Origin of the sequence: Streptomyces sp. NPDC057253, assembly GCF_042669125.1 — a bacterium.
Classification (GTDB): domain Bacteria; phylum Actinomycetota; class Actinomycetes; order Streptomycetales; family Streptomycetaceae; genus Streptomyces.
This window is the reverse complement of record NZ_JBHUXV010000069.1, coordinates 1-53,036: the sequence shown is the minus strand read 5'-3', so window position 1 is coordinate 53,036 and position 53,036 is coordinate 1. Positions and strand designations below refer to the sequence as shown.

Here is a 53,036-nt window from a genome sequence, read left to right as displayed (position 1 = left end):
TTCATGCGCCGCCCGCCCGCCGCGTCGCGTGCGCGCCCTGCGGCCGTGAGGCTTCTCTCCCGTGGGGCAAACGCCAGCAAAATGCCACATTTACGTCATTCGGCGTGTGGATCCGGTGCCCGTCCCGTGTAACGTCCGGTGGCCGAGAGGCCATGGAAGGGACCAATCCGGTGAACAAGAAGCTCGCGGCCGCACTGTCCGGCGGTGCGGTACTGGTACTGGCGCTGTCGGGATGCGGCGGCGGCGGCAAGGACAACAAGGAACTCGACGCCTGGGCCAAGAAGGTCTGCGACCTGGTGCCCGCCCAGAACAAGAAGATCACGGCCGCCTACGACGCCATCACCAAGGCGGCCGAGGACACCGAGAGCACCCCGGCGGAGCTCCAGAAGGCCGACTCCCAGGCCTTCCAGGACCTGTCGGACGGCTACAAGGCGCGCGCCACGGTCATCCAGAACGCCGGCGCGCCTCCCGGTGCCGAGGACGGGGCCAAGAAGCTCCAGGACGCCGTCAAGCAGCTCACGGTCCTCTCCGCGGCCTACGCCGACATGAAGACGCAGGTGGACGGGCTTAACACCAAGGACCAGGGGAAGTTCGCGACCGGTCTCAAGGACGTCTCCGCGAAGATGCAGTCGGTGGAGACGCAGCGCCAGACCGCGCTGAACGCGCTGAAGGAGCTGGAGTCCGGCGACACCAAGCAGGCGCTGGCCGACCAGGCGGGCTGCAAGCAGGTCTCGGGGTCACCGGTGGCCTCGGCGCCGGCGACGGACAGTTGAGAGCGGGCGCCGGGTGCCGGGCGCCGGGCGGCGTGGGCCGCGGTGAGGGTGTGCCGGCGGGCTGGTGACGGCGTGCCGGCGGCTGGTGCGAGGGGCGGAGACGGCGTGTCGGCGGCTGGTGCCAGGGGCGGAGACGGCGTGCCGTAGGTCCGGGCGGGCCACAATGGGGGCGTGAGTATCTCCGGTCTGCCCGCGCTGCCCGCCGTTCCCGCTGCCGCCTCCGGCGGTACCGACGTCACCGCCCGGCTGCGGGACGCCCTGCTCGGGGCGTCCTTCACCGCTGACGGGCTGCTCGAACTGCTCGGTGCGCCCGCGTACGCGGCGCTCGCGCGCAGCGAGACCGTGCCCGCGCTCCGGGCGACCCGCGGGGACACCCCGCTGGAGGTGCTCGTACGCCTGTTCCTCCTCCAGCAGCCGGTGCCCCACGCGCGCGTGGCGGACGTTCTGCCCGTCGACGCGTGCCTGGAGAGCGGCTGGCTGGTGCGGGCCGGCGGCGACGAGGTGGCCGCGACGGTGGACGTACGGCCGTACGGCGGGCCCGACGGCGAGGACTGGTTCATCGTGTCGGACCTGGGCTGTGCCGTCGGCGGCGCCGGTGGCATCGGGAGCCGTGAGGAGGGTGTCGTCCTCGGGGTCGGCGGCGCTTCCACGACCCTCGCCGGGATCACCGTCCGTACGCCCGTCTCGTCCGCCCTCGACGTCGGCACCGGATCCGGCATCCAGGCCCTGCACGCCGCGCAGCACGCCACGCGCGTGACGGCGACCGATCTCAACCCGCGCGCGCTGCACATCACCGCGCTCACGCTGGCGCTCTCCGGCGCCCCGGCCGCCGATCTGCGGGAGGGCTCTCTGTTCGAGCCGCTCCGGCAGGGGGAGACGTACGACCTCATCGTCTCGAACCCGCCCTTCGTGATCTCGCCGGGCGCCCGGCTGACGTACCGCGACGGCGGGATGGGCGGGGACGATCTGTGCCGCTCGGTCGTTCAGGGGGCGGGGGAGCTGCTGAACGAGGGCGGGTTCGCGCAGTTCCTCGCCAACTGGCAGCACGTCGCGGGGGAGGACTGGCAGGACAGGCTCAGGTCGTGGGTGCCGCGCGGGTGCGACGCGTGGATCGTGCAGCGCGAGGTGCAGGACGTCACGCAGTACGCCGAGCTGTGGCTCAGGGACGCCGGTGACCACCGCGGCGACCCGGCCGAGTACCAGGCGCTGTACGACGCCTGGCTCGACGAGTTCGAGGCGCGCAAGGTGAAGGCCGTCGGCTTCGGCTGGATCACCCTGCGCAGGACCGGCTCGGCCGTGCCCTCGATCACCGTCGAGGAATGGCCGCACCCGGTCGAGCAGCCGCTCGGCGACACCGTCCGCGCGCACTTCGCCCGCCTCGACTATCTGCGCGCCCACGACGACGCGGCCCTGCTGGAGGCTCACTTCAAGCTCGTGCCCGAGATCGTCCAGGAGCAGGTCGGACTGCCCGGAGCGGAGGACCCCGAGCACGTGGTGCTGCGCCAGCACCGGGGGATGCGCCGAGCCACCAAGGTGGACACGGTCGGCGCGGGCTTCGCCGGGGTGTGTGACGGCTCGCTGAGCGCCGGCCGCATCCTCGACGCGATCGCCCAGCTCATGGGCGAGGACCCGATCCTGCTGCGCGACCGCACGCCCGCGCAGATCCGGGTGCTGGTGGAGCAGGGGTTCCTGGAGCCGGCGTGAGGCCGGCGGGGGGCCGCGTGGGGCTGGCGGGGGCTCGTGTGAATCCGGCAGGGGCTCGCGTGAGCCCGGCGGCCGCGTGAGTCCGGCGGCCGCGTGAGTCCGGCGAGGGCTCGCGTGAACCCGGTGGGCGTCCGCATGAACCTGGCGGGGCTCGCGTGACGTCGGTGGGAGTCCCCGTGAACCCGCGGGAGTCCCCGTGAACTCGGCGGGGTGTGCGTGAACCCGCGGGAGTCCCCGTGAACTCGGCGGGGTGTGCCCGCTGAGGCGTCCCCGTACCCCTGGGGCTCCTGTGCCCGGTCTGGTGGGATTGGCCCCGAAAAGGCCTCCTGTCAGTGGGGCGTGCGAGGCTACCTTCGAGGGACAGAACTGACGCGTTCTCGGGGGAGGCGCGCTGTCTCTGGCTTCGGGTCTCGGGGGGAGGCGTGATGGCGGGGGAGACGCCGGATCACGGCGAGCACAGGATCATCAACGGCCGCTACCGGCTCTCGCGCACACTCGGCGCGGGCGGCATGGGCCGCGTCTGGCTGGCGTACGACGAAGAGCTGGCCTGCGAAGTCGCGATGAAGGAGATCGCGCTTCCGGACCTGCCGATGGACGAGGGCGAGACGGCCCAGCGCATCGCCCGCGCCCGCAGCGAGGCGCGACACGCGGCGCGGCTGCGCGGCCACCCGCATGTGGCCACGGTGCATGACGTGGTGGTGCACGAGGGGCTGCCCTGGATCGTCATGGAGTACGTGCCGGACGCGGTGGACCTCCAGGCGGTCGTACGGCGTTCCGGGCCGCTGTCGCCCGAGCAGGCGGCCCGGGTCGGTCTCGCCGTCCTCGACGCGCTCACCGCGGGGCACCGGGTCGGCATTCTGCACCGGGACGTGAAACCGGCCAACATCCTTCTGGCGCCGGACTCTTCGGGTGACCCCTACGCGCGCGTGCTGCTCACCGACTACGGCATCGCCCTCCAGCCCGAGTCCCGCGAACCCCGGCTCACCGCGACCGCCGGCATCCTCGGCACGCCGGGATATCTCGCCCCGGAGCGCGCGCGGGGCGAGCCGCCGACGCCGGCCGCGGACCTGTTCTCCCTGGGCGCCACGCTGTACGCCGCCGTCGAGGGACGCGGCCCCTTCGACCGCCACGGTGAGTACGCCACGCTGACGGCCCTGCTGGGCGAGGACCCCACCCCGCCCGTCCGGGCCGGCGAACTCACCCCGGTGCTGCTGGGGTTGCTGGTCAAGGACCCCGTGCGCAGGTTCTCGCCGGAGGCGGTGCGGCGGGGGCTGGAGCGGGTGGTGGCCGTGCGGGGAGCGGCGGGAGAGGCGGAGGCGTGGGGTGCCCGGAGCGCGGCGGGCCGTGGATTCGGTTCCCCGGCGGGAGGGTTCGGGCCGGCTGTCGGCGGGTGGGGTCCGGCGCCGACTCCTCCGACGCCGGGCGGGCCGGGCGAGTTGGGCGGGCCTGGTGTGCTTCCGACGCCGAGCGCGCCGGGGGTCGGTGTCGGGAGCCCGGTGGCGTCGGGAAGCGGGGGTTCATCCGATGCGAGCCCTGCGTGGGGCGGCGGTTCGGCGGAGGGCGACTCCGGCGCCGGCGGACCGGGCACGCCGGGAGCGACACCGGGCTCGGGGCCACCGTCGCCGTACAACGCGTGGCCACCGCCGGCTGGGCAGGTGCCTGGGACCGACAACCCGTATGCGCGGGGGGCTGGTTCGCCGTATCGGAGCGAGGAAGGGGCGGCCGGGCCGTATGCGCAGGGTGGGGCTTCGGCGGGTCCGTACACGCAGGGTGGGGCTTCGGCCGGACCCTATGCGCGAGGTGCGGCTGCTGGTCCCTACGCCGGTGAGCCCTACGGCGGCGGGGCGCCGGGAGCGTACGACGGCGGTGGGTCCTCGCAGGGGTACGCGGGCGGGCCACCTGGCGGATACGGCGGGCCGGGCGCTCCGGGTGGACCGGATACGCCTGGCGGGCCCGGCATCCCCGGCCCTGGTGGGTCCGGTGCTCCAGGCCTTGTTGCGCCCGGCACCCCCGCCGAGTCCCCTACCCCCAGTGGCTCCCACACCCCCGGGTGGCCCCCCGACCCGGGCATGCCCACCATCACCGGCCCGCCCGCCGCCCTCGGCGGTCCTGGGGGACCCGGCGGCTTCAGCGGCCCCTTCGGTCCGGGCGGCTCCTTCAGCCCCGGCGGTCCGGGAGGCCCCGGTGGCCCGGGTGGCCCCCGAGCTCCCGGCGGCTCCAGCAGCCCCTTCGGTCCCGGCGGCTCCTTCAGCCCCGGTGGCCCGGGCGGTCCCGTAGGTCCCGGCGGCCCCCCTGGCCCCGGAGGCCAGGCGCAGCCTCCCGCCCCCACCCCCGTCGCCAAGAAGCGGCTCGCGCTGCTCGCGCTCGTCGTCGGTGTGCTGCTGGTCGTCGGGGGCGGGGTCTGGGGGGTCGTAGCGCTGATCGGGGGTGACGGGGACACGGACGCCGTGGCCAAGTCGTCCCCGAGTGCCAGGGGGAGTGCGTCACAGGGGGCGTCGCCCGCCGGGCCCGTGCTGCCGTACGGCGATGTCGTCGGGCTGGACGAGCCCCTGGAGGCCGGTGACTGCGTGCAGGCGGTGTGGTCGGGGACGCCGTTCAAGTCGGCGCCGAATCTGGGGGTCGTGGACTGCGCGGACGACTGGCCGGACGGCCAGGTCGTGGCGGTCGACACGGCCACCGGTTTCGCCGACGCCAAGGCCCGCGGCGCCGAACGCTGCGCGAACCTCAGCCGGCCCGTCGTGGACGCGCTGCCCGACGCGGCCGGGTACGCGGTCCTGCCGACCGAGGAGGGCTTCGGCAAGGCGGGCCGGGGCACGGCGTGTCTCGTGCTCGGCCGCCATGCCGCGATCGGCGGTGAGGTCGGCCGCTTCCGGGACCTGGGCACGGACCTGTGGGTCGGTCAGATGAGCCTCGGCGACTGCTGGGTCTACCAGCAGCTCGACGACGGCTACAAAGCACCGCTCACCGACTGTTCCAAGCCTCACACCGACCAGGTGATCGGCACCGTCCAGGCCCCGGCCGGAATGACCTACAAGAAGGGAACCGACAACGCGACCAAGTTGTGCGGCAACAAATTCGAGTCGACCTGGGCGCCCGGTCAGGAGCGACTCGTATACGGCTGGGTGGCCGACGAGGACGACTGGAAGAAGGGATTCAACAAGATCGTGTGCACGGTGAGCCTGACCGACAACAAGAAGTCGAGCGGGAAGATACCCCCGCCCGGCGCGGTCTGAATCCGGTCTGAATCCGGTCGGTTTTCGGCACCCGACGGACCGGATCCGGGTCGCCGCCGGGCCCGGACACCTGCGCACCCGGTCACACGCGTGTGGGATCCGGGTGAGAACCGGGCGTGAACCTGACGGAATCCGCGAGCGACCGGGGCAGTGGCCGGGCGCTCGGCAGGCATCGGCCGGGGGAGTCCTCGACCGTGTCGGCACGGCGTTCACCCGGGGTTCGCCTGGCCGCCGTCCGCGCGTGCCAGTCTCCATGGAAGGCGCACGCGCGGACAGGAGAAGAGGGGCACGGGGAGCCATGGAGAGCGGATCGGCGATCTTCGCGGGATTGGTGTTCGCCCTGTTCGGAGGCGGGCTGCTGGTGTGGACCGCGGCCCGGGTGCGCCATCGCCGGCCCGTCGCCCTCGGTGTGAGTCCCGTCGCATCGGCGACCGTCGCGACCCTCGCCGCGCTCCTCGCGCTGGCCCTCGGCGTATGGTGCCTCACCCGCCTCTAGGAGGCTTCGGCGAGCGGCTCGACCGGTAATTGGGAGATCACCCTCCGGATGAGCCCGAAAAGGCCGGTGAGGACTCCGGGCGGCAGGAATGGCGGTAGTCGGGTTACCGTTCGAGTGGCCGTTGTGGGCTTTTCCCGTTTGACACGGGGGCGGGATGTACCGTCACACTCCGCAGCGTCAGCATGACCCGACCCCGGGAACCAAGGCCTGGGGATACCCCAGCGTCGACCGGAGAGAAGAGCGAAGTTGTCCCCGACCAGCGAGACCGCACAGGGCGGCCGCCGACTCGTCATCGTCGAGTCGCCTGCCAAGGCGAAGACGATCAAGGGCTATCTCGGGCCCGGATACGTCGTCGAGGCGAGCGTCGGGCACATCCGCGACCTCCCCAACGGCGCCGCCGAGGTGCCGGAGAAGTACACCGGCGAGGTACGCCGGCTCGGCGTGGACGTCGAGCACGACTTCGAGCCCATCTATGTCGTCAACGCCGACAAGCGGGCCCAGGTCAAGAAGCTCAAGGACCTGCTGAAGGACTCCGACGAGCTCTTCCTCGCCACCGATGAGGACCGCGAGGGCGAGGCCATCGCCTGGCACCTCCAGGAGGTCCTCAAGCCCAAGGTCCCGGTCAAGCGGATGGTCTTCCACGAGATCACCAAGGCCGCGATCCAGGCCGCCGTCGCCAACCCGCGCGAGCTGAACCAGAAGCTGGTCGACGCCCAGGAGACCCGCCGCATCCTCGACCGCCTCTACGGCTACGAGGTCTCGCCGGTCCTGTGGAAGAAGGTCATGCCGCGCCTGTCGGCCGGCCGCGTCCAGTCGGTCGCGACCCGGCTCGTCGTCGAGCGGGAGCGCGAGCGCATCGCGTTCCGCTCCGCCGAGTACTGGGACCTGACCGGCACCTTCGCCACCGGTCGCGCCGGGGACCCGAGCGACCCCTCGTCGCTGGTCGCGCGCCTGCAGACCGTCGACGGCAGGCGGGTCGCGCAGGGCCGTGACTTCGACTCCCTGGGACAGCTCAAGACTGCGAACGCCCTCCACCTCGACGAGGCGAACGCCCGCGCGCTCGCCGCCGCCCTGGAGCAGACGCGGTTCGCCGTCCGCTCGGTCGAGTCCAAGCCGTACCGCCGCTCGCCGTACGCCCCGTTCCGTACGACGACCCTCCAGCAGGAGGCCTCGCGCAAGCTCGGCTTCGGCGCGAAGGCGACCATGCAGGTGGCGCAGAAGCTGTACGAGAACGGCTTCATCACCTATATGCGTACGGACTCCACGACCCTCAGCGACACGGCCATCAGCGCCGCCCGCGCCCAGGTCACCCAGCTCTACGGCGCCGACTACCTGCCGTCGAGCCCGCGCACGTACGCCGGAAAGGTCAAGAACGCGCAGGAGGCGCACGAGGCGATCCGCCCCTCGGGTGATCGTTTCCGCACGCCCGCCGAGACCGGCCTGACCGGCGACCAGTTCAAGCTCTACGAGCTGATCTGGAAGCGCACGGTCGCCTCGCAGATGAAGGACGCCACCGGCAACAGCGTCACGGTCAAGATCGGCGGCACCGCCGCCGACGGCCGGGACGTCGAGTTCAGCGCCTCCGGCAAGACGATCACCTTCCACGGCTTCCTGAAGGCCTACGTCGAGGGTGCCGACGACCCGAACGCCGAGCTGGACGACCGCGAGCGCCGACTGCCCCAGGTCAGCGAGGGCGACGCGCTCTCCGCCGAGGAGATCACGGTCGACGGGCACGCCACCAAGCCCCCGGCCCGCTACACCGAGGCCAGCCTGGTCAAGGAGCTCGAAGAGCGGGAGATCGGCCGTCCGTCGACGTACGCCTCGATCATCGGCACGATCCTCGACCGCGGCTATGTCTTCAAGAAGGGCACGGCGCTCGTCCCGTCCTTCCTGTCCTTCGCCGTGGTCAACCTCCTGGAGAAGCACTTCGGGCGGCTCGTCGACTACGACTTCACCGCCCGCATGGAGGACGACCTCGACCGCATCGCGGCCGGCCAAGCGCAGTCCGTGCCGTGGCTGAAGCGCTTCTACTTCGGCGAAGGCACTGCCGCGGGCGGCGCGGCCGACGCCGGCAATGGCGACGGGGACCACCTCGGCGGCCTCAAGGAGCTCGTCACCGACCTGGGCGCGATCGACGCGCGCGAGGTGTCGTCGTTCCCGGTGGGCAACGACATCGTGCTCAGGGTCGGCCGCTACGGGCCGTACATCGAGCGCGGCGAGAAGGACTCCGAGAACCACCAGCGGGCCGACGTGCCCGAGGACCTGGCTCCCGACGAGTTGTCCGTCGAGCTCGCGGAGGAGCTGCTCGCCAAGCCGAGCGGCGACTTCGAGCTCGGCGCCGACCCGGTGACGGGTCACCAGATCATCGCCCGCGACGGCCGCTACGGCCCGTACGTCACCGAGGTGCTCCCCGAGGGCACCCCGAAGACCGGCAAGAACGCCGTGAAGCCGCGGACCGCCTCGCTGTTCAAGTCGATGTCCCTGGACACGGTGACTCTTGAGGACGCGCTCAAGCTGATGTCGCTGCCGCGGGTGGTCGGCGCGGACGCGGAGGGCCAGGAGATCACAGCGCAGAACGGCCGCTACGGGCCGTATCTGAAGAAGGGCACCGACTCGCGCTCGCTCCAGACCGAGGAGCAGCTCTTCACGATCACCCTCGAAGAGGCGCTCGCGATCTACGCGCAGCCCAAGCAGCGTGGCCGCGCGGCCGCCAAGCCGCCGCTGAAGGAACTGGGCACCGACCCGGTCAGCGAGAAGCCGGTCGTGGTCAAGGACGGCCGCTTCGGGCCGTACGTGACCGACGGGGAGACCAACGCGACCCTGCGCTCCGGCGACAGCGTCGAGACGATCACTCCGGAGCGCGGCTTCGAACTGCTCGCCGAGAAGCGGGCCAAGGGCCCCGCCAAGAAGACGGCGAAGAAGGCGCCCGCGAAGAAGGCCCCGGCCAAGAAGGCGACGGCCGCCAAGAAGACCGCGGCGAAGAAGACGACCACGGCGGTGAAGAAGACGGCCGCCAAGAAGACGACCGCCGCCGCGAAGAAGGCGACGGCGTCGAAGGCGGCGTCCGAGGACTGAGTTTCGGCCAGGTCGCTCCACTCAGGCTTCGCAATGCGAACGTCCCGGCATCACTTTGGTGTCGGGACGTGCGCATGTCAGGGCGGGCCCACCGGGCTGTCGGTGGCTCCCGATAGGCTGAACGCATGACCCGTGCGGAGCAGCCAACGGCCCCTGATCCGGCCCCCGACGACGCCCTGGTCGCGGACTCCCGCGAGCGCGCCGTCCGCGCCTTGCTGCGCAGGCCCCAGCTCAAACGCCTGTGGAGCGCCCAACTAGTGGGCGGTATCGGTGACACCCTCGCGCTCCTGGTGCTGGTCCTGCTGGCCCTTCAGGCGGCGATCGCCCAGGGCTCGTTCGGCGGCGGCTACCGGGGCGTGGCGTTCGCAGTGGCGACCGTCTTCGCCACACGCATCCTGGCCACCCTGCTCTTCGGCGCCGTCCTGCTCGGCCCGTTGACCTCGCTCACCTCGCAGGAGGGGCCGCTCGACCGCCGCTGGACCATGGTCGGCGCGGACGGCCTCAGGGTCGCGCTGCTGATCGTCGCGCCCCTGTGGATCGACTGGACGCCGGAGAACGCGCTCGCGATGCTCCTGGTGACCGCTTTCGTGTCGGGTGTCGCCGAGCGCTTCTGGACCGTGTGCCGCGAGAGTGCGGCTCCCGCCCTGCTGCCGGCTCCGCCGCCGGAGGGGGCGACGGTACGGCCGCTGCCGGACCACCTGGACGCGCTGCGCCGGCTGTCGCTGCGCACGACCTTCGTGGTGATCCCGCTCGCCGCCGCCGCGCTCGTCGCCGCGGGCCTGCTCAACAACCTGCTGGGCTCCGGCATCGACTGGTTCGGCCAGCACCAGGCGGCCCTCGCCTCGTACGTGGCGGCCGGTCTGTTCGCCGCCTCGCTGTCGGTGCTGACCTTCCTGGAGCTGCCCGACACCCGCACCCCACGCGCGCGTTCGCCGCTGGAGGGGCTGCGCCGGCCCAAGACCGGCACCGGTGTCGACAAGGGCCGTACCGGAGCGATCCCGCTGCTGGTGCCGGCCTGCGCGGCCGTCGCCGGGGCGATTGCGGCCGCCGTGGCCGTCGCGGTGCTGCATGCCACGGAGCTGGGCGGCGGGCCGGTGACGTACGGCCTGATGGTGGCGGCGCTGACCGGCGGAGTCGTCGTCGGTGTCCGTACGGCGCCCAAGGTGCTGGTCTCGCTGTCGCGGCGCCGGCTGCTCGCGCTGGCCATCGCCTTCACCGGCATCGCCCTGCTGGCCGCCGGGCTCGTCCCGGACCTCACCACCGTGCTGCTGATCGAGGTGCTGGCCGGAATCGGCGCCGGTGTGGCCGCCAACACCGGGCACACCCTGCTCGACCAGGAGACCGAGGAGTACCGGCGGGCGCGCATCACCGAGCACCTGCACGCGGTCGTACGCGTGTGCGTGGCGCTCGGCGCGCTGGTCGCGCCCGTGGTGGCCGCGGTGATCGGACCGCACCGGCTGGAGAACGGCAAGTTCGTGTTCGCGCACGGCGGCGCCGCGTTCACGCTGATGCTGGTGGGCGCGCTGCTGCTGCCGGTGGCGGCGCTGGTGCTCGCCAAGGTCGACGACCGCTCCGGGGTACCCCTCAGGCACGATCTGCGGGACGCGCTGCTCGGCGGGGACGACCCGGTGACGGTGCCCGCAGCCGCGGGTTTCTTCATCGCGCTGGAAGGCGGTGACGGGGCCGGGAAGTCCACCCAGGCCGAGGCGCTCGCCGAGTGGATCAGGGCCAAGGGCCACGAGGTCGTGGTCACGCGCGAGCCGGGGGCGACCCCGGTGGGCAAGCGGCTGCGGTCGATCCTGCTGGACGTCTCCAGTGCCGGACTGTCGCACCGCGCGGAGGCGCTGCTGTACGCCGCGGACCGTGCCGAGCACGTGGACACCGTGGTCCGGCCCGCGCTGGAGCGCGGCGCGGTCGTGATCTCCGACCGGTACATCGACTCCTCGGTGGCCTACCAGGGCGCCGGGCGCGACCTGTCCCCGACGGAGATCGCCCGCATCAACCGCTGGGCGACCAACGGCCTGGTACCGCATCTGACCGTCCTGCTCGACGTCTCGCCCGAGATCGCCCGCGAGCGGTTCACCGAGGCGCCGGACCGGCTGGAGTCGGAGCCGGCGGAGTTCCACGCACGCGTGCGGTCCGGATTCCTCACGCTCGCCGCGGCCGACCCGGGGCGGTACCTGGTCGTGGACGCGGGCCAGGAGCCCGAGGCCGTCACCACTGTCGTACGGCATCGCCTCGACCAGATGCTGCCGCTGTCCGAGCAGGAGATCCGGGAGCAGGAGGAGGCCCGCCGCAAGGCCGAGGAAGAGGCGCGGCGCAAGGCCGAGGAAGAGGCCGCGCGCAAGGCCGAGGAGGAGCGACTGGAGCGGGAGCGCCAGGAGCAGCTCGCCCGGCTGAAGGCCGAGGAGGAGGAGCGCAAGCGGCGCGAGCTGGAGGAGGCTCAGCGCCGCGAGGCCGAGCGGCAGGCCGAGGAGGCCCGGCTGCGGGCCGAGGAAGCGCGCAAGCGGGCCGAGGAGGAGCGGGTCCGGCTGCTCGCCGAGGAGAAGGCCCGCGCCGAGGAGGAGGCCCGGCGCAAGGCCCGCGAGGCAGCCGCCCGCAAGCAGGCCGAGGAGGAGGCGCGGCTGCGTGCCGAGGCCGAGGAGCGGCGGCTGGAGAAGCAGCGCAAGGCCGAGGAGGCGCTGCTGCGGGCCGAGGAGGCGCGGCGGCTCGCCGAGACGGCCACCGCGGCGGCGGAGGCGGGACCGAAGCAGACCGCGACCCCTGCGGCGGGGCTGGACGCGGCGACCGTGCCGACGCCTGTGGTGACGCCGACGAACGCGTCGGGTGGGCCGGTGGACGAGACGGCGGTGCTGCCGCGGGTCTCGATGGAGAAGGACGACGAGGGGTCTTCCGAGGACTCCGGTCAGGTCTCCGAGTCCGAGGTGACGGCACAGCTTCCGCAGCCGCCGGTTCCTCCGGGGGCGGCGGACGAGACGGCGGTGCTGCCTCCGGTTCCGCCGGGTGCGGCTGATGAGACCGCGGTGCTGCCTCCGGTTCCGCCGGGTGCGGCTGATGAGACCGCGGTGCTGCCTCCCGTTCCGCCGGGTGCGGCTGACGAGACGGCCGTGCTGCCTCCGGTGTCGGGGGACGGGCCTTCGGATCGGGTGCCGCCTGGGTACTTCCGGGACGAGCAGCGCACCCGGGAGCTGCCGCAGGTCGACGAGCAGGGCACGCCTCGGCGCAGGCCGCGGTCGGACTGGGCCGAGGAGACGCCGCTGGACGATCTGCCGTCGCTGGCGGACGAGTTGCTCGGACCGCATGACGACGAGCACGGGGATGATCGGGGACGGCGGCGTCGGGGGCGGTAGCGGTCTGTTGTCGGGTGCGGGTCGGTGGGGGCCGGTCGCGCAGTTCCCCGCGCCCCCAGACAGGTGGGTACAGCCCGACGTGCCTTCGTGGCACCCACCCAGGGGCGCGGGGAACTGCGCGACCAGCCCCCACGCACCCGCACCCGACACCCGACCGTCGGCCGTTGTCAGTGCTCGCCCGCACAATGGATCCGACGCACGAAGGATGACGAAAGGGCGGCGCAACCCATGACCGTATGGGACGACCTGGTCGGCCAGGAGAGGGTGAGTGAGCAGCTCGGCGCTGCCGCTCGGGACGCCGACGCCCTGGTCACCGCCGCCGCCACCGACGCCCCGCCGCCCGAGGCGTCGAAGATGACCCATGCCTGGCTGTTCACCGGACCGCCCGGTGCGGGCCGGAACCAGGCGGCGAGGGCCTTCGCGGCCGCGCTGCAGTGCGTCAGCCCGGACCGGGCGCTCGGCGGAGTGCCGGGCTGCGGCTTCTGCGACGGATGTCATACGGCACTCATCGGCACCCACGCCGACGTCACCTCCGTGGCCGCCGTCGGCACCCAGATCCTCGCCGACGACATGAGGGACACCGTGCGCAAGTCCTTCACCTCGCCGGCGAACGGCCGCTGGCAGATCATCCTCGTCGAGGACGCCGAGCGGCTGAACGAGAAGTCGGCCAACGCGGTGCTGAAGGCCGTGGAGGAACCGGCCCCGCGCACGGTGTGGCTGCTGTGCGCCCCCTCCATCGAGGACGTCCTGCCGACGATCCGCTCCCGCTGCCGGCACCTGAACCTGTCCACGCCCTCCGTCGACGCCGTCGCCGACATGCTCGTGCGCAGGGAGGGCATCGAGCCGGCCGCGGCGATGGCCGCAGCCCGTGCCACCCAGGGTCATGTCGACCGGGCCCGTCGCCTGGCCACCGACCCGGCCGCCCGCGAGCGCCGCGCCGCCGTGCTGAAGCTGCCCCTGCGCATCGACGACATCGGCGGCTGCCTCAGGGCGGCCCAGGAGCTGGTCGACGCGGCGGCCGACGACGCCAAGCAGCTGGCCGAGGAGATGGACGGCAAGGAGACGGAGGAGCTGAAGGCGGCGATGGGTGCCGTGCAGGGCGGCCGGATGCCGCGCGGTACGGCGGGCGTGATGAAGGACCTGGAGGACAAGCAGAAGCGCCGCAGAACCCGCACGCAGCGAGACAGCCTCGACCTCGCGCTGACCGACCTCACCGCCTTCTACCGCGACGTCCTAGCCCTCCAGCTCGGCTCGAGGGTGGCGATCGCCAACGCGGACGCCGAGGACACCCTGGAGCGGCTCGCCCGCGGCAGCTCACCGGAGAGCACCCTGCGGCGCATCGAGGCGATCGGCGCCTGTCGCGAGGCGCTCGACCGCAATGTAGCCCCGTTGCTCGCGGTGGAGGCGATGGCGATGGCACTCAGAGCGGGTTGAGGACGGCGCGGTCCTCGGGAGCGGGTTGAGAACGCAGGGCGGGTTGAGAACGCAGGGCGGGTTGAGAACCCGGGGAGGGTTGACCACGTCACTCGTACGAGGCTTTGTGCACACGGATTGCGATCAGGAAACTGCGCAGAGTTACTCTCGCCTGATGCACACCAGGCGCAGCTCCCGCACCCTCCGCACCGGCGGCATCCTTCTGGCCGCGGCACTTCTCGCCTCCGCCTGCTCCGCCAGCGCCTCGACGGGTACGGCCACCTCGGCCGCCGACGTGACGCCGGCCGCGCTGCCGACGGCGACACTGGCCGCGCTGGCGTCGTACTACGGACAGAAGGTGCGCTGGCGCAGCTGCGGGGTCCCCGGCTTCGAGTGCGCCACGCTGAAGGCACCGCTCGACTACGACAAGCCGGCCGGGGGAGACATCCGTCTCGCCGTCACCCGCAAGAAGGCCACCGGGCCGGGCAAGCGCCTCGGGTCGCTGTTCGTGAACCCGGGCGGACCGGGCGGCTCGGCGAGCGGCTACCTCCAGGCGTACGCCGGGATCGGCTACCCGGCGACGGTCCGGGCCCGGTACGACATGGTCGCGGTCGACCCGCGCGGGGTCGCCCGCAGTGAGGCCGTGGAATGTCTCGACGGGCGGGACATGGACACGTACACCCAGACGGACACCACCCCCGACGACGCGCACGAGACCACCGAACTGGTCGACGCCTACAAGGAGTTCGCGGAGGCGTGCGGCGCGCACTCGCCGGGGCTGCTGCGGCATGTGTCGACGGTGGAGACGGCCCGGGACATGGACGTCGTGCGGGCGGTGCTGGGCGACCGGAAGCTGAACTACGTGGGGGCGTCGTACGGGACGTTCCTCGGGGCGACGTACGCGGGACTGTTCCCCGACCGCGCCGGGCGGCTGGTGCTGGACGGGGCGATGGACCCCTCGCTGCCCGCGCGCCGGATGAACCTCGACCAGACGGCGGGGTTCGAGACGGCGTTCCAGTCGTTCGCGAAGGACTGTGTGCAGCAGCCGGACTGTCCGCTCGGCACGAGGGGCACGACGACCGCCGAGGTCGGCCGGAACCTCAAGGCCTTCTTCAGGAAGCTGGACGCGCACCCGATCCCCACCGGCGACGCGGACGGCCGCAGGCTCGGGGAGGCCCTCGCCACCACCGGGGTGATCGCGGCGATGTACGACGAGAGCTCCTGGGCGCAGCTGCGGGAGGCGCTGACATCGGCGATGAGGGAGAGGGACGGCGCCGGTCTCCTGGTGCTGTCCGACAGTTACTACGAGCGGGACGCCGGCGGCCGCTACAGCAACCTGATGTCTGCCAACGCGGCCGTGAACTGCCTCGACCTGCCCCCCTCCTACGACACCCCGGAGGAGGTCGAGAGGGCGCTGCCGTCCTTCGAGAAGGCATCGCCGGTCTTCGGCGAGGGGCTCGCCTGGGCCTCCCTCAGCTGTGCGTACTGGCCGGTCAGGGCCACGGGTGAGCCGCACCGCATCGAGGCGCGGGGCGCGGCCCCGATCGTCGTGGTCGGCACCACGCGCGACCCGGCCACCCCCTACCGCTGGGCCCGCTCCCTGGCCGCCCAGCTCACCTCGGCCCGCCTGCTCACCTACGAGGGCGACGGCCACACCGCGTACGGTCGCGGCAGCGCCTGCATCGACTCCGCGATCGACGCGTACCTGCTCCGCGGGACCGCTCCGGCGAACGGGAAACGCTGCTCGTAGCCCCGCCGACGGGCCCTCCGGGGGTGCCTCCAGGGCTGGTGCGGAGCACCCCTGGAAACTGTGTAGACTTACCGACGTTGCTGATCGCACCATAGTGCGGACAGCGCGCCGCCTTAGCTCAGATGGCCAGAGCAACGCACTCGTAATGCGTAGGTCTCGGGTTCGAATCCCGAAGGCGGCTCTGTGAAAACCCCAGATCGGATCGCATCCGACCTGGGGTTTCTTCGTTTCGAGACTCAAAAGTGGTGTAGACCTTTTCGGGACTGGGGGCGGTTGCCGGGGCCTGCCGGCGGTGTCGACTCAAGGTGCTGTCTCGTGCGGAAGGTCAGGCCGGGAGTGGGATGGTCAGGCCTTCCACCGGGCCGGAGAGGGTCGACTTGATCGTGCGGGTGAAGCCGCCACCGGGTCGCCGCCTTCGCTCCCGGCGTTCCCTCGGGTCGTCGTACGAGCTGTACGTCCCTGAAGTGACCGTGGAAGGACGCCGCGCCGGCGCCCGGTACGCCACCTGGCCCGGCTGGTCGGGAAGGGACCGGGACCAGCCGTTCAACAGCGAGGCCCGCCCGCGCCGGGTACCTCGCACCGCCGCCCGCCGAGGCGGAGGAACCGACTCCCGCCCAGGACCCGGCGCACTGTCTGCGCGACGACGTGACGGTGCCGGTCGCCGAGGCGCACGACCGTTTCCCCACCCCCGACGCGCTGCACCAGGTCGGGCGACAGGTGATGCAGCGCTCGGGCGTCCTGAAGGCGCTGGAGGAGGGGCGCAAGCTGGGCCACGCCTATCCGGTGGACGTGCGCGAGACGCTGCGCGAGGGCGAGGGCTACAGCTTCGCGCTCGCTGGACCACCAGCCGGGACGGGAGTCTGGCGCCGCCGCGGGAGGTCTTCGTCTTCGGCGAGTTCGCCCCTGACGGCCGTGTCCGGTCGGTTCGGTTCGCGCTCGATCGCGGCTATGACGCCGCGTAGGGTCCGACGAGTCGGCGGGTGCGCGCCGGACGGGGACGAAGCAGGTGTTGTCGGCGGGTACGCCTTCGTGCTCGTGGCCGGCGTCGTCCTGGTACCGCCAGGTGAAGCGCAGGCCGTGGGCGGAGGTGATGTCAGGGCTGTCCATGAGCTGGAAGTGCAGGTGGGGCTCGGAGGAGTTGCCCGAGTTGCCGCACTCCGCGAGTGGCTGACCGGCCGTCACATGGTCCCCTGCTGCCACCTTCAGCGAGTGGCGCCGCAGGTGCGCGAAGACGGCGTACGCCCCGTTGCCCAAGTCGAGGATCAGATGGTTGCCGAGCAGGTGGCGCGGAAGGCCGAGGGAGCGCACGAAGCTCTCCGGCAGCACGTAGAGCAGGCCGGCCAGGGAGGTACGCGTCAAGTGGTCACGCTGACGGTCCGTGGCGGCTACCACCCGGCCGTTCGCCGGGGCGAGCAGGGGTTCCCCGAAGGAGGGGTAGGACTCGGGGCGCCGCGTCAGCGGCCACAGCCACACGGGTTCCGGCGCCGGCCGGCGGGCCAGGTCGATGGCGTAGGTCTGGGCGAGGTGGTGCGTGTGGCTGGGCACCTTGGTCGCGGGCCCGTTGCGGGCCATCCAGCGGCCGTCGACGGGGATGTCCAGTGCCAACGGCGGGGCCTCCTCGCTCGGCGGGCGCTGGGCACGCGTCATCGCCCGCCGCATCAGCAGACCTGTCACCAGCAGGGCGAGCCCGATGAGCCATAACGGCCCGATGCCCTTGCCGTTGACGAGGACGCACGCGGCGCCGGCGGCCACCACGAGGCTGTGGCGTTTCCACAGGGACTGCGGCATGTGGGGGGCCTTTCGGTGGGGAGTTGCGGGTGGGCGCAGCATTCCGGAATGGTGGTCTGCTGGCTCACCGGGGTGGGAAATGTGGCTGTCTATGAGTTATTGATTGGCCACAACTCGGTTCCTGTGTAGGGGTATTGGGCGCTGGGTGGGGCAGTGGGCCCGGAGCGGTGAGGCGCCTCGGGCTGGTGTGGTGGGCGGCGTGTGGTCAGTCGTCTGTCGTTGGTCTGCTCGGCTCAACGGGCCCTGTCCGGCGCCGGTTTACGGGTTACCTCCAATAACCGGCTGCCCGCTTTGGCGGTCCGCTGCCCTGTGGCCGCCGTACCGGCCCGGTTAACGTCCCGTCATGAGGCGACGCAAGCGCATCGGCACGAGTCGCGGCGCGTCCTTACGACGCGTGCGGGACAGGGCGATTCAGCGGCGGGAGGTGGTCAGGGCCGGGGCCTGGCGCAGACGGTTCGGTCGGCGCGCGGAGCAGGCCCGGCCCTGGCTTCAGTTCCTGGCGGACCTTGCCACGCTTCTCGCACGGTTGGTGCGTTAGGGGGTCGGCCCTTTGAGCCCTCGTGACTCCGGTGTCCTTGAGGGACATCCTCCGTCCGGACCGTCAAGCTGGGGAGGGTCGGATCAGGGCGGCTGGACTGGGGCGTGGAGGTGCCGTATGGCGGGTGCGGGTGCGGGTGCGGGGTCCGGTTCCGGAACCGGAGCGGGGTCGGCGGGCGGCTACTCCGGTACGCCCCTCGCCAAGAAGCTCGGCATCAAGGCGGGGCACCGGGTACGGCTCTCCGACGCGCCCGACGGGTGGGAGATCCCGGGGCTGCCCGACGACTGCGACCTCGCCGCCGGTGGTCCGCGCGGGGCGGATGTCGTGGTCGCCTTCCATCGCGAGTACGCGAGGCTCGCGGGTGAGGCGCCCGGGCTGGTCGAGGAGCTCGCGGATCAGGCCGCGCTGTGGATCGCCTGGCCGCGGAGGGCGGCCGGCCATGTCAGCGACATCACGGAGAACGCGCTGCGGGAGATCTTCCTGCCGCTCGGAGTCGTGGACGTGAAGGTCGCGGCACTGGGGGAGGACTGGTCGGGCTTGAAGTTCGTACGCCGGAAGGAGAACCGGCGGGCGTGAGGGGCGGGGTCGGTGCCGGTCCGCTACACCCAGCCTCCTCCACCCGACCCTTCTTGCACCGACCCCCTCTGCACCTGCCCTTTCTCCACCCGACCCCCCTCCACCGGACGCCTCTCCACCGGACGCTTCTCCACCGGACCCCTCTGCCCCGGACGCCCCGGACGCCTCGGCCCCGGACCCCTCGGCCCCGGACGCCTCTCCACCGGACCCCTCTTCCCCGGACGCCTCAGCCCCGGACCCCTCTGCCCCGAACCCTTCTCCACCGGACCCCCTGCACCAGCCCCTTCTCCACCCGGCCCTGTTCACCCAACCCCCTCCACCCAACCCCCCACCCGAACCCCCCATCCCCAACCCTGAGAAGTCCTTACCGTGAACGGCTAGCATCGCCGCGGTTGATGGCCGTCGGATTGAGGGGACGTGGGACATGGACGCGCCGAGGGTCGCCGTCGCCGTGGTGACGATGGGGAACCGGCCCGACGAGGTCGACGCTCTGCTGCGGTCCGTGGCCAAGCAGGACCTCCCCCCGGCCCGGATCGTGGTCGTCGGCAACGGCTGCCGGCTGCCCGAGTTCGCCGAGCGGCTGTCCCTGCCCGGCGAGGTCACCACCCTCGATGTGGAGGAGAACCTCGGCTGCCCCGGAGGGCGCAATGTGGCGCTCGCCCGGCTGAGGGACTTCGCCGACATCGACGTGGTCGTGGAACTCGACGACGACGGCCTCCTCGTGGACGCCGATGTACTGCGCCGCGTACAGGAGTTGTTCGCGGCGGACGACCGCCTCGGCATCGTCGGCTTCCGCATCGCCGACGAACACGGCGAGACCCAGCAGCGGCACGTCCCCCGCGTCGGCGCCTCCGACCCGCTGCGCGGCGGATACGTCACCGGCTTCCTCGGCGGCGGCCACGCCTTCCGCATGGCCATGCTCGCCGAAACGGGTGACTGGCCCGCCGAGTTCTTCTTCGCCCACGAGGAGACCGACCTGGCCTGGCGGGCCGCCGACCGCGGCTGGCGCATCCTCTACGCGCCCGAACTCCTGCTCCAGCACCCGAAGACCTCACCGGCCCGGCACGCCATCTACTACCGGGTCAACGCCCGCAACCGCGTCTGGCTGGTCCGCCGCCGGCTGCCCCTGCCGCTCATCCCGGTCCACCTGGCCGTGTGGACGGCGCTCACCCTGCTGCGGACGCGGTCGTCGAGCGGACTGCGCGCCTGGTTCGCCGGGTTCGTCGAGGGCGTACGGCAACCGGCAGGTGAACGGCGGCCGATGCGCTGGCGAACGGTCTGGCAGCTCTCCCGCCTGGGCCGCCCGCCCATCATCTGAGACTCCCGACCGCCATCCGAGACATCGGCTCGGGCAACGGGACGAGGACCCCGGTCGTTCACCTCCACCGACCGGGGCCCTCTCGCGTCCCACGGATCCGGCCGCGACGGCGACACTCCCCCGAGTTGCGCGTCCTACGCGCGCGCCCTCGGGCCAGATCCGATGTAGTGATCACATCAGGTTGCGCCAACAAATCGCTAACATGTGGCCAACGCATCTACGTGTCGTCGTTCGCCGCCTGGCGTGAAGTCGACGGCGTCGATGGGGAACCAATGGTGTGGAAGCGCGGGGTGGTGGCGGATTCCGGCACTGGTCCGTGTCGGGTGGCTGGCGGGAAACCGTCGTGAAGAGGGCGGGATTCCGCCAGAAGTGGGCGGCGTGATGGGGCGCGGATCGCAGTCGGGGCTGCGGTTCGGACTGCTCGGCCCGCCGATTCTGTACGACGGCCACGGCGGCGCCGGTGTACGCGTGGTCGGCAGCCGCAAGCAGCGGATCCTGCTCGCCGCGCTGCTCCTCGAAGCCGGCCGGGTCGTCTCCACCAAGTCCCTCAAGGAGGCGCTGTGGGGGAGCAGTCCGCCGGCCTCCGCCAAGGCATCCCTGCACAACCACATCTCCCGCCTGCGGCGACTCCTCGACGACCCCGACCGGCTCCAGGCCGTCGCCCCCGGCTACCTGCTCCGCATCGCGCCCGGCGAACTCGACGTCCAGGTCTTCGAGCGTCACGCTGCCCGGGCCCGCGGCGCCCACGCCGACGGCGACTGGACCGGGACCCTCCACTCCTGCGCTGCGGCCCTCGCGCTGTGGCGCGGCGCGCCGCTGAGCGGAGTCCCCTCCGAACTCGCCGGATACGCCCTGGTGCAGCGTCTGGAGGAGGCCCGGCTCCTCCTCCTGGAGTGGCGCTACGACGCCGAGCTCGCCCTCGCGCCCACCCGACCGGACGCCCTCGTCCCCGAACTCTCCGCGCTCGCCGCCGAACACCCGCTCCGCGAGTCCTACCACCGCCAGCTGATGCTCGCCCTCCACCGCACCGGCCGCCAGGCCGAGGCCCTCGCCGTCCACCGCGACTTCCGCACCCGCCTCATCGAGGAACTCGGCGTGGAACCGGGCCCCGCGGTCCGCGCGGCCCATGTGGAGGTACTGCGCGGGGGAACCGACCTCGCGGCCGACGGCGCCGACAAGGCCAACGGCATCGACAAGGCCAACAGCGCCACTGCAACTCGCGACCCGGACGCCACCCCCAACCCGAACGCAGCGCACACCCCGAACCCGGCAGATACACAAAGCACCGCCGCAACACCCCACCCAGTGCACGCAACTGCCGCCGTCGATCACGAACACCAGGGCGGCGACCAGACGACCGCCCCCGGCGACCTCCCGGCCGACGCTACGCGCGGAGACGACACCCCGCCCACCCCCCGGACACCGTCCCGCCCCGCCCAACTCCCCCCGCCCCCGGGCCACTTCACCGGCCGCCTCACCACCCGCCACGACCTCCACCGCGCCCTCACCTCCGGCCCCGGCCCCGCCCTGGGCGTCATCAGCGGCATGGCCGGTGTCGGCAAGAGCGCGCTCGCGCTGCATGTCGCCCATGGGCTGCGGGAGCGTTTCCCCGACGGGCAGCTCTACGTCAATCTCCAGGGCGCGACCCCGGGAATGACCCCCCTCACCCCGGCCCAGGCCCTCACCGCCCTGCTCCGCGACCTCGGTGCCGACCCGCGCAGCATCCCCGAACACCCGGACGCGGCAGCCGCGTTGCTGCGGTCGCTGCTCGCACCGACCCGCACGCTCATGGTCCTCGACGACGCGGCGAGCGCCGCCCAGGTACGCCCCCTGCTCCCGGCCGGCCACGGCTGCGCGGTCATCGTCACCAGCCGTTCGCCCCTGACCGCCCTCGACGACGCCCACCGCTTCCCCCTCACCCCCCTCTCGGCCGAGGAGAGCGCGGAGCTGCTGCGCGCGGTGTCGGGCAGGGACGGCCACGACACCCCCGCCACCGACACCGGCCCACCCACGGCCCCGACCGCCCCACCCCCCGCCACGACCCAGACCCCCACCCCCATCGACGCCACCCACCCCCTCATAGAACTCACCGGCCGCCTCCCCCTCGCCCTCCGCGTCGTCGCCGCCCGGCTCGCCGCGCGTCACGCCCTCACCCCCGACGTCCTCGCCGACCAACTCGCCGCCACCGAGGACCGGTTGCGGCATCTGGAGTACGACGACCTCTCCGTCCGCCGCTCCCTCGCCGTCGCCCATGACGCCCTCGCCGCCTCCGGGCGGCGGTCGGACCGCGACGCAGCTCTCGCGCTGTGCCGCATCGGCGCCCTCGACCTGCCCACCTACGGCGTCCCCCTGGTCGCCCGGCTCCTCGGCACCGACGGCAGCGACGAGTCCCGTGCCGAGGACGCGCTCGACCGCCTCGTGGACGTGGCCCTCCTGGAGGAGACGGCGTACGGCCGCTACGCCCCGCACGGCCTGGTCCGCGACTTCGCGAGGGAACTCGCGGGCACCGGGCACGCCCCCGACATCGCCCGCACCGCCCTGCGCTGGTACGCCGCCATGGCCGAACGGGTGCTGACCGCCCTCGTCGAGCCCGGCCTCGACCTGGACGACCGTCGCCGCCCGACCGCCGCGCAGCCCCCGGAGCACGCGGCGCACGTGCTGGCCATCGCCCCGTTCCCGTCGTCCGAGAAGGCCTTCGCCTGGGCCGAGTCGGAGCTGGAGAACATCGTCGCCCTGGTCGAACGGCACCTGGAGACCCCCGACGAACGCGCCGCCGCCCATGTCTCCACCCTGCTGCGGCTGCTCTCCCCCTTCCTCCAGCGCAGCGGCCGGGTCGCCGAGACGGAGTTCCTCGGCCGGGCCGCGCTCACGGTGGCACGGCGGCTCGGTGACGAGGCCGCCGAGGCGTGTGCCCTGGGCGACCTGGCCGGCCTGCACTTTCTGACCGGGCGGCACGGCGAGGCCCTGGACCTCGTCGACCGGGCCCTCACGATCTGGCGGCGGCTCGGCGCGGACTCCTGGATCCGCCGCTGCCTCAACAACCGGGGCCTGCTGCTCGAAGGCCTCGGCCGGTACGCCGAGTCGGGCGAGGCACTGCGCCAGAGCCTCGCCTACTCACGGCGGTTGAACGACCCCTTCGGCGAGGCCGTGACCCACAGCAACCTCGGCAACCTCTACGCGCACACCGACCCACGCGCCGCCATCGAGCAGCACCGCCGCTCGCTCGCCATCGGCGAGGAGACCGGCAGCGTGGTCGTACGGCACTCGGCGCACTGCGACATCGGCTACGCCCACCTCACCCTCGGTGAACCGGCCGCCGCCCTGGCCCACTTCGAGGAGAGCCTGCGCATCCTCGGCCGCCCCGGCGACTGGCACGGCGAGTCGCAGAGCCGCCTCGGCCTGGTCCGCGCCCTGCGCCTGACCGGTCACGGGGAACGCGCCGCCGCCGAGTGCGCGGAACTGCTGCGCCGCGCCGACGCCCGCGCCGACCGCTACACCGGCGCTCTCGCCCGCCACCAGTACGGACTCCTGCTGAGCGAGCGGGGGAGCACCGAGGAGGCGCACGCGCAGTGGCGGGCCGCCCTCGACGCACTGGACGGCACGGACGAGAAGACGGTCCTCCAGGAGCTCATCGCCCTCCTCGCCGACTCAGACTTACGCTGACGACCCGGCCAATGCCGACCACCCGGGCCACGCCGCTCACCTGAGCCACGCCGATTACTCATGCTCACGCCGATCCCTCGGCCTCATGCCGCTCAACCGCGCCTCAGGTCGATTCCTCGGCCTAACGCCGACCACCCGCCCCCACACCGATCCTTCGGCCCCACGCCGACCACCCGCCTCCCGCCCCCTCACTTCGCCTCCGCATAACACTCCACCACCGCCGTAGTGAACGGAAACCGCACCGGCGTCTCCCCGAACGTCAGCCGTCCCGCCAGCGCCGACGCCTCCCGGATCGCCGCCACGACCTCCTCCGCCTCCTCCTCGGGACAGTGCACGATCACCTCGTCGTGCTGGAAGAAGACCAGTTCGGCCCGCATCCGCGCACACGACTGGCGCAGCGCGGCGAGCAGCAGCAGGGCCCAGTCGGCGGCGCTGCCCTGCACCACGAAGTTGCGCGCGAACCGGCCGCGGGCGCGGGTGTTGCTGGACGCGTACCCGGGCACCCAGCCGTCGTCCTCGCCGGCAGCCGGTCGACCCGCCGGGTCGTCCTGGGGGATGCCCGCCTCCTCCGCGTCCCCCGCCCCGGCCGCCGGCGGGCAGGTCCGCCCCAGCCAGGTCCGCACCAGCCGGCCCTCCTCGCCCGCGCGGGCCGCGTCGTCGACGTACGCCACCGCCTTGGGGAAGCGGCGTCTGAGCGCGGCGAGGTTCTTCAGGCCGTCGCCGGAGGTCTGGCCGTAGACCGCGCCGAGCACGGCGAGCTTGGCCTGGGCGCGGTCGCCGGAGAAGGCCCGGTCGGAGACGGACTGGTACAGGTCGCTCTCCCGGCCCGCCACCTCCATCAGCCCGGGGTCGCGCGAGATCGCCGCCAGCACCCGCGGCTCCATCTGGTCCGCGTCGGCGACGACGAGCCGCCAGCCGGGGTCGGCGACCACGGCCCGCCGGATCACCTTGGGGATCTGGAGGGCGCCCCCGCCATTGGTGACCCAGCGGCCGGTGACGGTCCCGCCGGCCAGGAACTCGGGCCGGAAGCGGCCGTCCCGCACCCAGTCCTGGAGCCAGGACCAGCCGTGGGCGACCCAGATGCGGTACAGCTTCTTGTACTCGACCAGCGGCTTCACGGCCGGATGGTCCAGGGACTCGATCTCCCAGCGGCGGGTGGACTTCACCTTGATGCCCGCCTGGGCGAACGCCTTGATGACGTCGGCGGGCAGATCGGGCCGCACCCGGCGCCCGAAGGCCTCGGACACCTCGTCGGCGAGTTCGGCGAGGCGCCGGGGCTCGCCGCCGCCCGCGTACCGCTCGCCGAGCAACTCGTGCAGCACCTTGCGGTGGGTCTCGGCGCTCCACGGCAGCCCCGCGCGGTTCATCTCGGCGGCCACCAGCATCCCCGCCGACTCGGCGGCCGTCAGCAGCCGCATCCGGTCGGGGTGCGCGGTGGCGTCATGACGGCGCTGCTGGTCGGCGTACACCTCGGCGAGGTCGGTCAGCGGCAGCTGGACGCCCTGTGGTTCGAACAGGGGGGACTGCGAGCCCGGTTCGGCGGAGCGCTGGGGCGGGTCGGGCGGTACCGGGCCGCCGCGCAGCCGGGCCAGGGCGGCGGCCGCCGAGCGCGGCTCCCCGGACCGCCCCTCGTGCCCGAGCAGGAGGGTCTCGGCGTCCTCGATGTCGTAGCACCGCTCCACCCGCACCCCTGCGGCGAGCAGGCGTGGATAGATCTCGGGGGTGGACCGCCACACCCAGCGCGCCACCTCGGGCCGCCGCCGCACGGCCTCGGCCGGATCCGCCTCCCGCAGCACCGGCCCGGCGGGCAGCCCGCCGGGGCCGAGGGGGGCGAGCTCCACGCCACCGTCCTCGGCCGGGGCGAGAACCCAGCGGTCGGTCATGACTGCGAGTGTGGCAGGAGGGTCTGACAACGGACCTTCCGGACATCTGACGACCCGCGCGAAGCCGCCTCAGCCCTGCTCGCCCTGGACCTTCAGATACCCTTCCAGCTCATTCGCGACGGCCCCTTCCACCGGCTCCTTCTCGATGCCGAGCCCGGCCAGGACGCCCGTGCCGTGCTCGAACTCCAGCAGGGCCAGCAGGATGTGCTCGGTGCCGATGTAGTTGTGGCCGAGGCGCAGCGCCTCGCGGAAGGTGAGTTCCAGGACCTTCTTGGCGTCGGAGCCGTACGGAACGAGTTCCGGGACCTCCTCGGCGGCCGGCGGCAGCGCGTCGGTCGCGGCCTGCCGTACGGCGTCCAGGGTGACCCCCTGTGCCACGAGCGCCTTGGCGGCCAGGCCCTCCGGCTCGGCGAGCAGGCCGAGGACGAGGTGCTCGGGGCGGCCCTCGGGGTTGCGGGCGGTGATGGCCGCGTTGTGCGCCGACATCACCACGTTGCGGGCCCGCGGGGTGTAGCGGCCGAAGCCCTGGTCGGCGCTCAGGTCGGCGGACTCCTTCGGCACGAACCGCTTCTGCGCCGCCTGCCGGGTGACCCCCATGCTCCTGCCGATGTCCGTCCAGGAGGCGCCCGAACGCCGCGCCTGGTCCACGAAGTGACCGATCAGATGGTCGGCCACCTCCCCGAGGTGATCCGCGGCGATCACCGCGTCCTGAAGCTGGTCGAGGGGCTCGACATGGACCTTCTTGATCGCCGAGATCAGGTCGTCGAGCCGTACGGATGACGTGATGGCGGGATTCGCTGTCATGATGTCAACCTTAGGTTGACACCCCGCCACTGTCAACCACAGGTTGCCTCTCCTCGGAGGGTGAGACGATCGCCGCGTGAGCAGCAGTTCGAGCAGAGGCCAGAACAAGGGCCAGAACAAAGGCCAGAACAAGGGCCAGAACAAGGGCAAGGGCAGCGGTACGGGCGAAGGCGAGGACCGGGCCGACGACCGGACCGCCGGCACCGTCGACCGTGCCTTTCGGACCGCCCTCTACTCCGACGACGACACCGCCCTGGACACCGGCGCCTCCCTCCTCGCCGCCGACCCCGGCGCGGACGCCGAACTGGCTCGGCGTGGCGCGGAGTTCGTGGCGCAGGCCTGGCGGCGCGGCTGGCAGCCCGCCGATGTCGTACGCATGGTGCGGCGCGAACTGGACGGGCCGCACGTACGGCTCGCCACGGCCCTGATCCGCGCGCAGGCCCCCGACGACCGCCCCCGCGGTCACCGCTGGGCCGCGCAGCTCGCCGAGCTGGAGGAGCCGGACCCGAACGCCCCGCGCCCGGACCGCTTCCCGCACGCCACCGTCGTACTGGAGCTGTACCGCCTGCTGCTGCGGCTGCCCGCACTGGAACCGCTGGAGGAGCCCCGGCAGGGGCACAAGGGCGACGGCCGCATGACGGCCCGTATCCGTGCGTTGCTCGCCAAGGCGGAGGCGACCGGCTATCCGGAGGAGGCGGAGGCGCTCACCTCCAAGGCGCAGGAGCTGATGGCGCGGCACAGTGTCGACGAGGCGCTGCTGGACGCGCGGGCGCCCGCCAAGGACGCGCCCGGTGCCTGCCGGATCGGGGTCGAGCCGCCGTACGAGCAGGCGAAGGCGGTGCTGCTGGACGCGGTGGCGACCGCCAACCACTGCCGGGCCGTGTGGAACGAACCGCTCGCCTTCTCCACGGTCGTGGGCTTCGAGGCCGACCTGGAGTCGGTGGAGCTCCTGTACACCTCGCTGCTGGTGCAGGCGCAGTCCGCGATGGCCAAGGCGGAGGCGGCCCAGCGGGCGGGCGGCCGCAAGCGCACCAAGACCTTCCGGCAGTCCTTCCTCGCGGCCTACGCCCACCGCGTCGGCGACCGTCTGCGGGCCGCCGCCGAGACTCCGGTGACCGACGACCTGCTGCCGGTCCTCGCCTCCCGCGAGGTCGCCGTCACCGACCGCATGGACCGCATGTTCCCCCGGACCACCACGACCCGGCTGCGCGGAGTCAGCGACGAGGCAGGCTGGACGGAGGGCGCCCATGCGGCCGACCAGGCCCAGGTCGGCAACCACCCCCGCCTAGAGCCCGGAAGCTGACCGCTCCCGCTCTCAGTCACCCGCCTGAGTGAACCCGCTGACCGACGCGTTCAGGTCGCTCGCGTTGCCGCTCTTGCCCTCGACGGGGCCGTACGACCACTTGTAGCTCTTCTGGGTGCCGTCCCCCGGCAGGGCGATCTTCAGGGTCCGCACGTCCAGGCTCCCCGCGGCGCCCGCCTTGCCGCGCACGTACGTGATCGTGAAGCTCGTGGTGTCGCCCTTGGCCAGGGTCAGTTTTTGGGGCTGTGCGGCCTTGTCCTCGGGGAGGCTCGTGGTGCTGTCCGCCGCGTTCAGGTCGACGGCCGGGAAGCCCTCCAGCGTGCACGGGGCGCTCTGGTTGGTCAGCGTGACGGGGATGTTGCCGGTGTCGCCGGCGGCGGGAGCCACGCTGGCCGGGCCGACCTCCAGGTCCACCGTGCCGATCGCACAGGCCGAGCCGCTCTTCGGGCTCGCGCTCGCGCGGTCGGCGGAGCTGTCACCGCCGTCGTCGCAGGCGGTCAGGAGCAGGGCCGCGGCGAGAGCGGTGACGGCGAGGGGGGCGGCGCGCATGTGAAGTCCTCTGATGTGAGCGATCCGGTGCATGGATCATCACGCACGACGGGACCCACCGGTTGCCCGCCCCCAGCTACCCCCTCCCCTGGGACCGGAGGTTCCGCTACGACCCGAGGCTCCCCTGGGACCAGAGGTTCCGCTACGACCCGAGGCTCCCCTACGACCCGATGCTCGCCGTCGGGAAATCGCTCGGCAGCTGTCCGCCCTCGGCCTTCATGAAGCTCTCCGTGCCGAGGGAGCCCTGCCACCTCACCTTGAGCGCGGATTTGCTCACGGATTCCACCGTGCCCACGGTGCGGTCCTTGCTGCCGTCCGTGCACTTGAGGCGGATCGTGTCCGTGCTGGCCGTGCCGCTGCACACCGATCCACCGGTCGCGAAGAGTGCGGCCTGATCCCCGTTGACCACCAGCACCACGGCCTTGCCGCCGGCGGTGGTGAGCCAGCTGCCCGCGACCTTGCCGGACGCGGACGAGGACGTACCACCGGAGCCGCCGGAGCCGCCGGACCCGCTGCCGTCCCCGGTGGCCGACGCCGAGGGTGTGGCGGACGTGCTGGGCGAGGACTCGTCGTCCGAGCCCCCGCCCCCGCTGCACGCCGTCAGAACGAGCACGCCCACCACTCCCGCGGCCGCGAGCCCCGCCCGTCGGCGCGAGACGGTGCGCGAGAAGTTCGCCGTAGTCACTGGAGGCTCCCAAGCTGTAGCGGCCGCACGGATCGCAGCAAGCTACCAGCCTCACCCGTGAGCGTTACCAGGACGATTTGCGGACACCTGGCAGATGTCCCGCGTGCGCCTGCTCCCGCAGCCCCACCCGGGACAGCCCGAAGGTCCGGAAGTAGCCCCGCGGACGGCCGTCCACCTGATCGCGGTTACGCACGCGCGTGGCGCTCGCGTCCCGCGGCTGGCGCCGCAACTCCTCCTGCGCGGCGAGTCGTTCGGCGGCGCTGGAGGACGGCCTGCGGATGATCTCCTTCAGCTCGGCCCGCCGCTCGGCGTACCGCGCGACGATCTCCTGGCGCTTCTCGTTCTTCGCGATCTTGCTCTTCTTCGCCATCAGACCTTTCCTCCCCGGGCTCGGATGCGTGCGACGGCCGCCTCGACGCCGATCGTGTCGACGGTCCTGATCCCCTTCGCGCTCAGCCGCAGCCGCACGTAACGGCCCTCGCTGGGCAGCCAGTAGCGCTTGGACTGGATGTTGGGGTCGAAGCGGCGCGAGGTGCGCCGGTGGGAGAACGAGATGTGGTTGCCGAAGCCGGGCCGGGCGCCGGTCAGCATGCAGTGGGCGGGCAAGGGTGACGCACCTCTCTCGGGGCCGTGTCGTTAATGGAATTCATTTTCAGTAAGATAGCAGCATGGCACGCAACGAACTCCGCCCCGTCATCAAGCTGCGGTCCACCGCCGGGACCGGCTTCACCTATGTGACCCGCAAGAACAGCCGCAACGACCCGGACCGTATGACCCTGCGGAAGTACGACCCGGTCGCCGGCCGCCACGTCGACTTCCGAGAGGAGCGCTGACCCGTGCGCCAGGGAATCCACCCCGCCTACGGCCCCGTCGTGTTCCGTGACCGGGCCGCCGACTACGCCTTCCTGACCCGCTCGACGATGACGAGCGAGAAGACGATCGAGTGGGAGGACGGCCACACCTACCCGGTGGTGGACGTCGAGATCTCGAACGTCAGCCACCCCTTCTACACCGGCACCGCGCGCGTGCTGGACACCGCGGGGCGCGTCGAGCGCTTCGAGCGCCGGTACGGAAAGCAGGGCTGATGCTCTCCGTCGTGATCGTCGGCGGGCTGCACGCCGACGCCCGCAAGGCGGCCGTGGGCCAACTGCTCGCCGAGGTGCCGGGCAGCGTCGTCCTCCACCACGACCTGGCGACGGCCGCGGCCGGCACCGTCGTACGGACGATCCGCGACGCCGGCGGGATCCTGTCGGCCGGCGAGACGCCCCTGGTCAACGACTGCGCCTGCTGTGCGCTGAGGGAGGACCTGGTCCCTGAGCTGCGCCGCCTGGACGCCGCAGGGACGCTCCGCCTCGCGGTCGTCGAGCTGTGGGACTCCGTCGAGCCCAAGGCGATGGCCGAGGTGGTCGCGGCCGGCGGCCTCACGGTCACCGGCGTGATCACCGCGGTCGACCCGGCGCTCGTCCTGCCGTACCTCGGCAACGGCGACGACCTCGCCGACCGCGGCCTCGCCGCCGCGGCCACCGACCAGCGCACGGTCGCCGACACCTTCGCCCGCCAGCTGGAGTACGCCCCCGTCCTCGCCGTCCTCGACTCCCCGGAGGCCGACGAGGAGGACCACGAACTCCTCACCCAACTCCACCCGACAGCCCACCGGGTCCCGATCGGGGCGACCCGTCCCACGGATCCGACGAGCCTCGGCCACCCGGCACGGCCGACCGGTCCGGCGGGCCTTGACCACCTGTCACAGCCGACCGGTCCGGCAGGCCTTGACCACCCGGCACGGCCGGCTGACCCGGCGGCCCTCGGCCACCCCGCAGGGGCCACGGATCCAGCGAGCCCTGAAGACCCCGCACGGCCCACGGACCAGGCAAGCACTGACCACCCCGCACGGCCCACGGATCAGGCAAGCACTGACCACCCCGCACGGCCGACAGATCCAGCCCACACCGACCATCCCGTACGGCCCACCGACGCGTCCGGCACCGTCTATCCGGTACGGCCCACCGACGCCTCCGGCACCGTCTATCCAGTACGGCCCACCGACGCGTCCGGCACCTATCCGGCACGGCCCACCGACGCCTCCGGCTCCTATCCGGCACGGCCCACCGACGCCTCCGGCACCTACCCGGTACAGCCCACCGATCCAGCCGGCGCCCGCCACCCCGTACGACCGTCCCCCCACTCACCACTGGCCCGCGCAGCGCTCGCCGGCTTCGACGTGGAGTCCGCCGCAGCGGCCCAGCACCCGGCCTGTGCCCGCCTGCCCGCCGAGGCCGACGCGCACGGGGTCGCCACGCTGGTGTGGCATCGCCGGCGGCCGTTCCACCCCGAGCGGCTCTACGAGGCCCTGGAGGACATCACCTGCGCGGCCGCCCGCAGCCGGGGCCGGTTCTGGCTCGCCGACAAGCCGGACGTGCTGCTGCACTGGGACGCGGCCGGCGGGGCGCTGTGCGTGGAGAGCGTGGGCCCCTGGCTCGCCTCCCTCCCGGACGCGGCGTGGGACATGGTCCCGCCGGTGCGCCGGGCGGCCGCCGCCCTCGACTGGCACCCCGAGCACGGCGACTGCTGCCAGCACCTCGTCTTCACCTCGCCCGGACTCGACCGCGACGGACTCGAACGGCTGCTGGAGTCCTGCCTGTTGACCGACGCCGAGTACGCCGCGGGCCGCGACGCCTGGAAGCGGCTCCCGCCCGCCTTCGACACCCTCCTGGAGGTCTGACCCCCCATGCCCCGCAAGCCCGAACGCAAGCCCGCCAAGAACCGCCCCAACCCGCTGGACGCGGCCGGGGTCACCTACATCGACTACAAGGACACCGATCTGCTGCGGAAGTTCATCTCCGACCGCGGCAAGATCCGCAGCCGCCGGGTCACCCGCGTGACGGCCCAGCAGCAGCGCCTGCTCGCCCGTGCCATCAAGAACGCCCGGGAGATGGCGCTGCTGCCGTACAGCTCCAGCTCTCGCTGACCCCGTCGATCCCCGTCGACCCCTGGCGCCCCCGCCACCCCGTCCGCTCGTGCAGTGGCAGATGCAAGCCGACCGGACCGTGACGAGAAGGTGGAACACTCGGGGCCCCGAATGCGTCTCTTCCTGTGCACGAGGCATGCGAACCGGGCTCCGGGGCACACGCGGGAACATATCGAGGGCCCCACACGTCACATCTGTAACCGCAGGAACACCCCTCGTGCACGTGCATCTGCTCATGCATCTGCACGTGAACAGAGCTATGATCCGGACCAGTTGACCACTGCATCACTGGCCACATGGCCACCGCACCACCGGGGAGCGACCTGTGGACCTCGACGTGTACAACGGCATGGCGGCCACGCATCTCCGCGATGTGGCCTGGCAGAAGAGTCGGCACAGCAACTCGCAGGGTTCCTGCGTGGAGTTCGCGCGGCTGCCCGACGGCGGTGTCGCGGTCCGCAACTCCCGTTTCCCCGACGGTCCCGCGCTCGTCTACACGCGCGCAGAGATCGAGGCGATGCTCCTGGGCATCAAGGACGGCGAGTTCGACCACCTGATAGCGGGCTGATCCTCGGTCACCTGCGGGCGACCGAGGGTGACCGGGGTGCCGCGCAGCGTAACGCGCGTAGAACCGCGGCGTCGTAAAACGCCGCGGTGCGTCAGTCGGCCGTGTCCTGAGGGGTGTTCGCCGCCTGGAGCCGGAACAGCGCCCAGACCACCTTGCCGCCCAGCGTCCCCGACATCGGGTGCCACCCCCAGCTGTCGCTGAAGGAGTCGACGAGGAACAGCCCGCGTCCCGACTCCGCGGAGAAGTCGTCGGAGTCGCGCGCCACCGGGCTGTCCTGGCTGGGGTCGCGCACCGCGCACACCAACCGCTCGGACCAGCGCATCAGATGCAGCCGCACCGGCGGGTTCTGCTCGCCCGCGCTCACGCTGCACGCCGGCATCGCGTGCCGCAGCGCGTTGGTGACGAGTTCGGAGACCACCAGGCAGACGTCGTCGAAGCGGTCGCCCAGCTCCCACTGGTCCAGTGTTCTGCGGGTGAACCTCCGTGCGTCACCGACCGCTTCGTAGCGGGCGGGAAGTGAACAGGAGGCGGCGTCGGACACGGCCGCGGGATCCAGCGGCGGAAGGCCCTGCCGTAACGGCTCGAGCATGGTCGATCCATTCGTCCCCATGCGAGGCACTCCCGGGAATTCGCGGTCGTTGCGATGCAGCGGTTGCGCGGGACCATGGTTTCGGATGAGCGGTGCAGATGCAAGGTGCAGATGCACGTGCACGTGACCGAATTGGACCCTCCCGTACCGCTTGTTGGCCATTTTTTCCGCCATCTTCTCTCCCGTTCCTTGTCTCTTCCTCCCCTCTTCCTGCCTCGGGTCTATGCAGAATCTTTGGCTTCTTGCCATATCTGTAATCGGACGAGTACTGCTCGGAGTGTTTTAGTGGCAGACTTCGGCCCCTGAAGACCGTTGGGGAGGCTGGCGAACGTGAGCGCGGGAGAGCCCGGATCGGTGGTGCGGCGGATGCTGCTCGGCTCGCAACTCAGGCGGCTGCGTGAGGCGCGGAACATCACGCGTGAAGCGGCGGGTTACTCGATCCGCGCGTCCGAGTCGAAGATCAGCCGGATGGAGTTGGGCCGGGTGAGCTTCAAAACGCGTGATGTGGAAGACCTGTTGACGCTCTACGGCATCACGGACGAGCAGGAGCGCGCCTCGCTCCTGTCCCTCGCCCGCGAGGCCAACGTCGCGGGCTGGTGGCACAGTTACTCGGACGTCCTGCCGAGCTGGTTCCCCACCTATGTGGGCCTGGAGGGCGCGGCCTCCCTCATCCGTGCCTACGAGGTCCAGTTCATCCACGGGCTCCTCCAGACCGAGGCGTATGCACGTGCAGTCGTCCGGCGCGGTATGAAGGGCGCCAGCGAGGCGGACGTGGAGAAGCGGGTCGCGCTGCGCCTGGAGCGGCAGAAGCATCTCGCCGACCCCGGCGGCCCCGAGTTCCACGTGGTGCTCGACGAGGCGTCCCTGCGCCGGCCCTACGGCGACCGCGCGGTGATGCGCGGACAGCTCCAGCACCTCATCGACATCTCCGAGCGCCCCAACGTACGGCTTCAGGTGATGCCGTTCGGCTTCGGCGGCCACTCCGGCGAGAGCGGCGCGTTCACGATCCTCAGCTTCACCGAGTCCGACCTGACCGACGTGGTCTATCTGGAGCAGCTCACCAGCGCGCTCTACCTGGACAAGCGCGAGGACGTGACGCAGTACGAGAAGGCGCTCAAGGAGCTCCAGCAGGACAGCCCGGGTCCGGACGAGAGCCGGGACCTTCTACGAGGTCTCCTCCAGCTTTCCTAGGGTTCTCCCCAGAAGATTGCGCAGCGTGCCCAACTGGCGTGTCGCGCAAGTACGATGACGTGTGATCAGACCGTCACGTTGATCGTGTGTCTGCTAGTGATTTGGGGATCACATGTCGTCGTACTTCACCGACCTGGCCCAGCAGTACATCGACGGTGAGTGGCGCCCGGGTACCGGCTCCTGGGACATCATCGACTTCAACCCGTACGACAACGAGAAGTTGGCGTCGATCACCATAGCCACGGTCGAAGAGGTCGACGACGCGTACCAGGCCGCCGCCCGCGCGCAGAAGAAGTGGGCCGAGACCAACCCCTACGCCCGCCGCGCGGTGTTCGAGAAGGCCCTCAGACTGATCGAGGAGCGCGAGGGCGAGATCGCCGAGGCGATCATCGCGGAACTCGGCGGCACCCGGCTGAAGGCCGGCTTCGAACTCCACCTGGCCAAGGAGTTCCTGCGCGAGGCGGTCAACCTGGCGCTGCGCCCCGAGGGCCGGATCATTCCCTCGCCGGTCGACGGCAAGGAGAACCGCGTCTACCGCGTCCCGGTCGGTGTGGTGGGTGTGATCAGCCCCTTCAACTTCCCCTTCCTGTTGTCGATCAAGTCGGTCGCCCCGGCGCTCGCGCTCGGCAACGCCGTGGTCCTCAAGCCGCACCAGAACACCCCGATCGTCGGCGGCTCCCTGGTCGCGAAGATCTTCGAGGACGCGGGCCTGCCCGGCGGTCTGCTCAACGTCGTCATCACCGACATCGCGGAGATCGGCGACGCCTTCCTGGAGCACCCCGTCCCGAAGGTCATCTCTTTCACCGGCTCGGACAAGGTCGGCCGCCATGTGGCCACCGTCTGCGCCTCGAACTTCAAGCGCTCGGTCCTCGAACTCGGCGGCAACAGCGCCCTGGTGGTCCTCGACGACGCCGACATCGACTACGCGGTCGACGCCGCGGTCTTCAGCCGCTACGTCCACCAGGGCCAGGTCTGCATGGCCGCCAACCGCGTCCTGGTCGACCGCTCGGTCGCCGAGGAGTTCACCGAGAAGTTCGTCGCCAAGGTCAAGGGCCTGAAGACCGGCGACCCGCGCGATCCCGAGACGGTCATCGGCCCGGTGATCAACTCCTCGCAGGCGGACGCCGTCTCGTCTGCCGTCGAGCAGGCGATCGCCGACGGCGCTACGGCCCTGCTGCACGGCACCACCCGGGACAACCTGGTCGAGCCCTCGGTCCTCACCGACCTGCCCGCGAACTCGCCCCTCCTCAAGCAGGAGCTCTTCGGCCCGGTCGCCCTCCTCGTCCCCTTCGACGGCGAGGAGGAGGCGGTACGCCTGGCCAACGACACCCCGTACGGCCTCAGCGGCGCGGTCCACACCGCGAACATCGAGCGCGGTGTCGCCTTCGCCAAGCGGATCGACACCGGGATGTTCCACGTCAACGACGGCACCGTCCACGACGAGCCGATCGTCCCCTTCGGCGGCGAGAAGCACTCCGGCATCGGCCGCCTGAACGGCGACACCATGCTGGACTCCTTCACCACCACCAAGTGGATCTCGGTCCAGCACGGCCGGAGCGGCTTCCCGTTCTGACATTCAGGTGGCCGACCGCCTCCGCGCGGCCCTCTAGGACCGAAGGTGTCCTAGAGGGCTCGTAGCGTCATCGGTGTCAGGGGGAAGCCCCGGCTCGACGAAGACGAAAGGCGGCGGTCATGGTCACTCACGTTCCCGCGGAGGAGTACGGCGACGAGCGCGGAGCGCTCCTGGCCTTCCTGGAGGAGCAGCGCGGCGGGATCCGGCGCTCGCTGCTCGGGCTGACCGAGGAGCAGGCCGCCGCCAGGCCCAGCGCGAGCGAGCTCTGTCTGGGCGGGCTGCTCAAACACGTCGCCGAGGTCGAGCAGAGCTGGATCGCCCGGGCCAGGGGCGAGGAGCCGGCCGTGCACCGGGACCCGTCGAACTGGCACGAGTGCTTCGCGCTGGTCGGTGACGAGACCGTGGCCTCGCAGCTGGCCTACTGGGACAAGGTCGCCGCCGAGACGGAGGCCTTCGCCCGCTCGGTGCCGAGCCTCGACGAGACCTTCGCGCTGCCCGACCAGCCCTGGTTCCCGCCGGAGGGCCGGGTCTCCGTGCGCTGGGTGCTCCTGCACCTGATCCGGGAGACGGCCCGGCACGCGGGCCACGCCGACATCATCCGGGAGTCCCTCGACGGGAAGACCGCGTTCGAACTGGTGGCCCTCGCCCAGGAGTGAGGCCATAACCTGGACCGCATGTCAAGCATCCGTCTTCTCGTGCTGGGCGCGGTGCGCCAGCACGGGCGGGCCCATGGCTACCAGGTGCGCAACGACCTGGAGTACTGGGGCGCGCACGAGTGGTCCAACGCCAAGCCCGGCTCGATCTACCACGCCCTGAAGCAGATGGCGAAGCAGGGGCTGCTGCACGCGCACGAGATCGCACCCTCCACGGCCGGCGGCCCGCCGCGCACCGAGTACGAGATCACCGACCTGGGCACCGAGGAGTTCCTGCGGCTGGTGCGCGAGGCGCTGACCTCCTACGACCAGAAGATGGACATCAAGTCGGCAGCCATCGGCTTCATGGTCGACCTGCCGCGCGCCGAGGCGGTGGCCCTGCTCAAGGAGCGCGTCCGGCGCATCGACGCGTGGCGCTCCGCCGTCACCGAGCACTACGTGCCCGAGGACGGTCCCGAACAGCTCGGTCACATCGGCGAGATCATGAACCTCTGGATCCACACGGCCGACGCCGAGGCCGAGTGGACCCAGGGACTCATCGCCCGCATCGAGGCCGGGGCGTACACCTTCGCCGGCGAGGGCGAGCCGTTCGTCGGCGTTCTCGCCGAGGGCGAGGAGAACCCGTACGCGACGGGGGAGCGGCATCCCGAGGACGTCCACTAATCAAGTTTGACGAGTCTGAGTACGGGCATTACCTTGGAGCTGTAGTCAAGTTTGACTACAGGCTGATTCCGGAGGGGAGCCCGATGACCGACGCGATCGTCGTGGAAGGCCTGCGCAAGCGCTACGGCGAGAAGGACGCCCTGGACGGGCTCGATCTGAGGGTCGCGCGCGGCAGCGTCCACGGTGTGCTCGGCCCGAACGGCGCGGGCAAGACGACCCTGGTCCGCGTCCTGTCCACGCTGCTGCGCCCGGACGAGGGGCGCGCCGAGGTGGCGGGCCACGACGTGGTGCGCCAGGCCTACGGGGTACGGCTGCGCATCGGCCTGCTCGGCCAGCACGCGGCCCTGGACGAGGAGCTCGGCGGCCGCCAGAACCTGGAGATGTTCGGCCGCCTCCACCACCTGGGCGCCCGCCACGCGCGCGTGCGTGCCGAGGAGCTCCTGGAGCGCTTCGGCCTCGCCGACACCGGGCGCAAACCGGTCCGTGCCTACAGCGGCGGTATGCGGCGCCGCCTGGACCTCGCCGCCTCCTTGATCCGTGACCCGGAGGTGCTGTTCCTGGACGAACCCACGACCGGTCTCGACCCGCGCGGCCGCGCCGAGGTCTGGTCCGCGGTCCGCTCCCTGACGGGCGGCGGCACGACGGTCCTGCTGACCACCCAGTACCTGGAGGAGGCCGACCAGCTCGCCGACCGCATCTGTCTCGTCGACGGGGGCCGGGTCGTCGCCGACGGCACGCCCGACGAGCTGAAGGCACGCACCGGCGGTGACCGTATCGACGTGGTCCTGCGGGACGCCGGGCAACTCGGCGCGGCCGTCGCCCTGTTGCCGCTCGACGCGGCCACGGTCTCCGTCGACGCCGACCGCCGGCGGCTCAGCGCGCCGGTCACCGACCGGATGGCGGCGCTCTCCGGGGTCGTACGGGCCCTGGAGGCGGCCGGGATCGACGCGGAGGACGTGGCACTGCGGCGCCCCACCCTGGACGAGGTGTTCCTGCACCTCACCGGGGACGGCCGACGAGTGAAGGAGGCCGTGTGAGCGCGGCGTACGCACTGACCGATTCCTGGACCATGACCCGGCGTGAACTCGCCCACTGGGCACGGCAGCCGGTGCGGGTCGTCGTCGGGCTCGTCTTCCCGGTGATGCTGCTGGTGATGTTCGGCTACCTCATCGGCGGCGGCCGGGGCGTGGCGGGGGACTACGTCGACTATCTGGTCCCCGGGATGCTCGCGCTGACCATGGCGTTCGGGCTGGAGGCGACCATGATCGCCGTCACCCAGGACCTCGACAAGGGCGTGATCGACCGCTTCCGGTCCCTGCCCATGGCCAACGGGGCGGTCCTGGTGGGCCGTTCGGCGGCCGACATGCTCCAGTCCGCGCTGAGCCTGGCGGTGATGATCGGCGTCGGGTACGCGATCGGCTGGCGGACCCACGGCGGAGCCGCCGGACTCCTGGCCGCGGTGGGCCTGTTGCTGCTCTTCCGGTTCGCCATGCTGTGGATCGGCATCCAGCTGGCCATGGTCGCCGGCAAGCCGGAGATGGTGCAGGCCGTGCAGATCCTGGTCTGGCCGGTCGGCTTCCTCTCCAACGCCTTCGCGACCCCCGCCTCGATGCCGGGCTGGCTGGGCACGGCCGTCGAATGGAACCCGCTGTCCCACACGGCAACAGCCGTACGGGACCTGCTGGGCGCCCCCGGCGCCGAACCGGGGCACGTGTGGGCGGCGATCGTCTGGCCACTGGCCCTCCTGACGGTGTTCTTCCCACTGGCCGTCAGGAGGTTCGCCCGCCTGAGCCGCTAGGTCAGGCCTAGTGGTGGAAGCCCGTCGCCGCCCCCTTGTCCTGGGTGTACGGGTGCGGCTGGCGGCGCAGTTCCGGGAGGAGTTGCGTCAGGTCGTCCACGAACAGGTCGGCGAGGTCGGCCGAGAAGCCGTTGCGGCACACGACGCGCAGCACCGACAGGTCCTCGCGGTTCGGCGGGAAGGTGTACGCCGGGACCAGCCAGCCCCGCTCGCGCAGCCGCCGGGACACGTCGAAGACGTCGTACGCCTCGACGTCCGGTGCCGTGGTGAACGCGAACACCGGGAGTTCGTCGCCCCGCGTCAGCAGCCGGAAGTCGCCGAGCGCCTCCACACGGTCGGCGACCCCCCGGGCCACGTCCCGCGTGGACTGCTGCACGGCCCGGTACCCCTCGCGGCCCAGCCGTAGAAAGGTGTAGTACTGCGCGACGACCTGCGCCCCGGGCCGGGAGAAGTTGAGCGCGAAGGTCGGCATGTCGCCGCCCAGGTAGTTCACGCGGAAGACGAGTTCCTCGGGCAGGGCCTCCTTGTCCCGCCACAGCGCCCAGCCGACACCGGGGTAGACCAGCCCGTACTTGTGCCCCGAGGTGTTGATCGAGGCCACGCGCGGCAGCCGGAAGTCCCACACCAGGTCCTCGTCCAGGAAGGGCGCGACCATGGCGCCGGACGCCCCGTCGACATGCACGGGGATGTCCAGGCCGGTGCGCTCCTGGAGGGCGTCCAGGGCGGCGCACAGGTCCGCGATCGGCTCGTAGGAGCCGTCGAAGGTGGAGCCGAGGATGCCCACGACCCCGATGGTGTTCTCGTCGCACAGCTCGGCCGCGGCCTGCGGGTCGAGGTGGAAGCGGTCGCCCTCCATGGGCACCAGCCGGGCCTCCACCTCCCAGAAGTTGCAGAACTTCTCCCAGCACACCTGGACGTTGACCCCCATGACCAGGTTCGGTCGCGCCCCCGGGTAGCGGTCGGCGTTGCGCCGGGCCCAGCGCCTCTTCAGCGCCATCCCGGCGAGCATGCACGCCTCGCTGGAGCCGGTCGTCGAACAGCCCACCGCCGCCGAGGGATCCGGCGCGTGCCACAGGTCGGCGAGCATCGCCACACAGCGCCGCTCCAGCTCGGCGGTGCGCGGGTACTCGTCCTTGTCGATCATGTTCTTGTCCCGGCACTCCGCCATCAGGAACCCGGCCTGCGGCTCCATCCAGGTCGTGACGAACGTGGCCAGGTTCAGACGGGAGTTGCCGTCCAGCATCAGCTCGTCGCGGACCAGCTGGTGGGCGGTCGTCGGGGGCATCGGCGCGGTGGGCAGCCGGTGCTTGGGCGGGGCCTCGGTCATCCCGCCGACCGGATCGGCCACGCCGTAGAAGGGATTGACGGACATCGGACGCTCGTCGGGCTTCTCGGGCCCTTTGTGCAGTGGCATGGGCGTGCCTCCTGAGAGAAATCAACGTGGGTCAGCGGATGGGGGTTCCGTCCGCGCGCAACTGCATCTGCGGCCGCCCGGTCACCAGCAGCCAGGCCATGAGGGAACCGATGCACAGCAGCGCGAGGATCGCGGGCGAGGCCACCAGCACGGCGGCGGTGAACAGGCTCACCCAGGCCTGCCGGGTGACGGCGAGCAGCACACCGAGCACTCCGGCCGCGACGCCCAGGGCGGGATGGACGGCGTCCACGAGCGCGTGGGCGCACAGCCCGAAGGCGACGCCCACGAACACGGCCGGGAAGATCCGCCCGCCCCGGAAGCCGCAGGAGGCGGCGACGAGCAGCGCGGCCAGCTTCACCACCGCCATCGTGGCGAACTCCCCGGCCGACCAGCCCTCCGGGTCCGCCGCCAGCTCACCGATCTCGTCCAGCCCCTTGAAGAGCGTCAGATGGCCTCCTACGGCCGCCAGGAGGCCCAGGACGAGCCCGCCGACGGGCAGTGCCAGCATCGGGTGGCGCAGCCGCGCGAACGCGCCGTGGACGTACGGGAAGGCGAGCACGGCCGCCATGCCGAGGAGCGCCGCCGCGGACGAGACCACCAGCACCGCCAGCAGGTCGCCCCAGCCGGGCCGCCCGAACGCGGGCAGGTGCAGGTCGAAACTCGGTTCGGCCACCAGAGTGATGGTCAGCGCGCCGGCCGTGGCCGCCACCAAGGGCCCGAACACGTTGTCCCACAGCGCGCCCCTGACCTGCCGCCCGGCCAGCGCCTCGGAGATCACCAGCGCCGCCGCAACCGGCGTCCCGAACAGTGCGCCGATCGTCCCCGCCTCCGCCAGCGCGGGCCACAGCCCGCGCGGCATCCGCGGAGCCGTCCGGCAGCCCAGCCAGAAGGCGAGCGCCACGTTCACCGCGATCAGCGGGTTCTCGGGGCCCAGGCTCGGCCCGCCCGCGAGCATCAGCGCGGTCGCGAGGACCAGCCCCGGCAGCACGACGGGCGGCAGCACGGGAGCGTTCAGCCCCATGGTGGCCGGATCGGGCCCGGCGTGGCCCGGCACCTTCCACACCACCAGGCCCACGGCCGCCCCCGTCGCGGTGAGCACGACCAGCATCCACAGCACGGAGTACCGGCCCACGCCCAGCGCGTCCGGCAGGTTCCGCCACAGCACGTGCTGGAGCTGCTCGGCCGCCGCGCTCACCCCGACCAGCAGCAGACTCGCGCCCACACCGACCACGAGGGCGGGCAGGATCAACGGCAGCAGGGCGCGCGCCGGGGTCGCCGGGGCGGCGGGTGCCTGCTGCGCGGTGTCCTGGGCCACGGGCTCACGATAAGCGGACAAAACGGGCATGACATCCGGAGATCTCCCTGCCGGGCTTGCACCTCACGCGGCGTGAGGGGCCACCGTGGAGCGCGTACCGAGAAGGGAGCGGACGAAGTGAGCTACGCCGTGGGACAGGTCGCGGGCTTCGCCGGCGTGACGGTGCGCACCCTGCACCACTACGACGACATCGGCCTGCTCGTGCCCAGCGAGCGCAGCCCCGCGGGTCACCGCCGCTACGGCGACGAGGACCTCGACCGGTTGCAGCGGATCCTGTTCTACCGCGAGCTCGGCTTCCCGCTCGACGAGATCGCCGCCCTGCTCGACGACCCGGCCGCGGACCCGCGCGCCCATCTGCGCCGCCAGCACGAGCTGCTGACCGCCCGGATCGAGAAGCTCCAGAAGATGGCGGCGGCCGTGGAACACGCCATGGAGGCACGCACGATGGGCATCAACCTGACACCGCAGGAGAGGTTCGAGGTGTTCGGCGACAAGGACCCCGAGCGGTACGCCGAGGAGGCCGAACAGCGCTGGGGCGGCACCGAGGCGTACGCCGAGTCCCAGCGCCGCGCCGCGCGCTACACCAAGGACGACTGGAAACGCATGCAGGCCGAGGTGGCCGACTGGGGCGAGCGCTACGACGCCCTGATGGCCGCCGGTGACCCTCCGACCTCAACGGCGGCCATGGACATGGCCGAGGAGCACCGGCAGCACATCTGCGGATGGTTCTACGACTGCCCGTACGAGACGCACATCGGCCTGGCCGAGATGTACGTCTCCGACGAGCGCTTCAAGGCGTTCTACGACTCCATGCGCCCGGGCCTCGCCGAGCACCTGAAGGACGCGATCAGGGCCAACGCGGCCCGGCACGCCTCCTAGAAGGCCTGACCCGGGTCTACTCCCGGGTCAGGATCACGGCCGTGCCGTAGGCGCACACCTCCGTGCCCACGTCCGCCGCCTCCGTGACGTCGAACCGGAACGCGAGCACCGCGTTGGCGCCACGCGCGCGTGCCTGCTCGACGAGCCGCTCCATCGCCTGGTTGCGGGTCTGCACCAGTGTCTTCGTGAGCCCCCTGAGCTCACCGCCGATCATCGACTTCAGTCCCGCGCCGATCTGGCTGCCGAGGTGCCGGGACCGCACGGTCAACCCGAACACCTCGCCCAGCACCTCCTGGACCCGGTGGCCGGGCACGTCGTTGGTGGTCACCACGAGCACGTCTGGCTGGGGCCCCTGGCCGCCGCCGTATTCGTCAATACCCATGGCTCACAGCTTTGTCCCCGACGGCGCACAGTGCATCCTGGGGTGTCCCATGGAACCTGGGCCACCACGGCTGCGTTGATACTTTTGGGCAGCCAGCCCCGCCCGCCCCACCAGCAGGAGCCACAATCCCGTGACCACGCTCGCGCTCGGCCCCGAGTGGATCAGTCCCGACTATCTGATCCAGACCTTCAGCCTGCCAGGCATCCTGCTGATCGTCTTCGCCGAGTCGGGCCTGTTCGCGTTCCTGCCGGGTGACTCCCTGCTGTTCACGGCGGGTCTCTTCGTGGCCGAGGGGAACTACATCAGCCAGCCCCTGTGGCTGGTCTGCGCGCTCATCGTGGCCGCGGCCGTCCTCGGCGACCAGGTCGGCTACATGATCGGCAAGTTCTTCGGCCCCAAGCTCTTCAGCCGCCCCAACTCCAGGCTCTTCAAACAGGAGAACCTGGAGAAGGCCCACGAGTTCATGGAGAAGTTCGGCCCCAAGGCCATCGTCCTGGCCCGCTTCGTCCCGATCGTGCGCACCTTCGCCCCCATCGTGGCGGGCGCCGGCCGGATGAAGTACCGCACCTTCCTGACGTACAACATCATCGGCGGCGTGGCCTGGGGCACCGGCGTCACCCTCGCCGGCTACTGGCTCGGCCAGATCGACGTCATCAAGAAGAACGTCGAGGCGATCCTGGTCCTGATCGTCCTGGTCTCGGTGGTCCCGATCCTCATCGAGTACCTGCGCGAGCGCGGCAAGAAGAAGCGGGCGGCGGCCCAGGCCCCGCCCCAGCAGCAGTACCAGCCCCAGATGGACGACGCGACGACCCAACTCCGCCGCATCCCGTCCAACGACCAGCAGCAGCCGCCCCAGCCCCCGCAGCAGCACCACAACGGCTACGACCAGTACTACGGCCAGCAGCAGCCGCAGCAGCCGTACGCCCAGCAGTACCCGCAGAGTTACGGCAACCAGCAGCAGTACGGCGGCCAGAACCAGCAGCACCCTTACAACGAGGGTTACTGAAGCCGGGTCAGAACCCCCGCGTCCGCTTCGCCGCCCTCCGCTTGCCCGCCGACCCCACCCGCAGGAACAGCCGGGAGATCTCCGACCCCAGGTTGACCCCGATCGCGATGGCCATGGCGAGTGCCGCCGCCTTCGACAGCGACACCAGCCCTTCGTCGACCTGGTTCTGAGCGATCGACAGCAGCCCGAAGTACGTCGCCGAACCCGGCAGCAGAGGCCCGATCGCCGCGGTCGTGTACGGCAGCGCGGAGGCGAACCGGAACCGGGACAGCAGCTGCCCGAACAGGCCCACCAGGCCCGCCGCGACGGCCGTGGAGGCGACCGGGGAGAACTCGCCGGTGTAGTGCATCGCGCCGTACACACACCAGGCGACGCCCCCGTTCAGCGTCACGGCCAGCACGGTGGATCGTTCCTGCTGGAGCAGCACGGCGAAGGTCAGTGACAGCAGCATCGCCGCGGCGGTCTGCCACAGCGGCCGCGGATCCGTGGACAGCGCCTCGTCCGGGTTGAGATGCGCCCCCAGCTGCACGCCGACGTAGAGCATCACCAGGACGCCCACGACGATGCCCACGAAGAAGTACATGACCTCCAGGAGCCGCGCCGACGCGGTGATGTAGAAGCCGGTCAGCCCGTCCTGGACGCCCGCCACCAGCGCCCGCCCGGGCAGCAGCGCGAACAGCCCACCGGTGATGACCGCGGACGCCTTCACGTCGACGTCGGCCAGGGTCAGGGCGATCCCGATCGCGGCCGGCGGCATCGCGGCGACCGTGAACTGGTAGAACTCCGGCAGCCCCCGCCCCGCGCACAGCCACGCCAGCCGGTCGCCGAGCATCGCGCCCAGCATGGCCGCGACGAACACCACCAGGTCACCGCCGACGAGCACGGAGGCGGCGCCCGCGAGCAGTCCGCTCGCCAGGGTGAGCACCCAGGTCGGGTACGGGTGCCGGTTGCGCCGGATCTCGGCGAGCCGCCGGTAGGCCTCCTCCAGCGTCATGGCCGTCTCGGGGTCGCTGAGGTCGTCCACGAGCCGGAAGACGGCCGCCAGGCGCGTGTAGTCGGTGCCGCGCCGCCGCACGGTCCTGGACGCCGTCACGGGGTCGTCCACGAGCGAGGGCTGGTACGAGATCGACAGCAGCGTGAAGGTGACGTTCGGCTCGCAGCGGTCCAGCCCGAACGACCGGCAGACGGCGAACATCGCCGCCTCCACGTCCTCGGCGCCCTCACCGCCCGCGAGCAGCAGCTCGCCGATCCTGAGGGTCAGGTCGAGCACGCGCGGTACGGCGGGACCGGACTCGTCCTCCGCCTTCGCGGCCGGTTCCGGCGCGGGCCGTTCGGCGACCGGCATCCGCAGCATCGTGCGCATCCGGTCCTGCCAGGGCACGTCCTTGGTGAGGCTGACCACCGGTATGCCGGTCGGCGGGGTGAACGCGGGCGGGGCCTCCTTCGCGCTGTAGGTGCGGGGTGTGCTGAACGCCGACCCCTCCGGCTCCGCGGCCGGGGGCTGCGGGACGTCCAGCCCCTTGGGCAGTGCGAACTCGGAGGTGGTCTCCGGCTCGCCGCCGGCGGTTCTCGGCATCGCGAGCCCGTCGGGAAGGGCGAACTCGGACGTGATCTCGGAGTCGTAGGAACTCCTGGCCTCGTCCGACTGCGGCTTGCGGTGCTCCGCCTCCGTCACTCCGTAACGCTCCCTGAACGACACATTCCGTAAGCCTCAGTATGCGCGGGCACGCGAACGGGCCGCACGCGTGTGCGTGCGGCCCGTCCGTGGCACAGGGCTCAGTGGCCGCCCTGGTCCTTGAAGCGCTTGTAGGACCGCTCGATCTCGGCCTCGGCGTCGGTACGGCCGACCCAGTCGGCGCCCTCGACGGACTTGCCGGGCTCCAGGTCCTTGTAGACCTCGAAGAAGTGCTGGATCTCCAGGCGGTCGAACTCGGAGACGTGGTGGATGTCGCGCAGGTGCTCGACGCGCGGGTCCGTCGCCGGGACGCACAGCAGCTTGTCGTCGCCGCCGGCCTCGTCCGTCATGCGGAACATGCCGATCGCACGGCACTTGATGAGACAGCCCGGGAACGTCGGCTCGTCAAGAATGACCAGCGCGTCCAGCGGGTCGCCGTCCTCGCCGAGGGTGTTCTCGACGAAGCCGTAGTCGGTCGGGTAGGCGGTCGAGGTGAAGAGTCGACGGTCCAGGCGGATCCGACCGGTCTCGTGGTCCACCTCGTACTTGTTCCGCGAACCCTTCGGGATCTCGATCGTGACGTCGAACTCCACCGGTGGCTCCTCCATGATCAACACATAGTTCTGGTGGTTAAGTGTCCCTCACGCAGGTGTGTGATCGCGAAAGGGGCTGTTGGTCGTGCCTGAACTGAGGCCTTGGCGGGACGCGAGACCGCGGGTGGCGCGGGTCGCGAACGCCGTACGACCGCGTCTGGCACGCGCCGCGGGCGCCGTACGCCCGGGACTGACCCGGGCCGCGGACGCCGTACGGCCGTCTCTCGCACGCACCGCCGACGCCGTGAAGCCGCAGGTCGCACGGCTTGCCAGGGTGTCCCGGCCGAAGACCGTCAAGACCTGGCAGTACACCGCCGGTGCCGCCGGCGCCGGTCTGGCGCTGGCCGCCACCGTGGTGACCGCCGCCGGTCCCTGGGACTCCTCGGGTCAGCGTACGGCCGAGCGGGACCGGGCGGTCGCACTGGAGCAACTGGGTGGCACAGATCACGAAGGCCGTTCCGGGGCGGCGGCTGCCGGGCCGCGCCCCGCCCCGAGCGCCCCGTCCGTGCTCGTCGGCCTGGGCACCACCGCAGTGACCGTGAAGTCCGCGCCGACCGCGAAGGCCCTGGCCGCCGTCCTCGGTCCGCTGCTCGGCAACCCGGCCCTGGGCGCCCGCCACACCGCGGCGGTCGTGGACGTGGCCAGCGGCAAGCGGCTCTTCGCCACGGGCGCCGGCACCGCGCTGACCCCCGCCTCCACCACGAAGATCGCCACCGCGGTCGCCGCCCTGTCGGCCCTCGGCGCCGACCACCGCCTCACCACTCGCGCGGCCCTGGAACCCGACACCAAGGAGCTCGTCCTCGTCGGTGGCGGCGATCCCACCCTCACCGCCCGCCCGGACGCCGACGGCTGGGCGAGCCTGCGCACGCTGGCCGAGGAGACCGCGGCGGCCCTCAAGAAGCGGGACATCACCAAGGTCACGCTCTCCTACGACAAGACCCTCTACGCGGGTTCCGAGATCCACCCGATCGGGGTCAACGACAACCTCGCCCCCGTCAGCGCCCTGATGGCGGACGAGGCCCGCACCGACGACACGATGAGCGGCCCGGCCCCGCGCGTCACGGACCCGGCGACGGACGCCACCCGGAAGTTCGCCGCGTTCCTCGCCGAGCACGGCGTCAGGACCACGTCCCCCGGCCCCTCCAAGGCCACCGGCCGCGCCGAGGTCCTCGCGGAGGTCTCCTCACCGCCGCTGTCCGCCCTGGTCGAACGCATGCTGACCAACAGCGACAACGACATCGCCGAAGCCCTCGCCCGCCAGACCGCCGTGGCATCGAAGCAGCGCGCCGACTTCGAGGGCGGCGGCAAGGCCGTCCGCGGCCGGCTGGACAAGCTCGGACTCCCGCTCGCCGGCGCCGACTTCCACGACGGCAGCGGACTCGACCGTGCCGACCGGCTCACCGCGAACCTGCTGACCGCCCTGCTGGTGAAGGCGGGCGACCCGGCTCACCCCGAGCTGCGCCCGGTCCTCACCGGCCTCCCCGTGGCCGGCTTCACCGGCACCCTGACCAGCCGTTACACCGACGGCGCGGCAGGCGTCGTACGGGCCAAGACGGGCACCCTGACCGGGGTCAACACCCTGGCCGGGACGGTCGTCGACCAGGACGGCCGACTGCTCGCCTTCGCGTTCCTCACCTCCGGCACCACCGACCCGGCGGCCGCCCAGCGCGCGCTCGACCGCACGGCCTCCGCGCTGGCGGCCTGCGGCTGCGGCTGACCCGGCGCCCGTCCTGTCCGCCCGCGCGGCCTGCCCCAAGTGGGAACGCTCACGTACGGTTGACGCATGACGAGCATCGGTGGTGCCGAGATGGTCGACTGGAATCTCGCGGTGGCGACCGCGACCCGGCTCGTGCGGCCGGGCCCCGACGTGAGCCGTGACGAGGCCCGGGCCGTCGTCGCGGAGCTGCGCCGGCACGCCAAGGCCTCGGAGGAACACGTCCGCGGCTTCACCCGGATGGCGACGGACGACGTCCACGACACTCCCGTACTCGTCGTCGACCGCCCCGGCTGGGTCCGGGCCAATGTCGCCGGGTTCCGGGAGATCCTCAAGCCGCTCCTGGAGAAGATGCAGGAACGCCGCGGCAACACCCCGGGCGGCGCGGTGCTCGGTGCCGTCGGCGGCAAGGTCACCGGCGTCGAACTGGGCATGCTGCTGTCGTTCCTGTCGTCCCGCGTCCTCGGCCAGTACGAGACCTTCGCCCCGGCCACCCGAGAACTCCCGGCGGGGGAGAACGGCGGCGGCAGGCTGCTGCTGGTCGCCCCGAACATCGTGCACGTCGAGCGCGAACTCGACGTCCAGCCGCATGACTTCCGCCTGTGGGTCTGCCTGCACGAGGAGACCCACCGCACCCAGTTCACCGCGGTGCCCTGGCTGCGCGACCATCTGGAGGGCGAGATCCAGTCGTTCCTGGGGGAGACCGAGGTCGACCCCATGACCGTCCTGGAACGCATCCGCGAGGCCGCCCAGTCGCTCGCCGGCGGGCGGCCCGAGGGCGAGGAGGACGAGGACGGCGGGCGCTCGCTCGTGGAGATCGTGCAGACCCCGGCCCAGCGGGAGATCCTCGGCCGCCTCACCGCCGTGATGTCCCTCCTGGAGGGCCACGCCGACTTCGTCATGGACGGCGTCGGCCCGGCCGTCGTGCCGAGCGTGGCCGAGATCCGCGAGAAGTTCCAGCAGCGGCGGGCCAAGGGCGCCTCCCGCCTGGACCTGGCCCTGCGCAAGCTTCTCGGCCTGGACGCCAAGCTCCGCCAGTACCGCGACGGCGAACGCTTCGTGCGGGCCGTCGTCGACCAAGTCGGCATGGACGGCTTCAACCGCGTGTGGACGTCCCCGAACACCCTCCCGACCAAGTCGGAGATCGCCAAACCGGCGGACTGGGTCGCGCGGGTGCACCGCAAAGCGGAGTCGTGAGCCGCGCGCCCGAGGTGTCGGAGGAATCCGGCCGACGGCAGGCGAACGCCCCTTCAATCACCCGTCCGAGGGACCGTGAGCCATGGGTAGGCGTGCAATGCTCGGGGAACGGCCCGGTTCTGTCACCATCTACACACTCTGAGTGACCGAACCTCGGGCTCACCCCCCGAAAACTTCATGAAGGGAACCGGACATGGGTCCCCATCCTGCGGTCGCGGCGATACGCCTGGCGGTCCGCCGCGTCCTCCACGACCTCCTCAACGAACACCAGACCTCCGCCGAGCACTCGGCGCAGGCCCCGCACCGGCGCCCGCCGTCGCCGCTCGTGCTCGTGGCCTGCTCCGGCGGGGCCGACTCCATGGCCCTCGCCTCCGCCCTCGCCTTCGAGGCCCCCAAGCTCGGCATCCGCGCCGGCGGTGTCACCGTCGACCACGGCCTCCAGCCCGGCTCCGACCTGCGCGCCGAGGAAGTCGTCCTGCGCCTGCGCGAACTGGGCCTGGACCCCGTCGAGTCCACCGCCGTGAGCGTCGGCCGCGAAGGCGGACCCGAGGCCGCCGCCCGTGACGCCCGCTACGCCGCCCTCGACGCCGCCGCCGACCGCCACGGCGCCGCCGCCGTCCTGCTCGGCCACACCCGCGACGACCAGGCCGAAACCGTCCTGCTCGGCCTCGCCCGCGGGTCCGGCATCCGCTCGCTGTCCGGCATGGCCGCCGTCTCCGGGGGCCCGGGGGCCGCCCGCCGCTACCGCCGCCCCTTCCTGGAACTCGACCGGCAGACCGCCCGCAAGGCCTGCATGGTCCAGTCCCTGCCCGTCTGGGACGACCCGCACAACGCCGACCCCGCCTACACGCGCTCCCGGCTGCGCCACGAGGGCCTGCCCGCCCTGGAGAAGGCGCTCGGCAAAGGAGTCGTCGAGGCGCTCGCCCGCACCGCCCAGCTCTCCCGCGACGACGCCGACGCCCTCGACGCCTGGGCCCGCCAGGCCCAGGCCTCCGTACGCGACGCCGCCGGCCTCCTGGAGTGCGCCAAGCTCTACGCCCTGCCGCCCGCCGTGCGCCGCCGCATCCTCCGTCAGGCGGCCATCGAGGCGGGCGCCCCGGCCGGTTCGCTCTTCGCCCGCCACATCGAGGAAATCGACCGGCTGATCACCGGCTGGCGCGGCCAGGGAGCCATCAATCTCCCCGGCAAGGTCGTCGCCCAGCGGCAGGGTGGCAGACTGGTGATTCGGCAAGGCTGAATCCTTGCTCCCCTTTGGGGGGTATTGGCGGCCGGTGGGACGACCGAAAGTGATGCGGGTGGACGCGAAAGACATGGGTGCCGACCTCAAAGAGGTACTCATCACCAAGGAAGAGATCGACGCGAAGCTCGTGGAGCTCGCCGCGAAGGTCGACGCGGAGTACGCGGGCAAGGACCTGCTGATCGTCGGCGTCCTCAAGGGCGCGGTGATGGTCATGGCGGACCTCGCCCGGGCGCTGTCCACCCCCGTCACCATGGACTGGATGGCCGTGTCCTCCTACGGCGCGGGCACCCAGTCCTCCGGTGTGGTGCGGATCCTCAAGGACCTCGACACCGACATCAAGGGCCGGCACGTCCTGATCGTCGAGGACATCATCGACTCCGGCCTGACCCTGTCCTGGCTGCTGTCCAACCTCGGCTCCCGCGAGCCGGAGTCGCTCAAGGTGTGCACCCTGCTGCGCAAGCCGGACGCGGCCAAGGTCGCCATCGACGTCGAGTGGGTGGGCTTCGACATCCCCAACGAGTTCGTCGTCGGCTACGGTCTCGACTACGCCGAGAAGTACCGCAACCTCCCGTTCGTCGGTACGCTCGCGCCCCACGTCTACGGCGGCTGAGCCAGATGGCCCCAGCTCCGTAAGACGATCGGGAACCCCAGCGGGTTTCGCGCCGTTGGAGCATGCAGACGGTTCGTGAAGCCCTCCAGTGCGGCTTCGGCCCACAATGCTGGGGTACCGTCAGAAGAACTGTCTTATCAAACTCACTATGGCAGGAGGGACGGGGCGGCACCGCTCCGTATGGATGGACGTGAAGCGATACTTCCGTGGGCCGGTCATGTGGATCGTGCTGGCCGTCCTTGCCGTGGTCGTGTTGATGCAGGTCGTCGGCTCGTCCGGCGGCTACAAGACGGTGGACACCGGCCAGGTCGTCCAGGCGATCAATGACAACAAGGTCCAGCAGGTCAAGCTGACCACCGGCGACGAGCAGACCGTCAAGGCCGAACTCAAGGACGGCGAGAAGGTCGACGGCAGCTCCAAGATCCAGGCGAGCTACATCGGCGACCAGGGCCGTGACCTCGCCAATGTGCTGCAGAACAAGTACCAGGACAAGCAGATCCCGGACGGCTACACCGTCTCGCCGACGAAGCAGAACGCCTTCGTCGGGATCCTGCTCTCCCTGCTCCCCTTCGTCCTCATCGTGGTCGTCTTCCTGTTCCTGATGAACCAGATGCAGGGCGGCGGCTCCCGGGTCATGAACTTCGGGAAGTCCAAGGCGAAGCTCATCACCAAGGACACTCCGAAGACGACGTTCTCGGACGTCGCCGGCTCGGACGAGGCCGTCGAGGAGCTCCAGGAGATCAAGGAGTTCCTCCAGGAACCGGCGAAGTTCCAGGCGGTCGGGGCCAAGATCCCCAAGGGCGTACTGCTGTACGGCCCGCCCGGCACCGGCAAGACCCTGCTCGCGCGCGCCGTCGCGGGCGAGGCGGGTGTCCCCTTCTACTCGATCTCCGGTTCCGACTTCGTCGAGATGTTCGTCGGTGTCGGTGCCTCGCGAGTCCGTGACCTGTTCGAGCAGGCCAAGGCGAACGCCCCGGCGATCGTCTTCGTCGACGAGATCGACGCGGTCGGCCGTCACCGCGGCGCCGGCCTCGGCGGCGGTCACGACGAGCGCGAGCAGACCCTGAACCAGCTGCTCGTCGAGATGGACGGCTTCGACGTCAAGGGCGGTGTGATCCTCATCGCCGCGACGAACCGGCCCGACATCCTCGACCCGGCCCTTCTGCGGCCCGGCCGCTTCGACCGTCAGATCGCGGTCGACCGCCCGGACATGCAGGGCCGTCTGGAGATCCTCAAGGTCCACCAGAAGGGCAAGCCGGTCGCCCCCGACGTCGACCTGTCGGCCGTCGCGCGTCGCACGCCGGGCTTCACCGGCGCGGACCTGAGCAACGTCCTCAACGAGGCCGCGCTGCTCACCGCCCGCAGCGACAAGAAGCTGATCGACAACTCGATGCTCGACGAGGCGATCGACCGTGTGGTCGCGGGCCCGCAGAAGCGGACCCGGATCATGTCGGACAAGGAGAAGAAGATCACCGCGTACCACGAGGGCGGACACGCCCTGGTCGCGGCGGCTTCCCCCAACTCCGACCCGGTCCACAAGATCACGATCCTCTCCAGAGGCCGTGCTCTCGGCTACACGATGGTCCTGCCGGACGAGGACAAGTACTCGACCACGCGCAACGAGATGCTGGACCAGCTCGCCTACATGCTGGGCGGCCGCGCCGCCGAGGAACTGGTCTTCCACGACCCGACCACCGGCGCCGCGAACGACATCGAGAAGGCCACGGCCACGGCCCGCGCGATGGTCACGCAGTACGGCATGACCGAGCGTCTGGGCGCCATCAAGTTCGGCGGCGACAACACCGAGCCGTTCCTCGGACGTGAGATGGCTCACCAGCGCGACTACTCGGAAGAGGTCGCCGCGCTGGTCGACGAAGAGGTCAAGAAGCTCATCGAGAACGCGCACAACGAGGCCTGGGAGATCCTGGTCGAGAACCGCGACGTCCTCGACAACCTGGTGCTCCAGCTCCTGGAGAAGGAGACGCTGGGCAAGGAGGAGATCGCCGAGATCTTCGCCCCCATCGTCAAGCGTCCGCCGCGGCCGGCCTGGACCGGTTCCTCCCGGCGTACGCCCTCCACCCGTCCGCCGGTGCTCTCCCCCAAGGAG

At 71.6% G+C, this 53,036-nt stretch carries 43 protein-coding genes and 1 tRNA gene; 31 read left to right on the top strand and 13 right to left on the bottom strand.

The genetic code is table 11. The annotated features are described in order from the left end of the window. Positions 1 to 152 precede the first annotated feature (152 nt). From ACFULQ_RS30945 to ACFULQ_RS30905, 9 genes are all read left to right on the top strand, one after another. A complete protein-coding gene (locus ACFULQ_RS30945) occupies positions 153 to 773 on the top strand; it encodes a small secreted protein (protein ID WP_383550277.1) in 621 nt (206 codons plus the stop codon). A 171-nt stretch (positions 774 to 944) separates the two neighbouring features. Continuing rightward, a complete protein-coding gene (locus ACFULQ_RS30940; RefSeq protein ID WP_383550275.1) occupies positions 945 to 2,477 on the top strand; it encodes a methyltransferase in 1,533 nt (510 codons plus the stop codon). Positions 2,478 to 2,902: 425 nt separating this feature from the next. Next, complete coding sequence (locus tag ACFULQ_RS30935) at positions 2,903 to 5,710, top strand: protein kinase (RefSeq protein WP_383550273.1); 2,808 nt, start codon at positions 2,903 to 2,905, stop codon at positions 5,708 to 5,710. Positions 5,711 to 6,008: 298 nt separating this feature from the next. Continuing rightward, positions 6,009 to 6,206, top strand: coding sequence for a hypothetical protein (locus tag ACFULQ_RS30930; RefSeq protein ID WP_383550271.1), 198 nt, complete (start codon positions 6,009 to 6,011; stop codon positions 6,204 to 6,206). Between the two features lie 246 nt (positions 6,207 to 6,452). Then, positions 6,453 to 9,281, top strand: coding sequence for a type I DNA topoisomerase (gene topA, locus ACFULQ_RS30925; RefSeq protein ID WP_383550269.1), 2,829 nt, complete (start codon positions 6,453 to 6,455; stop codon positions 9,279 to 9,281). Positions 9,282 to 9,406: 125 nt separating this feature from the next. After that, positions 9,407 to 12,631: a dTMP kinase gene (tmk, locus tag ACFULQ_RS30920; RefSeq protein WP_383550267.1), complete on the top strand. Its 3,225-nt coding sequence runs from the start codon at positions 9,407 to 9,409 to the stop codon at positions 12,629 to 12,631. Between the two features lie 228 nt (positions 12,632 to 12,859). Next, positions 12,860 to 14,065: a DNA polymerase III subunit delta' gene (locus ACFULQ_RS30915; RefSeq protein WP_383550265.1), complete on the top strand. Its 1,206-nt coding sequence runs from the start codon at positions 12,860 to 12,862 to the stop codon at positions 14,063 to 14,065. 154 nt (positions 14,066 to 14,219) lie between these two features. After that, positions 14,220 to 15,794 (top strand): alpha/beta hydrolase, encoded by a 1,575-nt coding sequence (locus ACFULQ_RS30910; RefSeq protein ID WP_383550263.1) that lies wholly within the window; start codon positions 14,220 to 14,222, stop codon positions 15,792 to 15,794. Between the two features lie 107 nt (positions 15,795 to 15,901). Continuing rightward, positions 15,902 to 15,975 (top strand) — tRNA-Thr (locus ACFULQ_RS30905). Positions 15,976 to 16,337: 362 nt separating this feature from the next. Here the strand turns inward: ACFULQ_RS30905 and ACFULQ_RS30900 are convergent. Beyond that, positions 16,338 to 17,582: a M23 family metallopeptidase gene (locus ACFULQ_RS30900; protein ID WP_383550259.1), complete on the bottom strand. Its 1,245-nt coding sequence runs from the start codon at positions 17,580 to 17,582 to the stop codon at positions 16,338 to 16,340. Between the two features lie 655 nt (positions 17,583 to 18,237). Here ACFULQ_RS30900 and ACFULQ_RS30895 point away from each other — a divergent pair. From ACFULQ_RS30895 to ACFULQ_RS30885, 3 genes are all read left to right on the top strand, one after another. After that, positions 18,238 to 18,696, top strand: coding sequence for a DUF3052 domain-containing protein (locus ACFULQ_RS30895; RefSeq protein ID WP_383550257.1), 459 nt, complete (start codon positions 18,238 to 18,240; stop codon positions 18,694 to 18,696). 424 nt (positions 18,697 to 19,120) lie between these two features. Then, positions 19,121 to 20,014 carry a glycosyltransferase family 2 protein gene (locus tag ACFULQ_RS30890; protein WP_383550254.1) on the top strand — a complete coding sequence of 298 codons (894 nt, stop codon included), beginning with the start codon at positions 19,121 to 19,123 and terminating at the stop codon, positions 20,012 to 20,014. A gap of 381 nt (positions 20,015 to 20,395) precedes the next feature. Then, positions 20,396 to 23,677, top strand: a complete 3,282-nt coding sequence (locus tag ACFULQ_RS30885) for a BTAD domain-containing putative transcriptional regulator (protein WP_383550251.1) — start codon at positions 20,396 to 20,398, stop codon at positions 23,675 to 23,677. Positions 23,678 to 23,865: 188 nt separating this feature from the next. Here the strand turns inward: ACFULQ_RS30885 and ACFULQ_RS30880 are convergent, their stop codons facing one another. Then, a complete protein-coding gene (locus tag ACFULQ_RS30880) occupies positions 23,866 to 25,560 on the bottom strand; it encodes a bifunctional 3'-5' exonuclease/DNA polymerase (protein ID WP_383550248.1) in 1,695 nt (564 codons plus the stop codon). A 69-nt stretch (positions 25,561 to 25,629) separates the two neighbouring features. Beyond that, positions 25,630 to 26,364 (bottom strand): Clp protease N-terminal domain-containing protein, encoded by a 735-nt coding sequence (locus ACFULQ_RS30875; RefSeq protein ID WP_383550245.1) that lies wholly within the window; start codon positions 26,362 to 26,364, stop codon positions 25,630 to 25,632. 253 nt (positions 26,365 to 26,617) lie between these two features. On the opposite strand from ACFULQ_RS30875, the gene ACFULQ_RS30870 reads away from it, so the two are divergent. Next, entirely contained in the window at positions 26,618 to 27,667 is a 1,050-nt protein-coding gene (locus ACFULQ_RS30870) for a DUF2786 domain-containing protein (protein WP_383550285.1), read from the top strand. Positions 27,668 to 27,679: 12 nt separating this feature from the next. Here ACFULQ_RS30870 and ACFULQ_RS30865 read toward each other — a convergent pair whose 3' ends face one another. The 4 genes from ACFULQ_RS30865 to rpmB all read right to left on the bottom strand — a co-directional run bounded on the left by ACFULQ_RS30865 (position 27,680) and on the right by rpmB (position 29,507). Continuing rightward, positions 27,680 to 28,216: a DUF4232 domain-containing protein gene (locus tag ACFULQ_RS30865; protein WP_383550242.1), complete on the bottom strand. Its 537-nt coding sequence runs from the start codon at positions 28,214 to 28,216 to the stop codon at positions 27,680 to 27,682. A 160-nt stretch (positions 28,217 to 28,376) separates the two neighbouring features. Next, positions 28,377 to 28,901, bottom strand: coding sequence for a hypothetical protein (locus tag ACFULQ_RS30860; protein ID WP_383550239.1), 525 nt, complete (start codon positions 28,899 to 28,901; stop codon positions 28,377 to 28,379). Between the two features lie 64 nt (positions 28,902 to 28,965). Beyond that, the gene (gene rpsN / locus ACFULQ_RS30855; RefSeq protein WP_383550236.1) at positions 28,966 to 29,271 is read right to left on the bottom strand and encodes a 30S ribosomal protein S14; all 306 of its coding nucleotides are present in this window, start codon (positions 29,269 to 29,271) and stop codon (positions 28,966 to 28,968) included. Then, on the bottom strand, positions 29,271 to 29,507 hold the full coding sequence (gene rpmB / locus ACFULQ_RS30850; protein ID WP_383550234.1) for a 50S ribosomal protein L28: 237 nt from the start codon (positions 29,505 to 29,507) through the stop codon (positions 29,271 to 29,273). The genes rpsN and rpmB overlap by 1 nt, the downstream gene beginning before the upstream one ends. Before the next feature lie 62 nt (positions 29,508 to 29,569). Here rpmB and rpmG point away from each other — a divergent pair, with 62 nt between their 5' ends. From rpmG to ACFULQ_RS30825, 5 genes are all read left to right on the top strand, one after another. Beyond that, positions 29,570 to 29,734 carry a 50S ribosomal protein L33 gene (rpmG, locus tag ACFULQ_RS30845; RefSeq protein ID WP_383550232.1) on the top strand — a complete coding sequence of 55 codons (165 nt, stop codon included), beginning with the start codon at positions 29,570 to 29,572 and terminating at the stop codon, positions 29,732 to 29,734. 3 nt (positions 29,735 to 29,737) lie between these two features. Continuing rightward, positions 29,738 to 29,986, top strand: coding sequence for a type B 50S ribosomal protein L31 (locus ACFULQ_RS30840; RefSeq protein WP_383550229.1), 249 nt, complete (start codon positions 29,738 to 29,740; stop codon positions 29,984 to 29,986). Beyond that, positions 29,986 to 31,623, top strand: coding sequence for a GTP-binding protein (locus tag ACFULQ_RS30835; protein ID WP_383550226.1), 1,638 nt, complete (start codon positions 29,986 to 29,988; stop codon positions 31,621 to 31,623). Before ACFULQ_RS30840 ends, ACFULQ_RS30835 begins: the two co-directional genes overlap by 1 nt. Positions 31,624 to 31,629: 6 nt before the next feature. Then, positions 31,630 to 31,869 carry a 30S ribosomal protein S18 gene (rpsR, locus tag ACFULQ_RS30830; protein ID WP_383550223.1) on the top strand — a complete coding sequence of 80 codons (240 nt, stop codon included), beginning with the start codon at positions 31,630 to 31,632 and terminating at the stop codon, positions 31,867 to 31,869. Positions 31,870 to 32,194: 325 nt separating this feature from the next. Next, positions 32,195 to 32,437 (top strand): DUF397 domain-containing protein, encoded by a 243-nt coding sequence (locus tag ACFULQ_RS30825; RefSeq protein ID WP_020141037.1) that lies wholly within the window; start codon positions 32,195 to 32,197, stop codon positions 32,435 to 32,437. Between the two features lie 91 nt (positions 32,438 to 32,528). Here ACFULQ_RS30825 and ACFULQ_RS30820 read toward each other — a convergent pair whose 3' ends face one another. Further along, positions 32,529 to 33,047: an ATP-binding protein gene (locus tag ACFULQ_RS30820; RefSeq protein WP_383550220.1), complete on the bottom strand. Its 519-nt coding sequence runs from the start codon at positions 33,045 to 33,047 to the stop codon at positions 32,529 to 32,531. A 345-nt stretch (positions 33,048 to 33,392) separates the two neighbouring features. Between ACFULQ_RS30820 and ACFULQ_RS30815 the strand changes: the two genes are divergently transcribed. The 6 genes from ACFULQ_RS30815 to ACFULQ_RS30790 all read left to right on the top strand — a co-directional run bounded on the left by ACFULQ_RS30815 (position 33,393) and on the right by ACFULQ_RS30790 (position 38,904). Beyond that, positions 33,393 to 34,217: a helix-turn-helix domain-containing protein gene (locus ACFULQ_RS30815; protein ID WP_383550283.1), complete on the top strand. Its 825-nt coding sequence runs from the start codon at positions 33,393 to 33,395 to the stop codon at positions 34,215 to 34,217. A gap of 112 nt (positions 34,218 to 34,329) precedes the next feature. Further along, the gene (locus ACFULQ_RS30810) at positions 34,330 to 35,790 is read left to right on the top strand and encodes an aldehyde dehydrogenase family protein (RefSeq protein WP_383550217.1); all 1,461 of its coding nucleotides are present in this window, start codon (positions 34,330 to 34,332) and stop codon (positions 35,788 to 35,790) included. Positions 35,791 to 35,909: 119 nt separating this feature from the next. Next, positions 35,910 to 36,446: a DinB family protein gene (locus tag ACFULQ_RS30805; protein WP_383550214.1), complete on the top strand. Its 537-nt coding sequence runs from the start codon at positions 35,910 to 35,912 to the stop codon at positions 36,444 to 36,446. 18 nt (positions 36,447 to 36,464) lie between these two features. Beyond that, entirely contained in the window at positions 36,465 to 37,106 is a 642-nt protein-coding gene (locus ACFULQ_RS30800) for a PadR family transcriptional regulator (RefSeq protein ID WP_383550211.1), read from the top strand. 83 nt (positions 37,107 to 37,189) lie between these two features. Next, positions 37,190 to 38,143 (top strand): ATP-binding cassette domain-containing protein, encoded by a 954-nt coding sequence (locus ACFULQ_RS30795; RefSeq protein WP_383550208.1) that lies wholly within the window; start codon positions 37,190 to 37,192, stop codon positions 38,141 to 38,143. 32 nt (positions 38,144 to 38,175) lie between these two features. Further along, complete coding sequence (locus ACFULQ_RS30790; RefSeq protein ID WP_383550281.1) at positions 38,176 to 38,904, top strand: ABC transporter permease; 729 nt, start codon at positions 38,176 to 38,178, stop codon at positions 38,902 to 38,904. Between the two features lie 7 nt (positions 38,905 to 38,911). Here the strand turns inward: ACFULQ_RS30790 and ACFULQ_RS30785 are convergent, their stop codons facing one another. Next, complete coding sequence (locus tag ACFULQ_RS30785; RefSeq protein ID WP_383550207.1) at positions 38,912 to 40,318, bottom strand: glutamate decarboxylase; 1,407 nt, start codon at positions 40,316 to 40,318, stop codon at positions 38,912 to 38,914. Positions 40,319 to 40,349: 31 nt separating this feature from the next. Then, entirely contained in the window at positions 40,350 to 41,633 is a 1,284-nt protein-coding gene (locus tag ACFULQ_RS30780; protein ID WP_383550205.1) for an ion channel protein, read from the bottom strand. Positions 41,634 to 41,750: 117 nt separating this feature from the next. Between ACFULQ_RS30780 and ACFULQ_RS30775 the strand changes: the two genes are divergently transcribed. After that, positions 41,751 to 42,512 (top strand): MerR family transcriptional regulator, encoded by a 762-nt coding sequence (locus ACFULQ_RS30775; protein WP_383550203.1) that lies wholly within the window; start codon positions 41,751 to 41,753, stop codon positions 42,510 to 42,512. Between the two features lie 16 nt (positions 42,513 to 42,528). On the opposite strand, the gene ACFULQ_RS30770 is transcribed toward ACFULQ_RS30775, so the two are convergent. After that, positions 42,529 to 42,894 carry a YbjQ family protein gene (locus ACFULQ_RS30770; RefSeq protein WP_383550200.1) on the bottom strand — a complete coding sequence of 122 codons (366 nt, stop codon included), beginning with the start codon at positions 42,892 to 42,894 and terminating at the stop codon, positions 42,529 to 42,531. A 130-nt stretch (positions 42,895 to 43,024) separates the two neighbouring features. Here ACFULQ_RS30770 and ACFULQ_RS30765 point away from each other — a divergent pair, with 130 nt between their 5' ends. Then, on the top strand, positions 43,025 to 43,900 hold the full coding sequence (locus ACFULQ_RS30765; protein ID WP_383550197.1) for a DedA family protein: 876 nt from the start codon (positions 43,025 to 43,027) through the stop codon (positions 43,898 to 43,900). Between the two features lie 7 nt (positions 43,901 to 43,907). Here the strand turns inward: ACFULQ_RS30765 and ACFULQ_RS30760 are convergent, their stop codons facing one another. Beyond that, the gene (locus ACFULQ_RS30760) at positions 43,908 to 45,575 is read right to left on the bottom strand and encodes a threonine/serine exporter ThrE family protein (RefSeq protein WP_383550195.1); all 1,668 of its coding nucleotides are present in this window, start codon (positions 45,573 to 45,575) and stop codon (positions 43,908 to 43,910) included. Positions 45,576 to 45,676: 101 nt separating this feature from the next. After that, on the bottom strand, positions 45,677 to 46,168 hold the full coding sequence (locus ACFULQ_RS30755; protein ID WP_059193998.1) for an inorganic diphosphatase: 492 nt from the start codon (positions 46,166 to 46,168) through the stop codon (positions 45,677 to 45,679). Between the two features lie 79 nt (positions 46,169 to 46,247). Here ACFULQ_RS30755 and dacB point away from each other — a divergent pair, with 79 nt between their 5' ends. The 5 genes from dacB to ftsH form a co-directional block, all read left to right on the top strand. After that, positions 46,248 to 47,885, top strand: coding sequence for a D-alanyl-D-alanine carboxypeptidase/D-alanyl-D-alanine-endopeptidase (gene dacB, locus ACFULQ_RS30750; protein WP_383550192.1), 1,638 nt, complete (start codon positions 46,248 to 46,250; stop codon positions 47,883 to 47,885). Between the two features lie 66 nt (positions 47,886 to 47,951). Then, complete coding sequence (locus ACFULQ_RS30745) at positions 47,952 to 49,079, top strand: zinc-dependent metalloprotease (protein WP_383550189.1); 1,128 nt, start codon at positions 47,952 to 47,954, stop codon at positions 49,077 to 49,079. Between the two features lie 193 nt (positions 49,080 to 49,272). Next, positions 49,273 to 50,316 (top strand): tRNA lysidine(34) synthetase TilS, encoded by a 1,044-nt coding sequence (tilS, locus tag ACFULQ_RS30740; RefSeq protein ID WP_383550186.1) that lies wholly within the window; start codon positions 49,273 to 49,275, stop codon positions 50,314 to 50,316. A gap of 52 nt (positions 50,317 to 50,368) precedes the next feature. Beyond that, entirely contained in the window at positions 50,369 to 50,929 is a 561-nt protein-coding gene (hpt, locus tag ACFULQ_RS30735; RefSeq protein ID WP_383550279.1) for a hypoxanthine phosphoribosyltransferase, read from the top strand. A gap of 184 nt (positions 50,930 to 51,113) precedes the next feature. After that, positions 51,114 to 53,036 (top strand): ATP-dependent zinc metalloprotease FtsH (gene ftsH / locus ACFULQ_RS30730; protein ID WP_383550183.1); only part of this gene is annotated, 1,923 nt, incomplete at its 3' end.

Bases quoted from the DNA above. Each gene is read 5' to 3' on its own strand.
- ACFULQ_RS30945 (WP_383550277.1), top strand. From the start codon at position 153: ATGGAAGGGACCAATCCGGTGAACAAGAAGCTCGCGGCCGCACTGTCC.
- ACFULQ_RS30935 (WP_383550273.1), top strand. From the start codon at position 2,903: ATGGCGGGGGAGACGCCGGATCACGGCGAGCACAGGATCATCAACGGC.
- ACFULQ_RS30930 (WP_383550271.1), top strand. From the start codon at position 6,009: ATGGAGAGCGGATCGGCGATCTTCGCGGGATTGGTGTTCGCCCTGTTC.
- tmk (WP_383550267.1), top strand. From the start codon at position 9,407: ATGACCCGTGCGGAGCAGCCAACGGCCCCTGATCCGGCCCCCGACGAC.
- ACFULQ_RS30915 (WP_383550265.1), top strand. From the start codon at position 12,860: ATGACCGTATGGGACGACCTGGTCGGCCAGGAGAGGGTGAGTGAGCAG.
- ACFULQ_RS30910 (WP_383550263.1), top strand. From the start codon at position 14,220: ATGCACACCAGGCGCAGCTCCCGCACCCTCCGCACCGGCGGCATCCTT.
- ACFULQ_RS30900 (WP_383550259.1), bottom strand. From the start codon at position 17,582: ATGCCGCAGTCCCTGTGGAAACGCCACAGCCTCGTGGTGGCCGCCGGC.
- ACFULQ_RS30895 (WP_383550257.1), top strand. From the start codon at position 18,238: ATGGCGGGTGCGGGTGCGGGTGCGGGGTCCGGTTCCGGAACCGGAGCG.
- ACFULQ_RS30890 (WP_383550254.1), top strand. From the start codon at position 19,121: ATGGACGCGCCGAGGGTCGCCGTCGCCGTGGTGACGATGGGGAACCGG.
- ACFULQ_RS30885 (WP_383550251.1), top strand. From the start codon at position 20,396: ATGGGGCGCGGATCGCAGTCGGGGCTGCGGTTCGGACTGCTCGGCCCG.
- ACFULQ_RS30880 (WP_383550248.1), bottom strand. From the start codon at position 25,560: ATGACCGACCGCTGGGTTCTCGCCCCGGCCGAGGACGGTGGCGTGGAG.
- ACFULQ_RS30875 (WP_383550245.1), bottom strand. From the start codon at position 26,364: ATGACAGCGAATCCCGCCATCACGTCATCCGTACGGCTCGACGACCTG.
- ACFULQ_RS30865 (WP_383550242.1), bottom strand. From the start codon at position 28,216: ATGCGCGCCGCCCCCCTCGCCGTCACCGCTCTCGCCGCGGCCCTGCTC.
- rpsN (WP_383550236.1), bottom strand. From the start codon at position 29,271: ATGGCGAAGAAGAGCAAGATCGCGAAGAACGAGAAGCGCCAGGAGATC.
- rpmG (WP_383550232.1), top strand. From the start codon at position 29,570: ATGGCACGCAACGAACTCCGCCCCGTCATCAAGCTGCGGTCCACCGCC.
- ACFULQ_RS30835 (WP_383550226.1), top strand. From the start codon at position 29,986: ATGCTCTCCGTCGTGATCGTCGGCGGGCTGCACGCCGACGCCCGCAAG.
- rpsR (WP_383550223.1), top strand. From the start codon at position 31,630: ATGCCCCGCAAGCCCGAACGCAAGCCCGCCAAGAACCGCCCCAACCCG.
- ACFULQ_RS30820 (WP_383550220.1), bottom strand. From the start codon at position 33,047: ATGGGGACGAATGGATCGACCATGCTCGAGCCGTTACGGCAGGGCCTT.
- ACFULQ_RS30815 (WP_383550283.1), top strand. From the start codon at position 33,393: ATGCTGCTCGGCTCGCAACTCAGGCGGCTGCGTGAGGCGCGGAACATC.
- ACFULQ_RS30810 (WP_383550217.1), top strand. From the start codon at position 34,330: ATGTCGTCGTACTTCACCGACCTGGCCCAGCAGTACATCGACGGTGAG.
- ACFULQ_RS30805 (WP_383550214.1), top strand. From the start codon at position 35,910: ATGGTCACTCACGTTCCCGCGGAGGAGTACGGCGACGAGCGCGGAGCG.
- ACFULQ_RS30800 (WP_383550211.1), top strand. From the start codon at position 36,465: ATGTCAAGCATCCGTCTTCTCGTGCTGGGCGCGGTGCGCCAGCACGGG.
- ACFULQ_RS30795 (WP_383550208.1), top strand. From the start codon at position 37,190: ATGACCGACGCGATCGTCGTGGAAGGCCTGCGCAAGCGCTACGGCGAG.
- ACFULQ_RS30790 (WP_383550281.1), top strand. From the start codon at position 38,176: ATGACCCGGCGTGAACTCGCCCACTGGGCACGGCAGCCGGTGCGGGTC.
- ACFULQ_RS30785 (WP_383550207.1), bottom strand. From the start codon at position 40,318: ATGCCACTGCACAAAGGGCCCGAGAAGCCCGACGAGCGTCCGATGTCC.
- ACFULQ_RS30770 (WP_383550200.1), bottom strand. From the start codon at position 42,894: ATGGGTATTGACGAATACGGCGGCGGCCAGGGGCCCCAGCCAGACGTG.
- ACFULQ_RS30745 (WP_383550189.1), top strand. From the start codon at position 47,952: ATGACGAGCATCGGTGGTGCCGAGATGGTCGACTGGAATCTCGCGGTG.
- tilS (WP_383550186.1), top strand. From the start codon at position 49,273: ATGGGTCCCCATCCTGCGGTCGCGGCGATACGCCTGGCGGTCCGCCGC.
- hpt (WP_383550279.1), top strand. From the start codon at position 50,369: ATGCGGGTGGACGCGAAAGACATGGGTGCCGACCTCAAAGAGGTACTC.